This window comes from Streptomyces sp. NPDC126499, assembly GCF_040302485.1.
GTDB lineage: Bacteria > Actinomycetota > Actinomycetes > Streptomycetales > Streptomycetaceae > Streptomyces.
Genome location: NZ_JBEOUO010000004.1, coordinates 403,460 through 444,493, shown reverse-complemented (window position 1 = coordinate 444,493; position 41,034 = coordinate 403,460). Strand labels below are relative to the sequence as shown.

Here is a 41,034-nt window from a genome sequence, read left to right as displayed (position 1 = left end):
GGACCGGCTGACCGACGGACCGGCTGACCGACTGTCCGGTTGACCGGCTGACCGACCCGGCCCCCCACCGGCCCCATCAGACGGCAGAGGCCTCTGCCGTCACGCCCGGAGGATTCATGACCCCGCCCCCCGCCTCTCACGATCCGTACGGCGCCTCGATAGACGACCCGTACGGACACGAGGGCGACCAGCCGCTGGTCCGTCCGTACGCGATGACCGGCGGCCGGACCCGGCCGCGCTACCAGCTCGCCATCGAGGCGCTGGTCAGCACCACGGCCGACCCCGCGCACCTGGCCACCCTGCTCCCCGAGCACCAGCGGATCTGCCACCTGTGCCGTGAGGTGAAGTCGGTGGCGGAGGTGTCGGCGCTCCTGTCGATGCCGCTCGGCGTCGCCCGCATCCTCGTGGCCGACCTGGCCGAGGCGGGCATGGTGGCCATCCACCAGCCGGGCAACGGAGAGGCCGGCGGCACGCCGGACGTGACACTGCTCGAAAGGGTGCTCAGTGGACTTCGCAAGCTCTAGCGGCGGATCCGTTCCGCAGGGTCGTTCGACCACCAGCGCGAAGATCGTGGTGGCCGGCGGCTTCGGCGTGGGCAAGACCACGTTCGTCGGCGCGGTCTCCGAGATCAATCCGCTGCGGACCGAGGCCGTGATGACGGCGGCTTCGGCGGGCATCGACGACCTGACGCACACCGGAGGCAAGACCACCACCACGGTGGCCATGGACTTCGGCCGCATCACCCTGGACCAGGACCTGATCCTGTACCTCTTCGGTACGCCCGGTCAGGACCGCTTCTGGTTCATGTGGGACGACCTGGTCCGCGGCGCCATCGGCGCCGTCGTCCTGGTCGACACCCGGCGTCTGGCGGACTGCTTCCCCGCCGTCGACTACTTCGAGAACTCCGGCCTTCCTTTCGTGATCGCTCTGAACGGCTTCGACGGCCACCAGCCGTACGCGCCCGACGAGGTCCGTGAGGCCCTCCAGATCGGTCCCGACACTCCCATCATCACGACCGACGCCCGCCACCGCGCGGACGCCAAGAGCGCGCTCATCACCCTCGTCGAGCACGCCCTCATGGCGCGTCTGAAGTAGTACACATCAAGTAGAAGCCGGGATACGGCAGTTGTCGTAGAGGTTTTGGGGGCGGTCTGTGTCCTTCGACACGACCGTCCCGGGGTTCATAACATTTCGACAGAGAATTGGGGCGCCTCGGACACCCGACGCATCCGATCGGTGCCGCTGCGCTCACATGAGCCCCGCTTTTTGGCGGGGCTCGCTCTTTATGCCCGTTTTATCTCGGGTGCGAGCCAGAAAAACCGGCTGCTCCGCACTGTTTGGAGGGGACCCCCTTCACGTGCTGCAATTCATGAACTCCCGAGTAGTACGGCCCTGAACGAAACACCGGCACAACGTAGGTGCCGACGCCGAGAGGTTGTTGGTCGAGTGAGGCGAAGCAAGGAAAGCTCCGCGGAACAGCAGGCGCGGGGCAACTTCACGCCGCCGTCCCGCCCGGGGTTCGCACCCGTGGACGAGCCCGTGACGCCCCCGGCCCCGAGCCGCAAGGGCAGCTCCAGCAAGCTGTCCCCGCGCAACTGGCGCGTGCCCACCAGGCTGAACGCCATCCTCCTCATACCCGTGCTCGTCGGCCTGGTCATGGGCGGCTTCCAGGTGAAGACCGCCATCGACACCTGGCAGGAGGCGAAGGACGCCGAGAAGACGGCGCTCATCGTGCGCGCCGCCTCGGAGTACAGCCAGGCGCTGCTCAACGAGCGTGACCTCACCGCCATCCCGCTGCTCAAGGCCAAGGACGCCGCCGACCGCGAGAGCGACGAGGTCACCCAGGCGTACGCGGCCACCGACGCCGCCAAGCTGAAGTTCGACGAGGCGGCCACCAACCTGCCGAGCGGGCAGGGCCTGGAGCGCCGCCTCGGCCTCTTCCGCAACGCCGAGCCCAAGCTCGCCGAGCTGCGCAAGGTCGCCTACACCCGCGCGCTCGACCCGGTGGAGACCCAGCGCAAGTACACCGAGGTCCAGCACTACCTGATGGAGTTCTCCAACGAGCTCGGTCTGGGCACCGGCAACATCACCAGCTACGGCCGTACGGTCTACGCGATCCAGCTCGCGAAGGCCGCCGAGTCCCTGCAGCGGTCGATCGGCACCCAGCTCCTGGTCCGTCCCTCCAAGAAGGACGACGTCTTCGCGCAGCAGTCGGTTGCGTTCAACTCGTACAACTACCTGGAGCAGATCGCCCTCGGCGAGTACCAGTCGGGTGGCACCGAGGCCGACGTGGAGCGGCTGAAGAAGGTCATGGCCGGCAAGGCCGCCGAGGGCTCCAAGAAGATGGCCGCGGCCGGCGTCGAGCTGCCCAAGGGCGGCGACGGCTCCGTGTACACCGGCGTGGCCCAGCTGATCGGTTCCGCGAAGGACGCCGACGCGCTCGCGGACCTCAAGCAGCAGGGCATCACCGCCGAGACCTGGATGGCCGTCGCCACCGCCAAGTTCGACGGCTACACCGAGGTCGAGAAGGAGCTCGTCGACAAGGCCGTGACCGAGGCCGCCGGCATCGCGAGCGACGCCCAGACCGACGCCTGGGTCAACGGCGGCATCGTCGTGATCGCCCTGCTCGCCGCCTTCATCCTGGCCGGGATGATGGCCCGCCAGATGAGCCGCTCGATGAGCGAGCTGCGCACCGCCGCCTTCTCCATCGCCGAGCAGCGCCTGCCGATGCTGGTCGACCAGCTCTCCCGCACCGAGCCGGGCCGGGTCGACACCCGTGTGCAGCCCATCCCGATCGACTCCCAGGACGAGATCGGCGAGGTCGCCCGCGCCTTCGACCAGGTGCACCGCGAGGCCGTCCGGCTCGCCGCCGAGCAGGCCATGCTCCGCGGCAACGTCAACGCGATCTTCACCAACCTCTCGCGCCGCAACCAGTCGCTGATCGAGGGCCAGCTGACCCTGATCACCGACCTGGAGAACAACGAGGCCGACCCGGACCAGCTGGAGAACCTCTTCAAGCTGGACCACCTGGCCACCCGTATGCGCCGCAACGGCGAGAACCTCCTCGTCCTCGCCGGCGAGGAGCCCGGACGCCGCTGGGACCAGCCGGTCCCGCTGGTCGACGTCATGCGCGCCGCCTCCTCCGAGGTGGAGCAGTACGAGCGCATCGAGCTGGCCGGCGTCCCCGACGCCGAGATCCACGGCCAGGCCGTGACCGACCTCGTGCACCTGCTCGCCGAGCTCCTGGAGAACGCCACCACGTTCTCCTCCCCGCAGACCAAGGTCCGGGTCACCGCGACCCGCCTGCCCGACGGCCGCGTCATGGTCGAGATCCACGACAAGGGCATCGGCCTGACCGCCGAGGACTTCGCGGACATCAACCACAAGCTGGCCAACCCGCCGACCGTGGACGCCGCCGTCTCGCAGCGCATGGGCCTGTTCGTGGTCGGCCGCCTCGCCGACCGGCACGGCATCCGGGTCCAGCTGCGCCCCTCGGGCGAGCAGGCCGGCACCACCTCGCTGGTCATGCTGCCGGACGCGATCACGCACGGCGGTGGCGGCGAGCAGCCGGTGCAGGACGACTTCACCGTCTCGCAGATCATCCCGCAGCAGGCGCAGCACGCCTTCGAGCCGCAGGCACAGCCGATGCGGACCGCGGCCGAGCTGGGCTTCGACGACTCGCGCTACGAGCAGCCGGCCGACGAGCGTCAGCTCGACCCGGTGAACCGCTCCCTGATGCGCGAGGAGCGCCGGGCGGCCCTGGGGGCCCAGATGCAGCAGGGCGACGACCGCCCGCTGTACCGGGACGAGACGGACGCCTCCGGGCAGCAGACGTACGTACCGCAGGAGCACCAGCAGGAGTACGGCGCGGAGCGGTCCGGCGACTACCCGCAGGAGTACGCCCAGGACTACGGGCAGGACTACCCGCAGGGCCAGGACGCCTACGGCTTCCCGCAGCAGGGGTACGAGCAGTACGAGCAGCCCGCCGACGGCTACCGCGAGCAGGCATATGCGGAAGCCTCGTACGACGGCGGCACGAGTGGCCACAACGGATACCAGAGCGGCTACGAACCCCAGCCCCACCAGGGAGACTGGCAGCAGCAGGCCGGCTACGGCGACGGCTACGCGCAGCAGTTCGGGACGGAATCGGAATCTGTCCAGGCCGCTCCCGAACAGGACCGTGACCGCGTAGGCTTCGACCGTCCGGGTGCCACGCCGAGCCCCTCCCCGGACGCCGGCCACGCGCTGACCGACGCCGGTCTGCCGCGCCGCGGCAGCGTCGCCCCGCAGGCGCCGCAGACCCCGCAGGCGCCGCGGTCCGCGCCGTCGGCCCAGACCGCGGGTCCGGCCGGCGACGAAGCCGACGGCACCGGGGACTGGCGCTCCGCCAACGACGAGCGCTGGTCCCGGGCCGAGAAGCTCCGCGACCCGAAGGCGGGCGGGGTCACCCCCTCCGGCCTTCCGCGACGGGTCCCCAAGGCCAACCTGGTCGAGGGAGCCGCGGAGCAGACCCCGCAGGGCGGCCCACAGGTCTCCCGCGCACCCGAGGACGTGCGGGGCAGGTTGAGCAACCTGCGCCGCGGAGTCCAGCAGGGACGCAGCGGGGGTACGGACACGAACGGATCGGGCCTCGGCCCGGGCAACACCTACAACCAGGAGCGTTAGTGTGAGCGCGATGAGCCAGGCGGCGCAGAATCTGAACTGGTTGATCACCAACTTCGTGGACAACACCCCCGGGGTGTCCCACACGGTGGTGGTCTCCGCCGACGGCCTCCTGCTGGCGATGTCCGAGGGGTTCCCCCGGGACCGCGCCGACCAGCTTGCGGCGGTCGCGTCCGGGCTGACCTCGCTGACCGCGGGCGCGTCCCGGATCTTCGAGGGCGGTGCCGTCAACCAGACCGTCGTGGAGATGGAGCGCGGCTTCCTCTTCATCATGTCGATCTCGGACGGTTCCTCGCTGGCCGTGCTCGCCCACCCCGAGTCCGACATCGGTCTCGTGGGCTACGAGATGGCACTGCTCGTCGACCGCGCGGGAAGCGTCCTGACCCCCGACCTGCGGGCGGAACTCCAGGGAAGTCTTCTCAACTAACAGACAGACAGTGCGTTTCTCGCCACCGCACCGTAGGGTGCGGTGGCGCGGTTCCAAGGGACATGGGGCCGCGAGGCAGTCGGAGGAGGAGACGTGGGTACACCCCCGGGCACAAGCCCCTACAACGGTTTCGACGCGCATCAGGCGCCGCTGGGCGACCCCGCGCAGAACCGCTTCAACTTTCCCTCCGCGCCGAGCAGACAGGGCACCCAGCAGCCCTATCAGCAGCAGCCCCAGCCTCAGCACCCGGCCGCCGGCAGCCCGAGCGCGCCCGCCGCGCCGGGCCGCAGGGCGGGCGGTCAGGGCGCCTCTGGCGGGCACAACCCGCTCGTGCGCCCGTACGCGATGACCGGCGGCCGGACCCGGCCGCGTTACCAGCTCGCCATCGAGGCGCTGGTCAGTACGACGGCCGATCCGTCCCGGCTGCAGGGGCAGTTGCCCGAGCACCAGCGGATCTGCCGGCTGTGCTTCGAGATCAAGTCGGTCGCCGAGATCTCGGCACTTCTCTCCATCCCCCTCGGCGTTGCCCGGATTCTCGTCGCCGACCTGGCCGAGGCCGGACTTGTCGCCATCCACCAGCCCGGCGGCGACGAGGCCGCCGGCGGTCAGCCAGACGTGACACTGCTCGAAAGGGTGCTCAGTGGACTTCGCAAGCTCTAGCGGCGGCGCGACCCGTTCAACCACCAGCGCGAAGATCGTGGTGGCGGGTGGCTTCGGCGTGGGCAAGACCACATTCGTCGGCGCCGTCTCCGAGATCAACCCGCTGCGAACCGAGGCCGTGATGACGTCCGCGTCCGCGGGCATCGACGACCTCACCCACACGGGCGACAAGACGACGACGACTGTCGCCATGGACTTCGGCCGCATCACCCTGGACCAGGACCTGATCCTGTACCTCTTCGGTACGCCCGGTCAGGACCGCTTCTGGTTCATGTGGGACGACCTGGTCCGCGGCGCCATCGGCGCCGTCGTCCTGGTCGACACCCGGCGCCTCGCCGACTGCTTCCCGGCCGTCGACTACTTCGAGAACTCGGGTCTGCCCTTCGTCATCGCCCTGAACGGCTTCGACGGCCACCAGCCGTACACCCCCGACGAGGTCCGCGAGGCCCTCCAGATCGGTCCCGACACCCCGATCATCACGACCGACGCCCGCCACCGCGCGGACGCCAAGAGCGCGCTCATCACCCTCGTCGAGCACGCCCTCATGGCCCGCCTGCGGTAGTTGTCCCCGGCGTTCGCCGAAGGCCGCGTCCCCTTGTGGGGAACGCGGCCTTCGGCGTGTGTGCCCCGCCGGGCACGGCTAAGGGCCGGGCCCCGGTCTCGACCGGGGCCCGGCCCTTAGCCGTGCGTGCGGCGGCGTCAGCGCCAGCTGTGCGGCGCGCGGAAGCCGTTCTCGCGCTCCAGGCGGCGCCAGCCGGCCGTCGAGCGGCGGCGGTGGGCGGGCTGCTCGGCGGGGGTGGCGGCGGCGCGGGCGAGCAGGACCGCGGTGATGGCGGCCAGCTCCTCGGGCTCGGCGTGGCCCTTCTCGACGCGGAGAAGGCTGGCTGTGGCAGACGTGGTCACTGAGGTGGGCTCCTCTTACTGAGGCGGGTTGCCGTGCTTGCGGGACGGCAGGTCGGCGTGCTTGGTGCGGAGCATCGCGAGGGACTTGATCAGTACCTCGCGGGTCTCGGCGGGGTCGATGACGTCGTCGACGAGACCGCGCTCGGCGGCGTAGTACGGGTGCATCAGCTCGGCCTTGTACTCCTTGACCATGCGGGCCCGCATGGCCTCGGGGTCCTCGGCCTCCGCGATCTGCTTGCGGAAGATGACGTTGGCGGCGCCTTCGGCACCCATCACCGCGATTTCGTTGGTGGGCCAGGCGTACGTCAGGTCGGCTCCGATGGACTGGGAGTCCATGACGATGTACGCGCCGCCGTACGCCTTGCGCAGGATCAGCGAGATCCGGGGCACGGTCGCGTTGCAGTAGGCGTACAGCAGCTTCGCGCCGTGGCGGATGATTCCACCGTGCTCCTGGTCGACGCCGGGCAGGAAGCCGGGTACGTCCAGAAGGGTGATGATCGGGATGTTGAAGGCATCGCACATCTGGACGAAGCGGGCGGCCTTCTCGGACGCCTCGATGTCCAGGACACCGGCGAGGGTCTGCGGCTGGTTGGCCACGATGCCGACGACCTGGCCGTCGAGCCGGGCCAGGGCGCAGATGATGTTGCGGGCCCAGCGCTCGTGGATCTCCAGGTAGTCGCCGTCGTCGACGAGCTCCTCGATGACCTTGTGCATGTCGTACGGGCGGTTGCCGTCGGCGGGCACGAGGTCGAGCAGGACGTCCGAGCGGCGGTCGGCCGGGTCTTCGGAGGCGACGGCCGGCGGGTTCTCGCGGTTGTTCTGCGGGAGCATCGACAGCAGGTAGCGCACCTCGGCGATGCAGGTCTCCTCGTCGTCGTACGCGAAGTGCGCGACGCCGCTGGTCTCGGCGTGCACGTCGGCGCCGCCGAGGCCGTTCTGGGTGATCTCCTCGCCGGTGACCGCCTTGACGACGTCCGGTCCGGTGATGAACATCTGCGAGGTCTCGCGGACCATGAAGACGAAGTCGGTGAGGGCGGGGCTGTAGGCCGCGCCGCCGGCGCACGGGCCGAGCATGACCGAGATCTGCGGGATGACGCCCGAGGCCCGGGTGTTGCGCTGGAAGATGCCGCCGTAGCCGGCGAGGGCGGAGACGCCCTCCTGGATGCGGGCACCCGCGCCGTCGTTGAGGGAGACCAGCGGGGCGCCGGCCGCGATGGCCATGTCCATGATCTTGTGGATCTTGGTGGCGTGGGCCTCGCCGAGGGCGCCGCCGAAGATCCGGAAGTCGTGCGCGTAGACGAAGACCGTGCGGCCCTCGACCGTGCCCCAGCCGGTGATGACGCCGTCGGTGTACGGCTTCCTGGCCTCCAGGCCGAAGCCGCTGGCGCGGTGCCGGCGCAGCTGCTCGACCTCCTGGAAGGAACCAGGGTCGAGAAGCAGCTCGATGCGCTCGCGAGCGGTCAGCTTGCCCTTGGCGTGCTGGGCCTCGGTCGCCCGGTCACTCGGGCCGCGCCGAGCCTGCTCGCGCAGCTCGTGCAGCTCGGCCACACGGCCACGGGCGTCGGTGGGCTCGCTCGGGATCTGGTCCACAACGGTCATGTACCGACCCTACGAACTCGGTGGGGAAAACCCCGCCGTCGACTCCGTACAGTCTCGCGTGTCGAATCCTGGTGGGGACGGACAGAACCGTCACCCCACCAGGCCGACTCAACAGCCAGACACCCCAGCCGATTGTAGGGTTTCCACATAAACCCTAGAGGAGCAGGGTGCAACGGTGGGTGGCGCACGCCGTACCGGGCGTGATCCGCAGCCGCAGCGCGGGTCCGGTGCCGAGCACCTCCACCGTGGCGTCCCGGGAGAGCACGGCCCGTACCGGCCGGTCCCAGACCAGCTCGAAGGGCTGCCCGGAGCGGGGCGGCTCGCTGATGCCGAGAGTCGCCGTGGAGCGCCCCCGTCGCAGCAGCACGCTCGCGGGCGCGGAGACGGTGAGGCGGTCCACCGTACCGGCCTGCCAGAAGTTGGCGGCGGTCAGTCCGAGGGACGGGACGGCGACGGCCTGCCGGTCGGCGCCGTTGGCGAGGATCCGCAGCCAGCCGGGGTCGGCGGCGCGGGCGGCGAGGCCGGCCGGCGAGGCGCCCGGCATCAGCAGGTACGCGTAGGAGGCGTCCGTCGGGTCGGTGCCGTGGTCGAACCAGAGGGTCTGGTAGCGGCGGGTGCGGCGCTCGGTGGAGCTGGTGGTGTTGATGTCGCTCCAGGCGCCGGTGCGGTCCTCGCGCAGGGTGCGCAGCCGCTCCGTAGCGCCCGGACCGGGGAAGACCCAGCCGCCGTGCCCGGCGAGGTGCGCCCAGCCGTCGCCCCGGGTGAAGGCCGCGTTCCCGGCCTCTCCCAGGCAGCGGTTGTCGACGACCGTCTCGACGGGGACGCCGTCCCGGGCGGTGATGCCCGCGCCCAGGCAGATCACCGCATCGGCGGCGCAGAACCAGGACTTGCGGGCCTGGAGGGTGGAGCCGAGGCCCTTGAGGTGCTGGCCGACGGCGGCGAACTCGCCGTCGGTGGCACCGCCGACCCACTTCACGGCCGGCTTGGGCGCGCCCCACTCGCCGCCGGCCCGGTCGGCGAGGCGCTTGGTGGAGACGGTGGTGCCGGGCAGCCGGTAGGGGTCGACGGTGGGCCAGAACCAGTCGGTGTACTGGCCGCCCTGGCCTTCCGTCCACCAGGAGAGCATTCCGGCGCCGGTGTGCCAGCCGCGCGGGTTCTCGCCGTTGCCGCACTCGTAGTACGCGATCCGCTCGGAGGCCATGGCGATGTTGGCGGCCCAGCCGGGGCGGCGGTGCACGGCCCGGTCCATGGCGGCGAAGAGCCGGTGCCCGGTGGGTTCGGGGGCGGCGGGGACGGGCGCGGCGGCGACGGCGTGGAGGCGGGCGAGGTCGGCGACGCCGAAGTGGCGGGCGGTCAGGATCGGGGAGACGGTGTCGCGTTCGATCCAGCCCTTCACGCGCGCGTGCCAGCGGTCGCGTTCGGCGGGGCTCGCGCCGCCGGCGAGCAGGGCGATGGCGGCGATGATCCCCTGGCCGTGGAAGTGGTCGGAGCGCATGATCCGCCGCTCGTCGTTCCTCAGCAGACCGCGGCTGATGGCACGGCCGTTGACGCTGTCCATCATCAGGCCGTCGTAGACGAGGGGTGCGTAGGCCTTCTCGACGCTGTCGAGGACGATCTGCCGGTTCGGGTCGGTGACGTCCCAGGAGCTTTTGGCCAGCAGGCTGAAGAGCCGGCCGAGGCCGTCGAGCATGACCTGGCCGTAGGTGCCCGAGTAGGCGACCCAGGTGTGCTGGACGAAGGAGCCGTCGGCGTAGAGGCCGTCGCCCTTGGTGACGTACGGGAAGACGGGTGACAGTGCGTCGCGGGCAAGGGCGATCTTGGCGGGGTCCGCGCCGAGCACACCGCGCAGGGCGACCGAGCGGCACAGGTCGACGCGGTTGGCTCCGGTGGAGGTGCCGGTGTAGGAGCCGAGCACGCTGTCGGGGACGAAGTGGTCGACGGCCGCGCAGGCGCCGGCGATCCGCTCGGCGCCGAGCTGCGGGTGGAGGGCGGCGACGATGTCCATGAGCAGGCGCGGGGAGCCGATCTGCCACTCCCACCAGTTGCCGTAGCGGGTGGTGCCGGGGTGGTAGACCCGCTCGGAGAGGTGGTCGAGGCCGCGCAGGACATCGGCGAGGAGGCCGGGGTCGCCGGTGAGCCCCGTGCCGCCTTGGACGTACGCCTGGGTCATCGTCCACAGCCGGCTGTAGCTCTGGGTGATGCCGGCGGGCGGGTCGAAGGCGTATCCGGGCCACAGGGAGGTGGCGGTGGGCGCCATGGTGTCACGGAAGGCGCGGGCGAGGGTGCCGGTCTCGGCGAGCCGGGAGGCGTAGGGCTCGGCCCCGGCGTCGTAGCCGGAGCCGAGCTGGATGGCGAGCCAGCGCCGCCGCAGGGTCTCGAACTCGTCCGCCTCGGACGCCCGCACCGGTGCGGCGTGGGCGAGGGGGTCGAGGGCGAGGGCGGCCGCGGTGGCGGAGGCGGTCACGAGGAAGGTGCGGCGGGACCAGGCGGGGACGGGCACGGGAGCCTCCCGGGAAGGGTGGTGGAGACCGGTTGGCGCCTGGTGTAGCAGCGGCTTCCGAACGCAATCAATGAGCACGGCGGGAGTGGATGGAAGCGCTTTCCGTCCGCTCCCGCCCGCGCCCGCGGGTCAGGTCCCGCAGTGGAAGCGGGCGTTGCCCCAGTCCGCGTGGTCGTTGCCGTTGCCGTCGCCGGCGTCGCCGACGACCAGGTCGACGTACGAGGCGCCGGTGACGTCGGCGGTCAGCGGCCAGGCGCTGTCGGCGGCCTTGAGGACCGGGGACTTCGCCTTCTCCGTGCCGTCGGCGAGCACGCTGAACTGGACGCTGCCCCGGGTGGTCTGCGCGTCGTCCACGCCGACCTCGGCGGTGAAGGAGGTGCAGCGTCCGCCGAGGTAGTAGCGCACCTTCGCGGTCGCGTGGGTGCCGAGTCCCTTGGCGTAGGTGACTCCGCCGATCCGGAGCGGGCCGCCGTCGCCGCTGCCGGTCCCGCCGTTGGACAGGTCCTTCTCGGCGGGGCCCCAGCCGTTGGCGGCGGAGGTCCAGTCGAGGTCGCTCGCCCAGGCGTCGGCGGTGGGCGGCGGGGGCAGGGTGCGGACGGTGGTGGCCGCGGTCAGCCGGCGCGGCTGGCCGCCGATGCCGTACGTGACGGCGGCGGCCAGGTCGTAGGGGCGGTAGGCGGCGTCGACGGGCGGGGTGACCCGCCAGGTGGCGGTGGCCGTCTGGCCCGGGGCGACGGAGGCGAGGGTGACCGGTCCGGCCGGTTCGGCGGTCCAGCCCTCGGGGAGGGTGAGGGTCGCCTCGGCGCCGGAGACGGCGGCGGCCTCGTCGTTGCCGAAGGTGGCGGTGACGGTGTTCGCCCGGCCCGGTTCCAGGGTCTCGGGCGCCGTCACAAGGAGCGTGCCGCAGGCGGCCCGCTCGGTGGCCGGGCCGAGGTCGGTGACGGTGAAGCGGTCGAGGACGAAGTCGGCGCCGTCGGGGGCGTCGGCGCGCTTGCGCAGTCCGGTCCAGGTGTCGCCGCAACCGGCGGTCACCGTCTGGGAGAAGTGGGCGGTGGTCTGCTGCTGCCCGAGCGGGGTGCGGCGGGTCTCGACGGGGGTGCCCTGGCCGGTCGTACGGTCGTAGCCGGTGACCCATTCGTAGGCGCCCGCGTGGCTGGACTGGTAGTCGAACTCGACGCGGTAGCTGCGGCCGTCCTTCATGGGGACGGTCCAGGGGGCCGTCCGGTAGACCAGGCCGCTGTTCTCGTCGTGGGACTTGAGGGACTCGGCGCCTTCGAGGACGTCGTCGACCAGCTTCCCGTTCCAGCCGGCCTGGGTGTAGGGGGCGTGGAGCTGGGCGATGTGGGTGCGCGGGTCGGTGGTGCCGCCGGCGTCGCCCTTGAGGAAGGGCCCCCAGCCCTGGTCGACGGCCTCGAAGTCCTCGTACGCCGTCGCCCCGGCCTTCGTCGCCGGGTCGTTCGCGACGATGCGGACGTCGTCCAGGCGGACGGCGGCGGCAGAGCCGCTCGCCGCCTCGACGCGCAGGGTGGTGGTGCCGGTGGCGGGGGCGGTGAAGGTGGTCTTGGCGCGCTGGAAGCGGGTGCCGTTCCAGTCGGAGGCGGCGACCCGGTCGGTCAGGGTGGAGCGGGCGACGGTGACGGAGCTGCCGCCGGCGGACAGGGTGGTGGGGCGGGTCTTCCCCGCCTCGACCTCGACGAGGACGGAGGCGGTGTAGCGCTTGCCCGGGGTCAGGCCGGTGATCTGCTGGCGGACGGAGGCGGCGGCGGAGCCGGTGAGCTTCGCGCTGTTGCGGCCGTGCGCGTCGGTGTCGCGGGCCACGGTGCCGGTCTTCGTCCAGGAGCCGAGCCGGGCGTCGTTGAAGCCGGGGTCGCGGACCGGGGTGCCCTCGCCCCAGCGGGGCTCGGGGGCGGCCGGGGCGGTGCCGGGGTGGAGGACGTAGGGCTGTCCGGCGGTGGCGTCGAGGGTGATCCGGCCGCCGACGGGGGTGACCGTGCCGGTCCTCACCCGGCCGTTGTCGGTGAGCTTGTAGACGGTGTACGAGCCGGTGCCGGCGGGCACGGCCCAACTGGTCCGGCCGCCCGTCCTGTTGTAGTGGTAGAGCTTGCTTCCGCCGGCCCAGGGCAGCAGGTAGGCGTCGCCGTCGAGGACCTTGCGGCCGTGCTCGTAGAAGGTGCGGCGGCCGTTCTCGACGGTGCCGCGGACGCCGCCGGTGAAGGTGATGTCGTCACCGTTCCAACGCGTGATCCGCTGCTGCTGGAGGTACTTGGCGGGCAGGTTGCGCTGCCAGATGTTGGCGGTGAAGGCGGTGTGGTCGGTCTCGCCGGTCCAGCCCTCGAAGTCGACGAGGGCGGTCTGGCCGAGGACGGGGTGGTCGTTCCAGACGTCCTTCTCGCCGTTGCGGATGAAGCGGATGATCTGGGAGTTGAGGCCCTTGTTGGTGACGCCGCCGTAGTCGAGGTCGTTGGCCCAGTGGGACCAGAGGGAGGCCCGCTCGAACTTCTCCGACCACTCGGTGGCGACGTTCCAGCCCTGCGCCTGCATGGCCTGCACCGTCTTGTCGGCGATCCAGCCGTGCGTGTAGTAGACGTCGATGTAGAGCGTCGAGAGGCCCGGGTCGGTCTCGTCGCGCAGCTGCCGGAAGCGGCGGGCGAGGTCGCCGCTGTTCACGTCCCGGCGCTGGTCGATGTAGTAGCTCTGGTTGAGCCAGTTCCAGCCGGGCCTGCTCTTGTCGACGAGGGTCTCGCTGAAGTTCTTCGCCTCGGGGTAGGCCTCGGTGGCGTTGACGTGGACGCCGAAGTCCGCACCCCACTTCTTCCCCTGCTTCAGAAGGGTGTTGAGGTCGGCGAGGCCGCCGGCGCGCTTGTTGTAGTTGCCGCCGTAGTCGGGGTGGGCGGAGTCGTGGCCCTCGGAGCCGTATCCCTTGAGCAGGGCGAACTGGCCGAGTCCGTCGGTGGCCAGCGAGATCCGTTTGACGTCGTCGAGGGTGCGCAGGAAGGGGTGGGTGGCGTTGGAGGCGAAGTTGAACGGGATGTGGGCGACGACCCGGTTCGGGGTCTGGTCGCTGCCCGGGGCCTTGATGCCGATGGTGCGGAAGGCGATGGCGCCGTCCTGCCAGTCGGTGCGGCCGTCGCCGTTGGCGTCGGGGGTGACGACGACCTTGGCCCAGGGCAGGTGGTCGCCGCTCTCGGGCTGGGGGGCGCCGGCGCCGCGGTAGGTCCACTGGCCGGACCAGACGCCGACGCGGGTCTCGGTGCCGGCGGGGGTGGCCGTCTTGCGGGCCTGGTGCCAGAAGCGGGCGCCGTCGCGGGCGGAGGCTCCGGAGGGCTTGTCGTAGCTGGAGTTGGACTCGACGGCGGCGGCGAGCTGCCCGGTGCTGACGAGCGCGTAGCTCGCGCCGACGGGTGTGCTGTCGGCCGGGGTGGCGTCGGTGACCCGGGCGAAGACGTCGGCGGTCCGGGTGGAGTCGGGGTCGAGCCGGGTGAAGGCGGTGGCGGCACCGGGGTCGGTGGAGCCGACGGAGACCAGGTCGTGGCCGGGGATGTCCAGGGTGCCGACCCGGAAGGCCTCGGTGTCGCGGACGGCGGTGACCCGGAAGGTGGTGGCCCGGCCGCTGACGCTCAGCCGGGCGTCGATCTCGACGCCGGGCAGGTCGGGGAAGACGAGGGTGTACGCGGCGGAGTCGGCGGTCACCACGGGTGCGGCCTTGGCCCGGACGGTGTGGGCGGTGCCGTTGAGGACGACCTGGGTGACGGGGGCGGTCGAGCCGAGGAGCCGGGCGCCGGTGGCGCGGTCGGTGTAGGCGAGGACGCGCGGGAAGTCCTCGGCGACGGAGACGGAGAGCTGCTCGGAGCCGATGACGGCGGAGGCGGCGGTCCCGGCGGTGGCGGACGGCGTGGCCGGGGCCTCGGCGGGGGGTGCGGCGCGGTCCGGGCCGGCCCCGAGGGCGGGGCCGGCCAGGGCGAGCACGGCGGAGGCGGCGGCGGCCAGCGCACAGGCCGTGCGCAGCCGCCGCGCCGCGGCGGGAGGGTATGGGTGCGACATGCGCACTAGTTGGCCCGTGTGACGGACCACCGTCAACGAGATCGCGCGTCGACGGCCCCTCCAGTCCAACAACCCCCTGCGGTTAGTCCAAGTGCCTCAAGGCCCTCAGCAGCCACCGCAGTTGTAGTAGGTGACGTCCCAGTGGTTGCCCTCGTCGGCGTAGATGTTGCCGGAGGCGGACTTCCACTGCGGGGCGCCGTCACCCCGTACGCCGATGTAGGTGAAGGTGTTCTTGATGTAGTTCCCGACGCAGGTGTACTTGCTGTAGTCGAGCTTGTAGCCGTTCCAGTGGGAGTACGTGCCGCTCGCGTGGCCGGTCTCGGTGCCGCCCGTGATGTTGAGGGCGCAGCCGCTGGCCCGCTTGAGGGTCTGGGCGCCCTGGGCGGTGGCGAGGTTGAGCTGCTCGAAGGACGTGCAGGTGGAGTTGTAGCGGTCCGAGCAGCCGCCGGACGAGGACCAGGTGATGCCGACCTCGCGGAACATCGAGGTGGCGGTGGAGTGGCTGATCTTGGTGACGGCGTGGGCGTCGGTGGCGGTGGCGAGGACGCCGAAGCCCGGGGCGAAGAGGGCGCCGAGGACGAGGGCGAGGGCGGTGAGGACGGAGCGGAGCTTCACGGTTCGGTTCCTCCTGGGAGTGAACGTACGTGGGGATCGCTACGTGGGCCGCTGCGGGGAATCGCTGAGCGGATTCTCTGCGTGGGGATCGCGCAGGGAGATGGTGGCGCAGGTCTACGCGCGTCCGCTAGAGGGCCTCGGGGTGCTTCTGGGGCCGTACGGGTGAACGGTCCACCCGAGATGTTGAAAGTTGAACGGAATAGGTCTATGGTCGATCTCGTTGAAGGTTCAACAAACCTCGCAGCGCACACCCCGCGCACCGTCCCCCAAGGAGCACTCATGGGTCTCTTCAGCCGCAAGAACAACGAGTCCGCCGCCTCCGCCTCCGCCGTCGCCACCCTCCCGGTGGACCCGGCCCTGGCCGCCCTCACCGGCACGTACACCATCGACCCGGCCCACAGCAGCATCGGCTTCACCGTCCGTCACGCGATGGTCACCAACGTGCGCGGCAGCTTCGCCGAGCACGAGGGCACGCTGGAGCTGAACGGCTCCGACCCGGCCGCCTCCAGCGCCTCGATCGACGTGAAGATCGCCTCCATCGACACGGGCATCGCCGACCGCGACGGCCACCTGCGCAGCGGCGACTTCTTCGACGCCGAGCGCTTCCCGCTGATGACCTTCCGCTCCACCAAGGCCGAGCAGCTGGGCGGCGACCTCTACCGCGTCACCGGCGACCTCACCATCAAGGACGTCACCAAGCCGCTCTCCATCGACCTGGAGTTCAACGGCGTGGCCACGGACGTCTACGGCAACGAGCGCGTCGGCTTCGAGGGCTCGGCCGAGATCCTGCGCTCCGAGTGGGGCCTGACCTGGAACGCGGCCCTGGAGACCGGCGGCGTCATGGTCAGCGACAAGGTCAAGCTGAACTTCGACATCTCCGCCATCAGGAACGCCGCCTGAGCGAGCCCCGGCCCTGCCGGGAAACGAGCGCGCCCGCCTCTCCGCCGTCACGGAGGGCGGGCGCTCGGCGTTCCGGCCCCCGCGGCCCCCGCGTGCCGGGCGGCTGGGCGATCGGCGATCGGCGATCGGCCGGCGATCGGCGTTCCGGCCCCCGCGGGTCGGGCGGCTGGGCGGTCGGTCGGCGGTCGGCGGTCGGCCGGCCGCGGGTCAGACCTCCCGGCGGTCCGCGGCCGCCGTCACCGCTCGTATCAGGCGGTCGTTCTCCGGCGCGCCGGGGCCGCCGGCGAAGGCGAAGCGGCGCCGGGCGTAGCCGTACGCCAGGCCTCGGGACGGGTCCGCGAAGGACTGGGTGCCCGGGGCGCCGCTGTGGCCGATCGCGGTCGGGCCGAGCTCGGGGTGGCGGGTGGCGAGCGGGACGAAGCCGAGGCCGAAGGCGTTCCGCTCGCCGGTGACCAGGTCCGTGCCCGAGGAGTGGACGCGGGAGACCTCGGCGAGGGTGTCCGGCTCGAGCAGCGGGGCCCGCCCGTCGAGCCCGCCCGCGACCGCCGCGTACATCCGGGCCAGGCCCCGCGCGCTGCCGACGCCGCCCCCGGACAGCGGGGCCGCGGCGCGCACGGCCCGGGAGTTCCCGTACGCGACGGCGTCGAAGGGCGGCTCGGTGTGCAGGCAGAAGGCGAGGGCGAGCAGGCTGTCCGGGGCGACCGGGTTCGCCTTCTCGAAGGCCCGCTGGGCCGGGGTGGGCAGCATCGGCAGGGCCGGCCGGAAGCGGGGCTCCAGCTCCTCGGGCAGGCCCAGGTGGTACTCGATCCCGTACGGCGCGCGGATCCGCTCCTCGTAGTGCTCCTGGACCGTCCGGCCGGTGGCCCGCAGCACCACCTCGCCGGCCAGGGCACCGAAGGCAAGGGCGTGGTAGCCGTGGCCGGTGTCCGGCTTCCAGTACGGGCGGTGGGCGGCGAGCCGGGCGGCGACCAGGCGGTCGTCGGCGAGCTCGTCGAGCGTGAAGCCGCCCTCGACGCCGATGACCCCGGCCCGGTGGGCGAGCAGGGCGCGCAGGGTCACCGTCTCCTTGCCCTCGGCGGCGAACTCGGGCCAGTAGGACGCCACTTCGCGGTCGAGGTCGAGCGCGCCGTCCTGCACGAGCAGGGCGACGACCAGGGCGGTGGCCCCCTTCGCGGAGGAGTAGAGGGCGAGCAGCGAGTCGCCGTCCACCCCGTCGCCGCCCCACAGGTCGACGACCTGCCGGCCCCGGTGGTAGACCGCGAGCTGGGCGCCGCCGTCCCGCGCCTCCTCGGCGACGACGCCGGCGAACTCCTCCCGTACGGACTCGAATCCGGGCGCCACCGTGCCGTGGACCTCACCCATCGCGCTCCCCCGTCTGCTTCGCGGACCGCTCTCGCCGACTGCTCTCGTGGACTGCCTCGCGGACCGCTCTCTCGGCCTGCCTTCGCGGACCGCCTCGGAGAGCGGAACGATCAGGGGCGCGCCGGGATTCCCGGTCGCCGGCCCCCAACGCCGTGGACCGACGCCGTTGTCAGTGGCGGCCGTTAACGTCGGCGGCATGGAATTCCGTATCGACAGAGCCGTGCTGACCGAGGCCGTGGCCTGGGCCGCCCGCGTGCTGCCCGTCCGCTCCCCCGTCCCCGTCCTCGGCGGCCTGCTCCTGGAGGCGGCGGACGGCCGTCTGCGCGTCTCCGGGCTGGACTACGAGGCCTCCGCCCGGATCGAGGTCGAGGCCGAGGTCCTGGCCGAGGGCCGGGCGCTGGTGCTCGGGCGGCGGCTGCTCGACATCTGCAAGGTGCTCCCGCAGGCGCCCGTGGCCTGCGCGGTCGACGGCGCGCGGCTCTCGGTGACCGCCGGTGACGCCCGCTTCGGACTCTCGCTGCTGCCGCTGGACGACTATCCGGCCCCGCCCGCCCTGCCCGCGTGGCGCGGCGCGGTGGACGCGGACGCCTTCGCGGCGGCCGTCGGGCACGTGGCGGTGGCGGCCGGCCGGGACGACTCGCTGCCGGTGCTCACCGGGATACGGCTCGGTCTGGACGGGACGACGATGACGCTGGCGGCCACCGACCGCTACCGGTACGCGGTGCGCACCCTGGAGTGGAAGCCCGAGCCCGGCACGGAGGAGGTCGCCGACGTGGTGGTGCCGGCCCGCCGGCTCACCGAGATCGCGCGCTCGCTCGCCGGTGCGGGGACGGTCCGGCTGGCCCTCGACGGCGGCTCCTTCGGCTTCGAGAGCGGCGGCATGCGGACGACGACCCGTCTCCTCGACGGGCGGCTGCCCCGGCACGACAAGCTCTTCGCGCTCGGGGAGCACGCGGTGGCGCTCACCGATCGGGCGCCGCTGGTCGAGGCGGTGCGGCGGGTCGCGGTCGTGGCGGAGGGCGACAGTCCCGTGCAGCTCGCCTTCGACGGCACGACGGTGCACCTCCAGGCCGGGTACGAGGACGACGTGGCCTCGCAGCGGCTGCCGGCCGAGCTTGCCGGGGCCGAGGCCATGACGGTGGCCTTCAACCCGGGCTATCTCCTCGACGCGCTCGGCTCCTTCGACGCCCCGCGGCTGCGGCTTCGGCTGCTGGGCCCCGGGCAGCGGGCGCTGATCACGGACGCGGAGGGCGAGGCGCACCGCCATCTGCTGATGTCGGTGAAGCCGCTGGTCTGACCCGAGGGGACCGGACGCCGGGGAAGGGGCTCAGAAACCGCCGCCGCCGTCGAAGCCTCCGCCCCCGTCGAAGCCTCCGCCGCCACCGAAGTCGCCCGAGCCGAAGTCGCCGGAGCTGAAGTCGGCACCGGAGAAGTCGCCGCCCTGGAAGTCCTGGAAGTCACCGCCGCCGTACTCGCCGGCGTAGGCCGGGGTGGCGAGCATCGAGCCGAGCATGGTGCCCATGAGCAGGCCGGGCAGCAGGCCGCCGCCGAAGTAGCCGCCGGCCCAGGGGCCGTAGGCGGGCCCCGCCTCCCAGTAGGGGCGGCGGCCGGTCTCGGTGTCCACGGTGCGGGCCATCGGGTCGAGGCCCTGGTCCAGGCGGGCCGCGTCGGCGGCGCAGACCGGGATCTGGCGGGCGGCGCCGCCCGCGGGGGTCCAGGTGCGGTCCTCGGCGGAGGGGCCGTGGCGCGGGTCGAAGAAGCAGGGCGGTCGCCGCTCGGGCAGCGGCCGGCCCTCGCGGCGGGCGGCCAGGACGGCGAGCGACCAGCGGCCGTCCTCCAGGGCCTGGGTGACGGCGCGGACGTCGTGCGGATGCGTGGCGGACCCCATCAGGGACTTCGCCTTGTCGTAGGAGTCGAGGGCCCGCTCGTAGTCGCCGCGCATGGCGTCGTCGGCGCCCGGCTCGGCCGGGTGGAAGTCCAGCCGCTCCAGCTCCTCGCCGAAGGCGGTGATGTCCTCGTCGACGACGACCCGCAGCCGTTCGAGGGCCTCGCGCTCCTCGGCCTCCCTGCGGCGCTTCTTCTGGCGGACGACCGCGTAGGCGCCGGCGCCGCCGGCCGTGAGGAGCGCGCCCAGGGTGACCAGACCGCCCACCGGGACGCCGGTGTCCGTTCCGACGGAGCCCCAGCTCGCGGGCGCCGAGCCGCGCAGGGTGGGCAGGGCCTGGTCGACGAAGTTGTTCAGCTCGGTGCGGGCGTCCACGCCGGGCTGCCGTACGGAGGTGACGAGGTTCTCCACGGCGTCGCGGGACATCACCGTCCGGTCGGCGCGGGCGTCGAAGCCGTCGCCGAGGCGGATCGCGTACAGGCCGGTGATGCCGGTCTGGGTGCGCAGGTTCTGGAAGAGGTCCTCGGGCGGGAACTGCGCGTTCGCGGGCAGCACGGCCACGAAGAGCGGCTTGTCCGCGTCCTTGATCTTCTCGGCGAGGGCGTCGGCGTCGGCCTGGGACAGCTGGCCGGCCGCACCGGGGTCGACGTACACCGGGCCCTGCTTGAGGGCGGCGGCGGCGTCGGGTATGCCCGTGGCCCTGGCTCCCGCGGTGGGCGCCAGGACCGTGAGCAGCAGGAGTATCAGCCCGGCGAGGGCCGACAGTGCCGTGGTCGCGGATATCGCCCTGGTCCTCATGCTTCGACGCTACCCGAACAACCTCGAACAGGACATAGCGGACATAGGGTGATAGGCGAGGAAATCCAATTATTCTGCCGGTTCGATGCCCGCCCGCAGCAGTCCGTAGGTGAAGGCGTCCTCCAGGGCCTGCCAGGAGGCGGCGATGACGTTCTCGCCGACGCCCACCGTCGACCACTCCCCGTTGCCGTCGCTGGTCGTGATCAGCACCCGGGTGGTGGACTCGGTGCCGTGGCGGCCCTCCAGGATGCGGACCTTGTAGTCGACCAGCTCGAACTTGGCGAGCTGCGGGTAGATCCGCTCCAGGGCCACCCGCATCGCCCGGTCCAGGGCGTTGACGGGGCCGTTGCCCTCGGCGGTGGCCACGATCCGCTCGCCCTTGGCCCACAGCTTCACGGTGGCCTCGTTGGCGTGGGTGCCGTCCGGGCGGTCCTCGACGATCGCCCGCCAGGACTCCGTACGGAAGTAGCGGCGCGGCCTGCCCTCCGCCTCCTCGCGCAGCAGCAGCTCGAAGGAGGCGTCGGCCGCCTCGTAGGTGTAGCCCTGGAGCTCGCGCTCCTTGACCCGCTCGACCACCCGGGCGACCAGTGCCCGGTCGCCGCCCAGGTCGACGCCGAGCTCCTTGCCCTTGAGCTCGATGGAGGCACGGCCGGCCATGTCGGAGACGAGCATCCGCATGGTGTTGCCGACCAGCTCGGGGTCGATGTGCTGGTAGAGGTCCGGGTCCACCTTGATGGCGGAGGCGTGCAGACCCGCCTTGTGCGCGAAGGCGGAGACGCCCACGTACGGCTGGTGGGTGGAGGGGGTGAGGTTGACGACCTCGGCGATGGCGTGCGAGATCCGGGTCATCTCGGCGAGCGCGCCCTCGGGCAGCACCTTCTTGCCGTACTTCAGCTCCAGGGCCGCGACCACGGGGAAGAGGTTGGCGTTGCCCACCCGCTCGCCGTAGCCGTTGGCGGTGCACTGGACATGGGTGGCGCCGGCGTCCACGGCGGCGAGGGTGTTGGCGACGGCGCAACCGGTGTCGTCCTGGGCGTGGATGCCGAGGCGGGCGCCGGTGTCGGCGAGGACGGTGGCGACGACGGCCTGGATCTGGGCGGGCAGCATGCCGCCGTTGGTGTCGCACAGGACGACGACGTCGGCGCCGGCCTCGTGGGCGGCGCCGACCACGGCCTTGGCGTAGGCGGGGTTGGTCTTGTAGCCGTCGAAGAAGTGCTCGCAGTCGACGAAGACCCGGCGGCCCTGGGAGCGCAGGTAGGAGACGGTGTCGCGGACCATCTCCAGGTTCTCGTCGAGGGTGGTGCGCAGGGCGAGCTCGACGTGCCGGTCGTGCGACTTGGCGACCAGGGTGATCACCGGCGCGCCGGAGTCGAGCAGGGCCTTGACCTGCGGGTCCTCGGCGGCGTTGCCGCCGGCCCGGCGGGTGGCGCCGAAGGCGACGAGCTGGGCGTTCTTGAAGGTGATCTCCTGCCGGGCGCGGGCGAAGAACTCCGTGTCGCGCGGGTTGGCGCCGGGCCAGCCGCCCTCGATGAAGCCCACGCCGAACTCGTCGAGGTGTCGCGCGATGGTCAGCTTGTCCGCGACGGTGAGGTTGATGCCTTCACGCTGCGCCCCGTCGCGCAGCGTCGTGTCGAAGACATGGAAGCTGTCGTCGACGTGGCCGGCGTCCAGGCGCGAGCTCTCGCCGTTCTCCGTGGTCATGACTGTGATGGCTCCTGTCGGATGTGGCTCCGGAAGGTCTGGATCCACTTGCCCCCATTCTCACGCGCTGTCCGCTTCCGGCGGTGGTGGGGCCGGAAAACGAAAAAACCCCTCGCGGGTGCGAGAGGTCTGCGCGCGGGTCTGGGGCACGGTGGCCGCTGCCGCGGGGGTGGAGTCCCGCGGTTCAGCGGTCACTGCGGACCGGCGCGCTGCTGCCGATAATCATGGTGGTAGCGAGCACGCCGGAAGTCTGCCACACCCGCGCGCGGCGGCGGACACGAATCTCACGATGCGGAATCGGCGGCGGTCTCCCTCGCTCGTACGGGCGCGGGGAGGGCGGCGTGACCGGTGCGGCCCACCCGGCCCAGGTCGATGTCGCGGGTCTCGCGCATGGTGACGTACACGATCAGCGAGACCGCCGCGCAGCCCGCCACGTACCAGTAGTAGCCGGACTCGACGCCCGCGTCCTTGAACCACAGGGCGACGTACTCCGCCGTGCCGCCGAAGAGGGCGTTGGCGATGGCGTACGGCAGGGCCACGCCGAGGGCGCGCACGCCGGTCGGGAAGAGCTCGGCCTTCACGCAGGCGTTGATCGAGGTGTAGCCGGTGACGACGACGAGCGCGAGCAGCGACAGGCCGAGGGCGGGCCAGAAGGAGCCGGCGTGCCGCAGCATCGTCATGATCGGCACGGTGAGCAGGGTCGAGCCGACCGCGAAGGTGATGAGCAGCGGGCGGCGGCCGATCCGGTCGGAGAGCCGGCCGGCCAGCGGCTGGAGACAGGCGAAGACGATCAGGGCGCAGAAGGAGACCAGGGTGGCGGTCTGCTTGGACAGACCGGCGGAGTTGGACAGGTACTTGGTCAGGTAGGTGGTGTACGTGTAGTAGGCCACGGTGCCGCCCATGGTGAGCGCGATGACGAGGAAGGCCTCGCGCCGGTGCGCCCACAGGGCCTTGATGGTGCCCTTCTCGCCGCCGGCGACGCCGTCGTCGGCGGTCTCCTCGTAGACCTCGGTCTCCAGCATGTTGCGGCGCAGGTAGAACACCACGGCCGCGCCGAGGGCGCCGACGATGAAGGGGATGCGCCAGCCCCAGCTGTGCAGGGCCTCGGTGGACATGGTCCGCTGGAGCACGATCTGCAGGCCGAGGCCGAGGATCTGTCCGGCGGTCATCGACACGTACTGGAAGCTGGAGGCGAAGCCGCGGTGCTGCGGGGCGGATGCCTCGGTGAGGTAGGTGGCGCTGGCGGCGTACTCGCCGCCGACGGACAGGCCCTGGAGGAGCCGGGCCACCAGGAGGACGGCGGCGCCGCCGTATCCGGCGACGGCGTAGGTGGGGGCGACGGCGATGAGGACCGCCGAGGCGGACATCAGCGTCACGGTGAGGGTGAGGGCCGCCTTGCGGCCCTTGCGGTCACCGACCCGGCCGAGCAGCCAGCCGCCGACCGGGCGCATGAAGAAGCCGACGGCGAAGATGCCGGCGGTGTTCATGAGCTTGGCGGTGTCGTTGCCCTCGGGGAAGAACGCCCCCGCGAAGTAGGTCGCGAAGCTCGCGTACACGAACCAGTCGAACCACTCGACCATGTTGCCGGCCGAACCGACCCAGATCTTCTTCCAGTGCTCTCGTCCCATGGCCCCGAACCGTGCCGGAGACGACCCGGGGGCAACAAGGGTGCCACGCACAACGATCAGGAGTACTTGCGTGCCTAAAGATCACGGGATCAGGGTTTCGGCGATGAACTCCCGTACGTGGTCGAGGACTTGGTCCCGCCCGGTGCCGGGGATGCCGACGGCGACGTGCACGCTGAAGCCGTCGAGCAGGGCCCGCATCCGGTGCGCGTACCGGTCCGGGTCGACGGCCCGGAACTCCCCGCGCGAGACCCCTTCGGCGATGATCGCGACGAGGTCGCGGTGCCAGGCGCCCTCGATGGCGGCCTGCCGGGCACGGGCGTCGTCGTCGGCGTTCTGCGAGCGGTTCCAGACCTCCAGCCACAGCGTCCAGTGCGGGTCGCGCGGCCCGTCGGGCACGTACACGTCGACATAGCCGTCCAGTCGCTCCCGCGCCGTGCCGGGACCGGAGAGCAGCGCGCTGCGCTCGGCGCCGAGCCGGCCCTCGCTCCACTCCAGGGTGCGCAGCAGCAACTCGTCCTTGGTGCGGAAGTAGTAGAGGAGGTGCCCGCTGCTCATCCCGACCTGCCGCCCGAGGCCGGCCATGGTGAGCCCGTCCAGACCGCGCTCGGCGATGGTGTCCATGGCGGCGGCGAGGACGTCCTCGCGCGGCGGGGCCGCCTGGTTGCGGCGCCGGGGGTGGTGGGGCGGGCTGCTGCTCTGACTCACTCGTACGTTCTACAGGATGAGGGGTGGTCCGGGATCCGGCCGCCCGGCCGGGGGGCCGGGACGACGCGGACGGCGCCGGGCGCGAACAGGATCTCGTACGGCGTGGAGCAGTCGGCGTACAGGGTCGCGACCTCCGCGCCGCAGGCACAGACCCGGTTGGGGCCGTCGGCGCCCGCCGCGCCGCAGCAGCCGGAGCTGCGCAGCGGCTCCGGCTGGAGGTCGAGCGGCAGGACGTCGTCGGGGTGCAGCACGTACTGGTTGCGCGGCCCGGCCGAGACGAGCCAGCCGCGCTCGTCCGACGCCCAGGGACCGCCCGGGTGGATCCCGTCGTAGGCGTCCTCGTCCTCCTCCGGGCAGGGGACGAACGGCGCGCCCCGGTGGTCCGGCTGGACCGCGTACCGGCCGCGGGGCATCGTCGCCGGCGAGCGCCGTAGCCCGTCGGGGCCGGGTGACCCGTCCCACGGCGGCAGGTCGGGCACGGCGTCCATGAGCCGTACGGCGTCGGTGAGGGGGCGGGCGCAGGCGGCGCAGATCAGGATGTCCATCGGGGCGATCGTCCTCGAGACGGCACCCCGATGGACACCGGTTTTCCGGACCTCTCCCCGCTTCTCCGGGTTCGGCCGGTGCGCCGGGGGTCAGACCGCCGGCTGCTGCTGCGTGATGCAGTGGATGCCGCCGCCGCCCGCGAAGATCGGGCGCGCGTCGACGAGGACGACCTCGCGCTCGGGGAAGAGCCGGCGGAAGATGCCGGCCGCGACCTCGTCGTTCGGGTCGTCGAAGCCGCACAGCACCACGCCGCCGTTGCAGAGGTAGTGGTTGATGTACGAGTAGTCGACCCAGTCGCCCTCCTCGTCCTTCAGGACGGTCGGGGCGGGGACCTCGACGACCTCCAGGGGGCGGCCCTGGGCGTCGGTCTGGCCGCGCAGGAGGTCGAGGTAGAGGCGGGAGCGCTCGTGGTCGGGGTGGTTGGGGTTCTGCTGGCTGTGGACCAGGACGGTGCCGGGGCGGGCGAAGGCGGCGACGATGTCGACGTGGCCCTGGGTGCCGTACAGGCCGTAGTCGCCGGCCAGACCGTGCGGGAGCCAGATCGCCTTGGTGGTGCCCAGCTTGTCGTGGATCTCGGCCTCGACCTCGCGGCGGGTCCACTCGGGGTTGCGGCCCGCGCCGAGCTGCACCGTGTCGGTGAGCAGGACGGTGCCCTCGCCGTCGACGTGGATGGCGCCGCCCTCGTTCACAAGAGCGCTGCTCACCACGGGCACGCCGGCGGCGTCGGCGACATGGCGGGCGATCTTGGAGTCGTGCTCCCAGCGGGCCCAGTCCTGTCCGCCCCAGCCGTTGAAGACCCAGTCCACGGCGGCGAGCCGGCCCTCCTCGTCCTTGACGAAGGTGGGGCCGATGTCCCGCATCCAGGCGTCGTCCAGCTCGCGCTCGATCAGCTCGACGTCGTCGCCGAGCAGGGCGCGGGCGGACTCGGTGTCGCCGGGGGCCACCACCATCGTCACCGGCTCGAAGCGGCGTACGGCGCGGGCCACGGACGCCCAGGCGGCGCGGGCCTCGGCCAGCTCCTCCTCGTCGGTGAAGGTGGGGTTGGGGCTGGGCCAGGCCATCCAGGTCCGCTCGTGCGGGGTCCACTCGGCGGGCATGCGGTACGTCATGGGTACGGGTCCTAAGGAGGTCAGAGGAAGTAGAGGCGGTTGAGCGAGACGGACTCGGCCGCCTCCGAGCGGATCGGGGAGCCGTCCAGGGACACGAGGCCGGTGCGGCCGTCGACCTGGACGTCGCCGATGCGCGAGTTGAGCAGCAGGTTCCCGGGGCCGATGCCTCGGGTGCCGCGCACGGGGACGCGCCGACGGCGGGTCGGCATGCGGTCGGAGCCGAGGTCGACGGCGGCCTGGGCGACGAACGCGACGGAGATGTCGGCGGCGGTCGCGCCGTGCCCGCCGAACAGCGGGCCGAGGACGAGCGGCTCGCAGGTGTCGGTGGCCGCGTTCGGATCGCCCACGACCCCCCACGCGGGGAAGCCGGACTTCAGCACCAGCTGCGGCTTGGCGCCGAAGAACTCCGGACGCCACAGCACGATGTCGGCCAGCTTGCCGACCTCGATCGAGCCGATCTCGTGCGCGAGGCCGTGGGCGATCGCCGGGTTGATGGTGAGCTTGGCCATGTAGCGCAGCACGCGCGCGTTGTCGTCGTGCTCGCCGTCGCCCTCGAGCGGGCCCAGCTCGGCCTTCATCTTCCCGGCCATGGCGAAGGTCCGGCGTACGGTCTCGCCGGCCCTTCCCATTCCCTGCGCGTCGGACGAGGTGATCCCGATCGCGCCCAGGTCGTGCAGGACGTCCTCCGCGCCCATCGTCCCGGCCCGGATCCGGTCGCGCGCCATGGCGGCGTCGCCGGGCAGGTCGGTCTTCAGGTCGTGGACGGAGACGATCATCCCGTAGTGCTCGGCGACCGCGTCGCGGCCGAAGGGCAGGGTGGGGTTGGTGGAGGAGCCGATGACGTTCGGCACGCCCGCCATCTTCAGCACGTTCGGTACGTGTCCGCCGCCGCAGCCCTCGATGTGGAAGGCGTGGATGGTGCGGCCCTCCAGGACGGCGAGGGTGTCCTCGACCGACAGGCACTCGTTGAGGCCGTCCGAGTGCAGGGCGACCTGCACGTCGTGCTCCTCGGCGACCCGGAGGGCGGTGTCCAGGGCCCGGGTGTGGGCGCCCATGTCCTCGTGGACCTTGAAGCCGGAGGCGCCGCCCTCGGCGAGGGCCTCGACGAGGGGGGCCGGGTCCGAGGAGGAGCCGCGGCCGAGGAAGCCGACGTTGACCGGCCAGGCGTCGAAGGCGTTGAAGGCGTGCTTGAGCGCCCAGGGCGAGTTGACGCCGACGCCCCAGACGGGGCCGAACTCCTGCCCGATGACCGTGGTGACGCCGGAGGCGAGCGAGGCCTCCATGATCCGCGGCGACAGCAGGTGGACGTGGGTGTCGACGGCGCCGGCGGTGGCGATCAGGCCCTCGCCGGAGACGATCGAGGTGCCGGTGCCGACGACGACCTCGACGCCGTCGAGGGTGTCGGGGTTGCCCGCCCGGCCGATCGCGTGGATGCGGCCCTCGCGGATGCCGATGGACACCTTGCGGATGCCCTGGACGGCGTCGATGACCAGGACGTTGCTGATCACGACGTCGCAGGTCTCGCGGACGGCGGCGGCCTTGAGGTGCAGTCCGTCGCGGGCGGTCTTGCCGAAGCCGGCGAGGAACTCGTCGCCGGGCCGCTGCGAGTCGGACTCGACCCGTACGACGAGGCCGGAGTCGCCCAGGACGACCCGGTCGCCGGCCCGCGGGCCGTGTACGGAGGCGTACTCGTAGGGGTCCATCAGTTGCCCTCCTTCTCGGGCTCGCCGGGCACGGGGTTGTCGGCACCCAGGTATCCGCAGGCGGCAGCCCTGCGCAGGGCCTCCTCCTTCGCGCCGGGGGCGTCCAGCGGACCGTCGACCAGGCCCGCGAAGCCGATGGCGACGCGGGCGCCGCCGATGGGCACGAGGCCGACCTCGGCCTGGCCGCCCGGGTCGAAGCGGAAGGACGCGCCGGCCGGGATGGCCAGGCGCATGCCGTACGCGGCGGCGCGGTCGAAGGCGAGCCGCGGGTTGGCCTCGAAGAAGTGGAAGTGGGAGGTCACGCTGACCGGGACCGCCGCGGTGTTGCGGACGGTGAGCGTGACGGCCGGTTCGGCCTCCTCGTAGGCGGGCCCGGGACGCAGCGCGCCGGGCGCGTCCGCTCCCAGCGAGCCGCCGCCGATGGGGTCGGAGACGACGGCCAGTCGTGATCCGTCGTCGAAGACGGCCTCGACGTGGACCTCCGTGACGACGTCGGCGACGCCGGGCAGGACGTCGTCGGGGCCGAGGACGGAGCGGGCCGCCTCGATCGCCTCGGCGAGTCGCTTGCCGTCGCGGGCGGCCTCGCAGACGGTGTCGGCGATGAGGGCGGTGGCCTCGGGCACATTCAGCCTCAGGCCACGGGCCCGGCGGGCGCGGGCGAGCTCGGCTGCTCCGAAGATCAACAGCCGGTCGCGTTCCGTGGGGGTCAGTCGCACGCCCCAAACACCTCCTGCGTGAGCGACACGTTTGAACGACACTCTAAATGTAAAAACCGCAGCTTCCAAGCATTGACGCGAGCGAGCAGCGTCAGTCACATTGAGCGTCACTCTAAATCCCCCCACGCCGCCCCTCCCCCGTCCCCCATCCCCCCGGGAGTCCCCATGGCGATAGAACAGCGCGGAGTCGACACCATCCCCGAGGCGGAACGCACCAGCGGCCCCCGTGACCTCGTCTCGATCCTGCTCGGCTCCAACCTCTGCCTCGGCGTGATCGTCTTCGGCTGGCTCCCGGTCTCCTTCGGGCTGGGCCTGTGGGCCTCGGTGACCTCCGTCGTCGCCGGCACCCTCGTCGGCGTCGCCGTCACCGCCCCGCTCGCGCTCGTCTCCCTGCGCACCGCCACCAACCTCTCCACCTCCTCCGGCGCCTTCTTCGGCGTCCGGGGCCGGCTGGTGGGCTCGGTGGTCGGTCTGCTGCTCTCCCTCGGCTACACCGCGCTGACCCTGTGGATCGGCGGCGACGTGATGGTCGGCACCCTGGAGCGGCTGATCGGCCTGCCCACCGGCGACGCCACGCACGCCGCCGTCTACGCGCTGCTCGCCGCCCTCACCGTGGTCGCCGCCGTCTACGGCTACCGGCTGCTGCTGCGGCTGAGCCAGGGCCTCGCCGTCGGCATGACCCTGCTGCTCGCGCTCGGACTTTTCGCCTACGCCGGGGACTTCACCACCGCGGCGGTGCCGGACACCCCGTATCTGCTCGGCTCGTTCTGGCCGACCTGGCTGCTGTCCGCCGTCGCCGCCGGGCTCAGCGGACCGGTCGCCTTCATCACGCTGCTCGGCGACTACACCCGCTACGTCTCGCCCGCGCGGCACAGCCAGAAGTCCGTCCTCGCGGCCACCTGTCTGGGCCTCGTGGTCGGCCTGCTGATCCCTCAGCTCTTCGGCACCGTCACGGCACTGGCGGCCCGCGGCGGCCTCGACTACGCCGGGCCGCTGGTGGCCGCCTCGCCCGCCTGGTACCTCGTCCCGCTGCTGCTGGCCGCGACCGCCGGCTCCGTCGGCAACGCCGGTCTGATGCTGTACTCGATGGGCCTCGACCTCGACGCGATCCTGCCGAAGGCGACCCGCGCCCGCGCCACCCTCGTCGTGGCGGCGGTCGCCACGGGCTTCGTCTTCCTCGGCCACTTCGCCTCGGACGCCCAGACCGCCATGACCTCGTTCGTGCTGCTGCTCACGGCGATCGGCACCCCGTGGGCGGTCATCACCCTGATCGGGCACCGGCGTTGCCGCGGCGCGTACGACGCCGAGGCCCTCCAGGTCTACAACCGGCGCTCGCGCGGCGGCGTCTACTGGTTCTCGGCCGGCTGGCACCCGCGCGCCACCGCGTCCTGGGCGATCGGCGCGGCGGTCGGCCTCGCCGGGGTGTCGACCCCGCTCTACGAGGGCCCGCTGCTGGCCCTCACCGGCGGGATCGACGCCAGCTTCGTGATGTCGGGAGTGGTGGGCGGCGTGCTGTACGCGGTGCTCACCCCGGCGAAGGCGCCCGCGCCCGAGACGACGGCCGCCGACGCGGCTCCCGGAACGGCCCACGGCACGACCCCCGACGCGGCCCACGGCACGACCCCGAAGACGGCACCCGAGGCGGCCCAGGAGTCGGCCCCGGGCACGGCTCCCGGCACGGCCCCGGACGCGAAGGCGCCCGGGACGCTGACCGTCCCGGGCGCCCTGGCGGACTGACCGGCCGCTACTTCTCGCCGCCCAGCTCGTGCATCCAGCCGTGGACGTCCTCGGCCTTCCCCGTCTGGATGGCGAGCAGCGCCTCGCGCAGCCTCATCGTGACCTCGCCGGGCCGGCCGCCCGACTGCTGCCACTCGCCCCGGGCGGACTTGACCGTGCCGACCGGGGTGATGACGGCGGCGGTGCCGCAGGCGAAGACCTCGGTGAGGCTGCCGTTCTCGGTGTCCCGCTGCCACTGGTCGATGGAGACGCGGGCCTCCTCGGCCTCGTAGCCGAGGTCGTCGGCGAGCTTGAGGAGGGAGTCGCGGGTGATGCCCGCGAGCAGCGAACCGGTGAGGGTCGGGGTGACGATCCTCGTCTTCCCGCCGTCCTTGCCGGCGTACACGAAGTACAGGTTCATGCCGCCGAGCTCCTCGACCCACTTGTGCTCGACCGCGTCGAGGTAGCAGACCTGGTCGCAGCCCTTGGCCGCCGCCTCCGCCTGCGCGAGCAGGGAGGCGGCGTAGTTGCCGCCGGTCTTGGCGTCGCCCATGCCGCCGGGGACGGCGCGGACGCGGTCCTCGGAGGCCCAGATGGAGACCGGCTTGACGCCGCCGGGGAAGTACGGACCGGCCGGGGAGGCGATGACGACGAACAGGTACTCGTTGGCCGGACGGACCCCGAGGCCGACCTCGGTCGCGATCATGAACGGACGCAGGTAGAGCGACGCCTCGCCGCCGTGCGCCGGCACCCACGCCTCGTCCTGGCGGACGAGGGCGTCACAGGCCTCGATGAAGGTCTCGACGGGCAGCTCGGGCATGCCGAGCCGGTGCGCGGAGCGCTGGAAGCGGCGGGCGTTGGCGTCGGGGCGGAAGCTGGCGACGGAGCCGTCGGGGCGGCGGTAGGCCTTCAGGCCCTCGAAGATCTCCTGCGCGTAGTGCAGGACGTTGGTCGCCGGGTCGAGGGAGAGCGGGCCGTACGGCACGAGCTCGCCGTCGTGCCAGCCGCGGCCCTCCGTCCAGCGGATGGTGACCATGTGGTCGGTGAAGTGCCGGCCGAATCCCGGGTTGGCCAGGATCGCCTCGCGCTCCGCGTCGGACAGCGGGCTGGAGGAGGGCTTGAGCTCGATGGTGGGCGTCGTCATGAGTGCTTGTCCTTCACCGGTTGTTGGGTCGGACCGCGCTCACGCCGCTCCGCAGTCACGCCGTACTGCTAGGACGTCCGAGCTTTCCCGCATGCCGCGGCCCCACGTTCGATTATCGCGCGTGGGGACCGGTGCACGAAACGGTGTGTGCGCGGTCCAGGGTTCGATGGTGGCACCCTGCGACCGCATAGGTACAGCCGCCGGGTGCTGGTGCGACCCGGCGGCTGTGTGGAGGTTCCGCGGCGGGTCAGCTCGCTACGCGTACCGCGAGCGCGTCGCCGATCTCGTCCGTCGTACGGACGGCGTCACCGCGCTCGGTGAGATCGGCCGCGACCGCCGCCTCGATCCGGGCGGCCTCGGCCTCGTAGCCGAGGTGGCGCAGGAGCAGGGCGACGGAGAGGACGGTGGCCGTCGGGTCGGCCTTGCCCTGGCCCGCGATGTCCGGCGCGGAACCGTGGACCGGCTCGAACATGGACGGGAACTCGCCGCTCGGGTTGATGTTGCCCGAGGCGGCGACGCCGATGCCGCCGGAGACGGCCGCGGCGAGGTCGGTGATGATGTCGCCGAAGAGGTTGTCGGTGACGATGACGTCGAAGCGGGCCGGGTCGGTGACGAGGAAGATCGTCGCCGCGTCGACGTGCAGGTAGTCGGTGGTGACCTCGGGGAACTCGGCCGCCACCTTGGTGAAGATGTTCGTCCAGAGGTGGCCCGCGAAGGTCAGGACGTTGTTCTTGTGGACCAGCGTCAGCTTCTTGCGGGGCCGGGCCTGGGCGCGGGCGAAGGCGTCCCGGACCACGCGCTCGACACCGAAGGCCGTGTTCACGGAGACCTCGGTGGCGACCTCGTGCGCGGTGCCCTTGCGGATGGTGCCGCCGTTGCCGGTGTACGGGCCCTCGGTGCCCTCGCGGACGACGACGAAGTCGATCTCGGGCTGGCCGGCGAGCGGGGTGGCGACGCCGGGGAGCAGCTTCGAGGGGCGCAGGTTGACGTGGTGGTCGAAGGCGAAGCGCAGCTTCAGCAGGAAGCCCCGCTCCAGGACGCCGGAGGGGACCGACGGGTCGCCGATCGCGCCGAGCAGGATCGCGTCGTGCTGCCTGAGGGCGTCGAGGTCGGCGTCGGTGAGGGTCTCACCGGTCGCGTGGTAGCGCTTGGCGCCGAAGTCGTACTCCTTGGTCTCCAGCTTCACATCCTGCGGAAGGACGGCCGAGAGGACCTTGAGGCCCTGGGCCACGACCTCCTGGCCGATGCCGTCGCCGGGGATGACTGCGAGATTGATGCTGTGAGACATGTCGGCACCCTACTCTTCGTCCCATCGTCTGACACATCATGTCCAGGATGCGGACGATCCTCCTGAACGGGGGAAGGCGCGCCGGGCCTCGGCCGGGCCACCTCGCGGCTGCGTCCGCGCCGGGTCGTGGTGGTGGCGCACTCGGCGCGCACCCTGATCGAGACGAGGAAGCCGGCGGCCGCCGCGCGGTGACCGGTGCGGAGGTCACCGCGAGACGGGCGCGGGCGCCTTCGTGCGGGGCGCCCTTGGAGGGAGCCTCGGGGTGGGCGGACCTCGGGGCGGGCGGGAGCCTCGGGACAGGCGGGGCCTGGGATCAGTGGCCCGTCGTGCCGCCGTTGTCACGGCGGTCGAGGGCGCGCTGGAGGGCGGCGGCGGCGTTCTTGCGGGCGTCGTCGCTCGGGCGGGCGGCGGCGTGGCGGATGCGACGGGCGGTCTGAGCGGCCATGAGGGATCGACTCCTTGAGATCAGCGTGATCGAAGGCGCCGGAAGGGGCGGGGAGCGCCGCCGCAGGGATTGCCTGCTCGGGGCGTCGCGCTCTCGACCGCCCTGCGCTCGATGGAGCGGGACGTTCGGCTCCTACAAAGCTAGGACAGCCGAACCGATCTGTCTCCACAATTACTCGGACTTCCTACTATCTGAGACGACGACGAGCCGCATGCCTATCTAGGTTGCCTTCCTACCTAGGTAGTGATGGAATGCCACCATGGCCGCAGACCGCAGATCCAGCTGGCTCAAGGGAGTCCTCGACCTGCTCGTCCTCTCCCGCCTGACCGACGGCGAGAGTTACGGGTACGAGATCGCCAAGTCGCTCGCCGCCGCGGGCGTCGGCGAGATCAAGGGCGGGACGCTGTATCCCGTACTGAACCGCCTGGAGGAGGCGGGCCTGGTGGAGGCCGAGTTCCGGGCCGCCGAGCGCGGTCCCGGGCGGCGCTACTACCGGCTCACCGACCAGGGGCGGGCGCACCTCGCGGCCGAGAGCGAGGCCTGGCGGGAGTTCCACCGGGCCGTGACGACCACGCTGCACCCAGGGGGCAACGCATGACCGGCGACTTCTCGACCGGCGACTTCGGAACCGGCGACACCGGGTCCGGCGAGCGCGGGACGCGCTACTTCGACGACCTGGCCACGGCCCTGCGCGCGGCGGGCGTACCGGAGGACGAGATCGGGGCCACCGTCGCCGATCTGCGCGGCCATGTCGCCGAGACCGGCACCACGCCGGAGGAGGAGTTCGGCCCCGTCGAGCGCTTCGCGGCCGGCCTGGGCGGCCTCGCCCCCGAGCCCGGGGAGCCGGACGCGGCGGCGGAGCGGTGGACCTGGACCGCGGACCTCTTCCACGACCGCCGGATGCTCGCGGTCCACGGCGACCAGGGCTGGGAGGTCGAGTCGCTGGACGCGCTCGGCCGGTTCGTCTGCCGGCGGGCGCCGGGGGCGGCCCTGCGCTGGGAGTACCGCCGGGAGGTCATCGGCGGCCGCCGCCGCGCCCGCGTCCTCGACGACCTCTCGCCGGAAGGCTGGGAGCTGTGCGGCGAGTGGCTGGTGTACGGCTACTTCAAGCGCCCCAAGGCGGCGACGGCCGGTCCCGCCGGGGCGCTGGACACGTTGCCGGCGACACCCCGGCGGTGGCTGTTCCTCAGCCGCCGGGGCAGGCTGGTGCTCGCCGCGTGGCTGGTGCTGGTGACCGGCTCGACGGCGGCGCTGTTCATCGGCGTGCTCGGCACGGCGGGGTTCGCGCTGACGCTGGGCCTGGGCTCGATGGTCTCGGCGCTGTACACGTCCCACCTGGAGGCCGCCAGGGGCCCGGCCGGGCCCACCCCCTGACCGCCGTCGCCCACGGCCGCCGCGCGGCCCGCGTCACATCACATCGCCGTCGCGCCAGTCGAAGACCAGCGGCTCGCCGGGATCGGGCAGCGGGCGGCCCGCGGCCGGCCGGAGATAGGTGGAGTCCTCCTCGTCGGGGAGGCGGACGATCCCCTGGGGGCCGAGGGTCGCGATCCGCCCGCGCCAGAGCCGCCAGCCGCGGGCCTCGTAGAGCGCGGCCCCCTCGTCGGAGGCGCTGAGCGCACCGAAGGCGTAGGCCCCGTCGATCGCCCGCTCCAGCTCGGCCATGACCCGTCCGCCGAGCCCCTGGCGCCGTCGCCCGGCGCGGACGGCCACCCCTTCGACGTACCCGATCCGGTGCGAGCGCCCCCGGTGGAGCACCCGCCGCATGACGAGGGCGCCGTGGGCGACGGGCAGCCGGCGCTCGTCCTCGATCCAGACGTGCAGGCCGCCGAGGCCGTGGTCCCAGTCCTCGTCGGAGAAGTCGCCGCCGAAGGCACCGTCGAGCAGGTCGCGCAGGGCGCGCAGCCGGTCGGGGCCGAGCGCGTGGGTCGGCGCGCTCCTGAGGATCACCGTCTCCGTCACCCCCTCAGTCTCCCCCTCTCTCCACCTAACCATCAATCAATTATTGACCGGTTAGGGGGTGATGCGCTTGACTTCCCTCACCAGTCACTCACCTTTGAGAGGTTAGAGAAGATGTCCGTGCTCCCGGTCCACCACCGCACCGTCACCGTCCGCGGCCACGAGATCTTCTACCGGGAGGCGGGCCCGGCCGACGCGCCCGTCCTGCTCCTGCTGCACGGCTTTCCCACCAGCTCGCACATGTTCCGCGACCTGATCCCCAGGCTGGCCGACGACCACCGGCTGATCGCCCCCGACCACCTCGGTTTCGGCCGCAGCGCCGCGCCCCCGGCCACCGCGTTCGACTACACCTTCGCCGAACTGGCCGCCCTGACCTCCGACTTCACGGAGGCCCTCGGCCTCGACCGGTTCGCGCTCTACGTCCAGGACTACGGCGCCCCCATCGGCCTGCGCCTCGCGCTCGCCCACCCCGAGCGCGTCACCGCGATCGTCACCCAGAACGGCAACGCCTACGAAGAGGGCCTCGGCGCCGACGCCTGGGCCCCCGTCCTCGCCCTGATCGCCGAGCGCACCGCGAAGACCGAGGCCCCGGTCCGCGCCATCCGCTCCCTGGACGGGATCCGCCGGCAGTACGAGACGGGCGTCCCCGCCGCCTACCGCGACCTGCTCAGCCCCGACGCCTGGCACCACGACGCGGCCCTGATGGCCCGGGAGGGCCAGGACGCGATCCAGCTGGACCTGATCGCCGACTACGGCTCCAACTTCGCCCTCTACCCGGCCTTCCAGGAGTACTTCCGGACCTCCCAGGTGCCCCTCCTCGCCGTCTGGGGCGAGGGTGACGAGATCTTCGTCCCGGCCGGCGCCGAGGCCTTCCGCCGCGACCTCCCGGACGCGGAGATCCACCTCCTGCCCACCGGCCACTTCGCCCTGGAGACCCACGCGCCGGCGATCGCGGAGCTGATCGCCGGCTTCCTGGAGCGTCGCCTCGTCAGGCCGTAGCCTCCTCCAGGCGGCGCACCACGCGCTCCACCCAGGCCGTGAACTCCGCACGGCCGGCTGCCCCGCCGCCGCACAGCGCCGCGACCTGCGCGTCCGTCATCCGGTCCGGTCCCGGTGCGGTCAGCAGCCGGTGCAGCTCCCTCATCACCGAGGTCAGCCGCTGCGCGTCGGGATGGTCGATCGCGTCGACCCCGTGCCCGGGGCCGAGAGTCGTCGAACCAGGCATGTCGCATCTCCTCGCCGAGCCGACCCCCCTCCCCAGCAGCGTAAGCCCGCCGCATGAGAACCGCCCCCGTCCTGGTTTGGGGGTCCAGGAGGGGGGCGGTGATCAGGGGCCGCTCACGCGGCGGGCGGGGGTCAGCCCATGTGCGGGTAGCCGTACTCGGTCGGCGGGACCAGCGTCTCCTTGATGGCGCGGGTCAGCGTCCAGCGCATCAGGTTCTGCGGGGCGCCCGCCTTGTCGTTGGTGCCGGAGGCGCGGCCGCCGCCGAAGGGCTGCTGGCCGACGACGGCGCCGGTCGACTTGTCGTTGATGTAGAAGTTGCCGGCCGCGAAGCGCAGCTTCTCCATGGTGTACGCGGCGGCGGCGCGGTCGTTCGCGATGACCGAGCCGGTGAGGGCGTAGTCCGAGACCGACTCCATCTGGGTCAGCATCTCGTCGTACTTCTCGGGGGAGCTGTCGTCGTACACGTACACCGCGAGGATCGGGCCGAAGTACTCGGTCGTGAAGACCTCGTTCTCCGGGTCGGTGCACTCGATGACGGTCGGGCGGACGAACCAGCCCTCGGAGTCGTCGTAGGTGCCGCCGGCGACGATGGTGCAGCTCGGGTCGGCCTTGGCCCGGTCGATCGCGGCCTTGTTCTTGGCGAAGGCACGCTCGTCGATGACGGCGCCGATGAAGTTCGACAGGTCGGTGACGTCACCCATCTTGATGCCGTCGACCTCGGTCGCGAACTCCTCCTTGAAGCCGTCGTTCCAGATGGAGGCCGGGATGTACGCGCGCGAGGAGGCGGAGCACTTCTGGCCCTGGAACTCGAAGGACCCACGGGTCAGCGCGGTCTTCAGGACGGCGCGGTCGGCGCTCGGGTGGGCGACGACGAAGTCCTTGCCGCCCGTCTCGCCGACGATCCGCGGGTAGGAGCGGTACTTCTCGATGTTGTTGCCGACCGTCTTCCACAGGTGCTGGAAGGTCTTGGTCGAGCCGGTGAAGTGGATGCCGGCCAGGTCGCGGTGGTTCAGGGCCACCTCGGAGACGGCGATGCCGTCGCCGGTCACCAGGTTGATGACGCCCTTCGGCAGGCCGGCCTCCTCCAGCAGCTCCATGAGGAGCACGGCGGAGTGGGTCTGCGTCGGGGACGGCTTCCAGACCACCACGTTGCCCATGAGGGCGGGGGCGGTGGGCAGGTTGCCCGCGATGGCCGTGAAGTTGAACGGCGTGATCGCGTAGACGAAGCCCTCCAGCGGGCGGTGGTCCAGGCGGTTCCACACGCCCGGCGCGTTGGCCGGCGGCTGCTCGGCCAGGATCTGGCGGGCGTAGGCCACGTTGAAGCGCCAGAAGTCGACGAGCTCGCACGGGGTGTCGATCTCGGCCTGCTGGGCGGTCTTGGACTGGCCGAGCATGGTGGAGGCGGCCAGCGTCTCGCGCCACGGGCCGGCGAGCAGCTCGGCGGCGCGCAGGATGATCGCGGCACGGTCGTCGAAGGACATCGCGCGCCAGGCCGGGGCGGCGGCCAGGGCGGCGTCGATGGCGTCCTGGGCGTCCTGCTCGGTGGCGCCCCGGAAGGTGCCGATGACGGACTTGTGGTTGTGCGGCTGGACGACCTTGAACTCGTCGCCGCCGCCCATGCGCTTGACGCCGCCGATGGTCATCGGCAGCTCGCGCGGGTTGTCGGCCAGCTCCTTGAGCTTGGCCTCCAGACGGGCGCGCTCGGGAGTGCCGGGGGCGTAGCTGTGCACCGGCTCGTTGACCGGAGCGGGGACCTGGGTCACAGCGTCCATGGGTCTCGTGACTCCTTCGGAGGGGTGGTGGGCTCAGCCCTTGGTGAGGATGGAGCGGACGAAGAAGAGGAGGTTGGCCGGCTTCTCCGCCAGACGGCGCATGAAGTAGCCGTACCAGTCGGTGCCGTACGCGGTGTAGACCCGCATGCGGTGGCCTTCGGCGGCGAGACGGTTCTGCTCCTCGCCGCGGATGCCGTACAGCATCTGGAACTCGTACTCGTCGAGCTTGCGCCCGGCGCGGCGGGCGAGCTCCTGGCCGATGGAGATCAGCCGGGGGTCGTGGGAGCCGATCATCGGGTAGCCCTCGCCGTCCATGAGGATCTTCATGATCCGGACGTACGCCTTGTCGATCTCGGCCTTGTCCTGGATCGCGACGGACGCGGGCTCCTTGTAGGCGCCCTTCACGATCCGCACGCGCGAGCCGTTCGCGGCGAGGCGGCGGGCGTCCTCCTCGGTGCGGAAGAGGTACGCCTGGATGACGCAGCCGGTCTGCGGGAAGTCCTTCCGCAGCTCCTCGTGGATGGCGAACATCGAGTCGAGGGTGGTGTGGTCCTCGGCGTCCAGGGTGACGGTGGTGCCGATCTCGGCGGCGGCCGCGACGACCGGACGCACGTTCGCCAGCGCGAGCTCGTGGCCGCCCTCCAGCGACTGGCCGAACATCGACAGCTTGACCGACATCTCGGCGCGCCCGCCCAGGTCCAGCTCCCCCAGCCGGCCGATCAGCTCCAGGTAGGCGTCGCGGGCGGCGTAGGACTGCTCGACGGTGGTGATGTCCTCACCGACCACGTCGAGGGTGACCTCCAGGCCGCGGGCGGCCAGGTCCCGCACGATCGGGATGACGTCGTCGACCGTCTCGCCGGCGATGAAGCGTGCCACGACCTGCTTGGTCCCGGGGGCGGCCGACACGAAACGGCGCATCTTGTCGCTGCGCGACGCGGCGAGGATCACGGGACCCAGCACGGGGCACCTCCAGAGGGGCAAAGATAGAACGGGGCGGAACCCGGATCAAGGGAACGAAACGGGAACAGCACGGAGAACCACCGTGAAACCTATGGAGCGCTCCGATCGTCCGCCATCTACAGCTGTCACGCATCCGTGGCCCCGCTCTCAGACATCTGTCTGAAGAAGGGGCGGGCGGTGGGAGAATGGGCGCCGTGAAGGGCGATTACCAGGAGCTGGTGGACGAGATCTCGGCGCTGCTCGGCGCCCCCGCGACCCTGGAGAACCGGGACTTCGGGCTGATCGCCTTCGGCGCGCACGACAGCGAGGACGACAGCGCCATGGACCCGGTGCGGACCCGGTCGATCCTGACCAGGAAGTCCACCCCGGCCGTCCGGGCCTGGTTCGAGGGCTTCGGCATCACCCGGGCGACCGGCCCGGTCCGTATCCCCGCCGCCCCCGACGCGGGCGTCTTCCGGGACCGGATCTGCCTGCCGGTACGCCACCGGGGCGTGGTCCTCGGATACGTCTGGCTGCTCGACGCCGAGCCCGGCCCCTCGCACGCGCGGCTGACCGCCGCGATGGAGGTCGCCGCGCGGATCGGCGAGCTGCTCGCCGACGAGGAGCGCGCCGGGGCGGACCTCTCCCGGGAACTGCGGGCGGCGCTGACGGCGGAGCGCGGCTGGCAGTACGACATGGCCGTCGCCGCCCTGCGCACCGCCCTGGGCCCCGACGCGGACGGCCTGCACGCCCTGGTCTGCCTCGCCCCCTGGCCGGGCGAGGACTCCCCCTCCTCCCGTACGGTCCCGGGCGCGGCGGCCCTGTGCACGGTGCCCTGGACTCCCCCGGCCGGCCCGGCCCGGGGCGCGGGCGCGACGGCGACGGCCGGCCCGGGCGCGGGCGTGGGGGGTGCGAGCCGGGCGCTCGCCGTGCTCGTGCGGCTGCGGTCGGCCGACAACCCGGCGCCCGCCACCACCGCGGCCGGACGGCTGCGCGGGACGGCCGGTCCGGCGGCCGTCGCCGGGATCGCCCCGGCCCGGCGGGGGCTCGCCGAGCTCGACGTGTCCTGGCGCGAGGCCGCGTCGGCCGCCCGTGCCGCGACCGCCCAGCCGCACCTGGGCCCGCTCGCCGAGTGGGCCACCCTCGGCCCGTACCGCATGCTCACCGCCCTCCCGGCCGCCGAGCCCGACCCGGCGGTCCGCGCCCTGCTCGCCCCGGCCCACGCCGAACTGGCCCGCACCGCCGAGGCGTTCCTCGACCACGCGGGCCAGGCGGGCCGCACGGCGACCGCCCTCGGCATCCACCGCCAGACCCTCTACTACCGCCTGTCCCGCGTCGAACAGCTCACCGGTCTCGACCTGGACGCCGGCGAGGACCGGCTGCTGCTGCACATGGCCCTGAAGGCGGCGACGCTCTGAACGGCCGCCACGTGAGCGGTTTGTAGGATCGCCCCATGACAACGGGGAGTTGGGGGCCGCCGACGCACGTCGAGCGGGTGCTGTACGAGGCCGGCGCGCGCGGGGACCGGGCGGCCATACTGGACGCGCTGGGGCGGACCCGCCTTTACGTGCTCGTCGCACGGCTGCACGCCGACGCGCCCGGCCTCGTCGCCCCCCTCCCCTCCCAGCGCGAGGAGGGCTCCCGGCGCACCGTCGTCCCGGTGCGGACGGAGGGCATGCTGCCGCCCTGGCACCCGGACTGGGTGTTCCGGCAGACCACCCTCGAACGGCTCGCCGCCGCCTGGCCGCACGACCGGTGGCTGCTCGCGGTCAACCCCGGCACCCCGTACGCGGCCACGCTGCCGGCCCGGCCCGCCGACCGGCGCGCCTGGCAGGAGACCGCCGCCCGGTCCGGCGGCGAGGACCGGCTGCGGATGCGGCTGCTCACCCACGCCGGCGGACACCTGCACGGCCCGGTCGCCCGCGCCCTCGCCCTCGGCGCGCACCTCGCCGTCCTCAACGGACTCGTCTGGAACCAGCTCGGCGCCCAGTACGAGGACTACCCGACCGACGTGGCCCGGCTGCGCCGGCCCTGGCACGTCCACCACCGGGCGGGCTTCCGGGACAAGCTGGACACCCTGCTCGCCGCC

At 72.3% G+C, this 41,034-nt stretch carries 35 protein-coding genes (1 of these 35 running past the window's edge); 14 read left to right on the top strand and 21 right to left on the bottom strand.

Annotation, left to right across the window (positions count from 1 at the left end):
- The first annotated feature begins 116 nt into the window (after positions 1–116).
- The 6 genes from ABTZ91_RS08635 to ABTZ91_RS08610 all read left to right on the top strand — a co-directional run bounded on the left by ABTZ91_RS08635 (position 117) and on the right by ABTZ91_RS08610 (position 6,311).
- Positions 117–524 (top strand): DUF742 domain-containing protein, encoded by a 408-nt coding sequence (locus tag ABTZ91_RS08635; RefSeq protein ID WP_352076384.1) that lies wholly within the window; start codon positions 117–119, stop codon positions 522–524.
- Positions 505–1,095 (top strand): ATP/GTP-binding protein, encoded by a 591-nt coding sequence (locus tag ABTZ91_RS08630; protein ID WP_352076383.1) that lies wholly within the window; start codon positions 505–507, stop codon positions 1,093–1,095. The genes ABTZ91_RS08635 and ABTZ91_RS08630 overlap by 20 nt, the downstream gene beginning before the upstream one ends.
- 351 nt (positions 1,096–1,446) lie before the next feature.
- Positions 1,447–4,665: a nitrate- and nitrite sensing domain-containing protein gene (locus ABTZ91_RS08625; RefSeq protein ID WP_352076382.1), complete on the top strand. Its 3,219-nt coding sequence runs from the start codon at positions 1,447–1,449 to the stop codon at positions 4,663–4,665.
- A gap of 10 nt (positions 4,666–4,675) precedes the next feature.
- Positions 4,676–5,089, top strand: coding sequence for a roadblock/LC7 domain-containing protein (locus ABTZ91_RS08620; RefSeq protein ID WP_128978734.1), 414 nt, complete (start codon positions 4,676–4,678; stop codon positions 5,087–5,089).
- Between the two features lie 93 nt (positions 5,090–5,182).
- On the top strand, positions 5,183–5,749 hold the full coding sequence (locus ABTZ91_RS08615; RefSeq protein WP_352076381.1) for a DUF742 domain-containing protein: 567 nt from the start codon (positions 5,183–5,185) through the stop codon (positions 5,747–5,749).
- Positions 5,730–6,311, top strand: coding sequence for an ATP/GTP-binding protein (locus ABTZ91_RS08610; protein WP_071269896.1), 582 nt, complete (start codon positions 5,730–5,732; stop codon positions 6,309–6,311). The genes ABTZ91_RS08615 and ABTZ91_RS08610 overlap by 20 nt, the downstream gene beginning before the upstream one ends.
- Positions 6,312–6,448: 137 nt before the next feature.
- On the opposite strand, the gene ABTZ91_RS08605 is transcribed toward ABTZ91_RS08610, so the two are convergent.
- The 5 genes from ABTZ91_RS08605 to ABTZ91_RS08585 form a co-directional block, all read right to left on the bottom strand.
- A complete protein-coding gene (locus ABTZ91_RS08605; protein WP_352076380.1) occupies positions 6,449–6,652 on the bottom strand; it encodes an acyl-CoA carboxylase subunit epsilon in 204 nt (67 codons plus the stop codon).
- 15 nt (positions 6,653–6,667) lie between these two features.
- On the bottom strand, positions 6,668–8,251 hold the full coding sequence (locus tag ABTZ91_RS08600; protein WP_352076379.1) for an acyl-CoA carboxylase subunit beta: 1,584 nt from the start codon (positions 8,249–8,251) through the stop codon (positions 6,668–6,670).
- 154 nt (positions 8,252–8,405) lie between these two features.
- The gene (locus tag ABTZ91_RS08595) at positions 8,406–10,751 is read right to left on the bottom strand and encodes a polysaccharide lyase 8 family protein (protein ID WP_352076378.1); all 2,346 of its coding nucleotides are present in this window, start codon (positions 10,749–10,751) and stop codon (positions 8,406–8,408) included.
- Positions 10,752–10,880: 129 nt separating this feature from the next.
- A complete protein-coding gene (locus ABTZ91_RS08590) occupies positions 10,881–14,792 on the bottom strand; it encodes an endo-alpha-N-acetylgalactosaminidase family protein (protein ID WP_352076377.1) in 3,912 nt (1,303 codons plus the stop codon).
- Positions 14,793–14,897: 105 nt separating this feature from the next.
- The gene (locus ABTZ91_RS08585; protein ID WP_352076376.1) at positions 14,898–15,407 is read right to left on the bottom strand and encodes a hypothetical protein; all 510 of its coding nucleotides are present in this window, start codon (positions 15,405–15,407) and stop codon (positions 14,898–14,900) included.
- Between the two features lie 279 nt (positions 15,408–15,686).
- On the opposite strand from ABTZ91_RS08585, the gene ABTZ91_RS08580 reads away from it, so the two are divergent.
- Positions 15,687–16,307: a YceI family protein gene (locus tag ABTZ91_RS08580; RefSeq protein ID WP_352076375.1), complete on the top strand. Its 621-nt coding sequence runs from the start codon at positions 15,687–15,689 to the stop codon at positions 16,305–16,307.
- 207 nt (positions 16,308–16,514) lie between these two features.
- On the opposite strand, the gene ABTZ91_RS08575 is transcribed toward ABTZ91_RS08580, so the two are convergent.
- Positions 16,515–17,669, bottom strand: coding sequence for a serine hydrolase domain-containing protein (locus ABTZ91_RS08575; RefSeq protein ID WP_352076374.1), 1,155 nt, complete (start codon positions 17,667–17,669; stop codon positions 16,515–16,517).
- Positions 17,670–17,865: 196 nt separating this feature from the next.
- Between ABTZ91_RS08575 and dnaN the strand changes: the two genes are divergently transcribed.
- On the top strand, positions 17,866–18,966 hold the full coding sequence (dnaN, locus tag ABTZ91_RS08570; RefSeq protein ID WP_352076373.1) for a DNA polymerase III subunit beta: 1,101 nt from the start codon (positions 17,866–17,868) through the stop codon (positions 18,964–18,966).
- Positions 18,967–18,996: 30 nt separating this feature from the next.
- Here dnaN and ABTZ91_RS08565 read toward each other — a convergent pair whose 3' ends face one another.
- The 8 genes from ABTZ91_RS08565 to ureA all read right to left on the bottom strand — a co-directional run bounded on the left by ABTZ91_RS08565 (position 18,997) and on the right by ureA (position 28,460).
- Positions 18,997–20,352, bottom strand: coding sequence for a hypothetical protein (locus ABTZ91_RS08565; protein ID WP_352076372.1), 1,356 nt, complete (start codon positions 20,350–20,352; stop codon positions 18,997–18,999).
- Between the two features lie 69 nt (positions 20,353–20,421).
- On the bottom strand, positions 20,422–22,053 hold the full coding sequence (cimA, locus tag ABTZ91_RS08560) for a citramalate synthase (protein ID WP_352076371.1): 1,632 nt from the start codon (positions 22,051–22,053) through the stop codon (positions 20,422–20,424).
- Between the two features lie 284 nt (positions 22,054–22,337).
- Positions 22,338–23,681 (bottom strand): MFS transporter, encoded by a 1,344-nt coding sequence (locus tag ABTZ91_RS08555; protein ID WP_352076370.1) that lies wholly within the window; start codon positions 23,679–23,681, stop codon positions 22,338–22,340.
- Positions 23,682–23,762: 81 nt separating this feature from the next.
- Complete coding sequence (locus ABTZ91_RS08550; RefSeq protein ID WP_352076404.1) at positions 23,763–24,302, bottom strand: TetR/AcrR family transcriptional regulator; 540 nt, start codon at positions 24,300–24,302, stop codon at positions 23,763–23,765.
- Positions 24,303–24,382: 80 nt separating this feature from the next.
- Positions 24,383–24,931: a hypothetical protein gene (locus ABTZ91_RS08545; protein WP_352076369.1), complete on the bottom strand. Its 549-nt coding sequence runs from the start codon at positions 24,929–24,931 to the stop codon at positions 24,383–24,385.
- Positions 24,932–25,021: 90 nt separating this feature from the next.
- Positions 25,022–26,041 carry an agmatine deiminase family protein gene (locus ABTZ91_RS08540; RefSeq protein ID WP_352076368.1) on the bottom strand — a complete coding sequence of 340 codons (1,020 nt, stop codon included), beginning with the start codon at positions 26,039–26,041 and terminating at the stop codon, positions 25,022–25,024.
- A 20-nt stretch (positions 26,042–26,061) separates the two neighbouring features.
- Positions 26,062–27,744: an urease subunit alpha gene (locus ABTZ91_RS08535; RefSeq protein ID WP_352076367.1), complete on the bottom strand. Its 1,683-nt coding sequence runs from the start codon at positions 27,742–27,744 to the stop codon at positions 26,062–26,064.
- Positions 27,744–28,460 (bottom strand): urease subunit gamma, encoded by a 717-nt coding sequence (gene ureA / locus ABTZ91_RS08530; protein WP_352076366.1) that lies wholly within the window; start codon positions 28,458–28,460, stop codon positions 27,744–27,746. The genes ABTZ91_RS08535 and ureA overlap by 1 nt, the downstream gene beginning before the upstream one ends.
- A 165-nt stretch (positions 28,461–28,625) precedes the next feature.
- Here ureA and ABTZ91_RS08525 point away from each other — a divergent pair, with 165 nt between their 5' ends.
- On the top strand, positions 28,626–30,197 hold the full coding sequence (locus tag ABTZ91_RS08525; RefSeq protein WP_352076365.1) for a cytosine permease: 1,572 nt from the start codon (positions 28,626–28,628) through the stop codon (positions 30,195–30,197).
- A 7-nt stretch (positions 30,198–30,204) separates the two neighbouring features.
- Here ABTZ91_RS08525 and ABTZ91_RS08520 read toward each other — a convergent pair whose 3' ends face one another.
- From ABTZ91_RS08520 to ABTZ91_RS08510, 3 genes are all read right to left on the bottom strand, one after another.
- Positions 30,205–31,320 (bottom strand): branched-chain amino acid aminotransferase, encoded by a 1,116-nt coding sequence (locus tag ABTZ91_RS08520; protein ID WP_352076364.1) that lies wholly within the window; start codon positions 31,318–31,320, stop codon positions 30,205–30,207.
- Positions 31,321–31,567: 247 nt separating this feature from the next.
- Entirely contained in the window at positions 31,568–32,608 is a 1,041-nt protein-coding gene (locus ABTZ91_RS08515) for a 3-isopropylmalate dehydrogenase (protein ID WP_352076363.1), read from the bottom strand.
- Between the two features lie 313 nt (positions 32,609–32,921).
- Positions 32,922–33,053, bottom strand: a complete 132-nt coding sequence (locus ABTZ91_RS08510) for a hypothetical protein (protein WP_352076362.1) — start codon at positions 33,051–33,053, stop codon at positions 32,922–32,924.
- A 259-nt stretch (positions 33,054–33,312) separates the two neighbouring features.
- Between ABTZ91_RS08510 and ABTZ91_RS08505 the strand changes: the two genes are divergently transcribed.
- A complete protein-coding gene (locus tag ABTZ91_RS08505) occupies positions 33,313–33,651 on the top strand; it encodes a helix-turn-helix transcriptional regulator (RefSeq protein WP_352076361.1) in 339 nt (112 codons plus the stop codon).
- Positions 33,648–34,427: a hypothetical protein gene (locus ABTZ91_RS08500; RefSeq protein WP_352076360.1), complete on the top strand. Its 780-nt coding sequence runs from the start codon at positions 33,648–33,650 to the stop codon at positions 34,425–34,427. The genes ABTZ91_RS08505 and ABTZ91_RS08500 overlap by 4 nt, the downstream gene beginning before the upstream one ends.
- Positions 34,428–34,460: 33 nt before the next feature.
- Here the strand turns inward: ABTZ91_RS08500 and ABTZ91_RS08495 are convergent, their stop codons facing one another.
- Positions 34,461–35,045 (bottom strand): GNAT family N-acetyltransferase, encoded by a 585-nt coding sequence (locus tag ABTZ91_RS08495; RefSeq protein ID WP_407077919.1) that lies wholly within the window; start codon positions 35,043–35,045, stop codon positions 34,461–34,463.
- 78 nt (positions 35,046–35,123) lie between these two features.
- On the opposite strand from ABTZ91_RS08495, the gene ABTZ91_RS08490 reads away from it, so the two are divergent.
- Positions 35,124–36,008, top strand: a complete 885-nt coding sequence (locus ABTZ91_RS08490) for an alpha/beta fold hydrolase (protein ID WP_352076358.1) — start codon at positions 35,124–35,126, stop codon at positions 36,006–36,008.
- Here ABTZ91_RS08490 and ABTZ91_RS08485 read toward each other — a convergent pair.
- From ABTZ91_RS08485 to ABTZ91_RS08475, 3 genes are all read right to left on the bottom strand, one after another.
- Complete coding sequence (locus ABTZ91_RS08485; RefSeq protein ID WP_352076357.1) at positions 35,998–36,234, bottom strand: hypothetical protein; 237 nt, start codon at positions 36,232–36,234, stop codon at positions 35,998–36,000. The genes ABTZ91_RS08490 and ABTZ91_RS08485 overlap by 11 nt on opposite strands.
- Positions 36,235–36,365: 131 nt before the next feature.
- Positions 36,366–38,006 (bottom strand): L-glutamate gamma-semialdehyde dehydrogenase, encoded by a 1,641-nt coding sequence (pruA, locus tag ABTZ91_RS08480; protein WP_352076356.1) that lies wholly within the window; start codon positions 38,004–38,006, stop codon positions 36,366–36,368.
- A gap of 33 nt (positions 38,007–38,039) precedes the next feature.
- Positions 38,040–38,966, bottom strand: a complete 927-nt coding sequence (locus ABTZ91_RS08475) for a proline dehydrogenase family protein (protein WP_352076355.1) — start codon at positions 38,964–38,966, stop codon at positions 38,040–38,042.
- Positions 38,967–39,160: 194 nt separating this feature from the next.
- On the opposite strand from ABTZ91_RS08475, the gene ABTZ91_RS08470 reads away from it, so the two are divergent.
- Positions 39,161–40,363 carry a helix-turn-helix domain-containing protein gene (locus ABTZ91_RS08470; RefSeq protein ID WP_352076353.1) on the top strand — a complete coding sequence of 401 codons (1,203 nt, stop codon included), beginning with the start codon at positions 39,161–39,163 and terminating at the stop codon, positions 40,361–40,363.
- 35 nt (positions 40,364–40,398) lie between these two features.
- Positions 40,399–41,034, top strand: the 5' portion of a protein-coding gene (locus ABTZ91_RS08465; protein WP_352076352.1) for a DUF1266 domain-containing protein. The gene runs 519 nt beyond the window's last position; 636 of the gene's 1,155 nt are visible here — the first part of the coding sequence; it begins with the start codon at positions 40,399–40,401; the stop codon falls past the right edge of the window.

Bases quoted from the DNA above. Each gene is read 5' to 3' on its own strand.
- ABTZ91_RS08510 (WP_352076362.1), bottom strand. From the start codon at position 33,053: ATGGCCGCTCAGACCGCCCGTCGCATCCGCCACGCCGCCGCCCGCCCG.
- ABTZ91_RS08600 (WP_352076379.1), bottom strand. From the start codon at position 8,251: ATGACCGTTGTGGACCAGATCCCGAGCGAGCCCACCGACGCCCGTGGC.
- ABTZ91_RS08575 (WP_352076374.1), bottom strand. From the start codon at position 17,669: ATGGGTGAGGTCCACGGCACGGTGGCGCCCGGATTCGAGTCCGTACGG.
- dnaN (WP_352076373.1), top strand. From the start codon at position 17,866: ATGGAATTCCGTATCGACAGAGCCGTGCTGACCGAGGCCGTGGCCTGG.
- ABTZ91_RS08620 (WP_128978734.1), top strand. From the start codon at position 4,676: ATGAGCCAGGCGGCGCAGAATCTGAACTGGTTGATCACCAACTTCGTG.
- pruA (WP_352076356.1), bottom strand. From the start codon at position 38,006: ATGGACGCTGTGACCCAGGTCCCCGCTCCGGTCAACGAGCCGGTGCAC.
- ABTZ91_RS08545 (WP_352076369.1), bottom strand. From the start codon at position 24,931: ATGGACATCCTGATCTGCGCCGCCTGCGCCCGCCCCCTCACCGACGCC.
- ABTZ91_RS08550 (WP_352076404.1), bottom strand. From the start codon at position 24,302: ATGGACACCATCGCCGAGCGCGGTCTGGACGGGCTCACCATGGCCGGC.
- ABTZ91_RS08555 (WP_352076370.1), bottom strand. From the start codon at position 23,681: ATGGGACGAGAGCACTGGAAGAAGATCTGGGTCGGTTCGGCCGGCAAC.
- ABTZ91_RS08535 (WP_352076367.1), bottom strand. From the start codon at position 27,744: ATGGACCCCTACGAGTACGCCTCCGTACACGGCCCGCGGGCCGGCGAC.
- ABTZ91_RS08520 (WP_352076364.1), bottom strand. From the start codon at position 31,320: ATGACGACGCCCACCATCGAGCTCAAGCCCTCCTCCAGCCCGCTGTCC.
- ABTZ91_RS08565 (WP_352076372.1), bottom strand. From the start codon at position 20,352: ATGAGGACCAGGGCGATATCCGCGACCACGGCACTGTCGGCCCTCGCC.
- cimA (WP_352076371.1), bottom strand. From the start codon at position 22,053: ATGACCACGGAGAACGGCGAGAGCTCGCGCCTGGACGCCGGCCACGTC.
- ABTZ91_RS08495 (WP_407077919.1), bottom strand. From the start codon at position 35,045: ATGGTTAGGTGGAGAGAGGGGGAGACTGAGGGGGTGACGGAGACGGTG.
- ABTZ91_RS08505 (WP_352076361.1), top strand. From the start codon at position 33,313: ATGGCCGCAGACCGCAGATCCAGCTGGCTCAAGGGAGTCCTCGACCTG.
- ABTZ91_RS08540 (WP_352076368.1), bottom strand. From the start codon at position 26,041: ATGACGTACCGCATGCCCGCCGAGTGGACCCCGCACGAGCGGACCTGG.
- ABTZ91_RS08635 (WP_352076384.1), top strand. From the start codon at position 117: ATGACCCCGCCCCCCGCCTCTCACGATCCGTACGGCGCCTCGATAGAC.
- ABTZ91_RS08590 (WP_352076377.1), bottom strand. From the start codon at position 14,792: ATGTCGCACCCATACCCTCCCGCCGCGGCGCGGCGGCTGCGCACGGCC.
- ABTZ91_RS08490 (WP_352076358.1), top strand. From the start codon at position 35,124: ATGTCCGTGCTCCCGGTCCACCACCGCACCGTCACCGTCCGCGGCCAC.
- ABTZ91_RS08500 (WP_352076360.1), top strand. From the start codon at position 33,648: ATGACCGGCGACTTCTCGACCGGCGACTTCGGAACCGGCGACACCGGG.
- ABTZ91_RS08485 (WP_352076357.1), bottom strand. From the start codon at position 36,234: ATGCCTGGTTCGACGACTCTCGGCCCCGGGCACGGGGTCGACGCGATC.
- ABTZ91_RS08515 (WP_352076363.1), bottom strand. From the start codon at position 32,608: ATGTCTCACAGCATCAATCTCGCAGTCATCCCCGGCGACGGCATCGGC.
- ABTZ91_RS08525 (WP_352076365.1), top strand. From the start codon at position 28,626: ATGGCGATAGAACAGCGCGGAGTCGACACCATCCCCGAGGCGGAACGC.
- ABTZ91_RS08580 (WP_352076375.1), top strand. From the start codon at position 15,687: ATGGGTCTCTTCAGCCGCAAGAACAACGAGTCCGCCGCCTCCGCCTCC.